Annotated in this window: 63 protein-coding genes (1 of these 63 only partly in view); 36 read left to right on the top strand and 27 right to left on the bottom strand. The window is 68.1% G+C overall.

Going from position 1 to position 53,914, the window contains the following annotated elements; all coding sequences use genetic code 11:
- The first annotated feature begins 66 nt into the window (after positions 1–66).
- The 3 genes from V7Z82_RS10635 to V7Z82_RS10625 all read left to right on the top strand — a co-directional run bounded on the left by V7Z82_RS10635 (position 67) and on the right by V7Z82_RS10625 (position 3,530).
- The gene (locus V7Z82_RS10635; protein WP_334151220.1) at positions 67–1,389 is read left to right on the top strand and encodes a GAF domain-containing protein; all 1,323 of its coding nucleotides are present in this window, start codon (positions 67–69) and stop codon (positions 1,387–1,389) included.
- Between the two features lie 124 nt (positions 1,390–1,513).
- Positions 1,514–3,064 carry an acetaldehyde dehydrogenase ExaC gene (gene exaC / locus V7Z82_RS10630; RefSeq protein ID WP_334151217.1) on the top strand — a complete coding sequence of 517 codons (1,551 nt, stop codon included), beginning with the start codon at positions 1,514–1,516 and terminating at the stop codon, positions 3,062–3,064.
- A 64-nt stretch (positions 3,065–3,128) separates the two neighbouring features.
- On the top strand, positions 3,129–3,530 hold the full coding sequence (locus tag V7Z82_RS10625) for a DUF779 domain-containing protein (protein ID WP_334151215.1): 402 nt from the start codon (positions 3,129–3,131) through the stop codon (positions 3,528–3,530).
- Between the two features lie 24 nt (positions 3,531–3,554).
- On the opposite strand, the gene V7Z82_RS10620 is transcribed toward V7Z82_RS10625, so the two are convergent.
- The 8 genes from V7Z82_RS10620 to V7Z82_RS10585 all read right to left on the bottom strand — a co-directional run bounded on the left by V7Z82_RS10620 (position 3,555) and on the right by V7Z82_RS10585 (position 11,473).
- Positions 3,555–4,310: an ABC transporter ATP-binding protein gene (locus V7Z82_RS10620; protein WP_334151213.1), complete on the bottom strand. Its 756-nt coding sequence runs from the start codon at positions 4,308–4,310 to the stop codon at positions 3,555–3,557.
- Positions 4,307–5,104 carry an ABC transporter ATP-binding protein gene (locus V7Z82_RS10615; protein ID WP_334151211.1) on the bottom strand — a complete coding sequence of 266 codons (798 nt, stop codon included), beginning with the start codon at positions 5,102–5,104 and terminating at the stop codon, positions 4,307–4,309. The genes V7Z82_RS10620 and V7Z82_RS10615 overlap by 4 nt, the downstream gene beginning before the upstream one ends.
- A complete protein-coding gene (locus V7Z82_RS10610) occupies positions 5,101–5,961 on the bottom strand; it encodes an ABC transporter permease (RefSeq protein ID WP_334151207.1) in 861 nt (286 codons plus the stop codon). The genes V7Z82_RS10615 and V7Z82_RS10610 overlap by 4 nt, the downstream gene beginning before the upstream one ends.
- Complete coding sequence (locus V7Z82_RS10605) at positions 5,958–6,920, bottom strand: ABC transporter permease (protein ID WP_334151204.1); 963 nt, start codon at positions 6,918–6,920, stop codon at positions 5,958–5,960. The genes V7Z82_RS10610 and V7Z82_RS10605 overlap by 4 nt, the downstream gene beginning before the upstream one ends.
- Positions 6,921–6,973: 53 nt before the next feature.
- The gene (locus V7Z82_RS10600; protein WP_334151202.1) at positions 6,974–8,470 is read right to left on the bottom strand and encodes an ABC transporter substrate-binding protein; all 1,497 of its coding nucleotides are present in this window, start codon (positions 8,468–8,470) and stop codon (positions 6,974–6,976) included.
- A gap of 28 nt (positions 8,471–8,498) precedes the next feature.
- Complete coding sequence (locus V7Z82_RS10595; RefSeq protein ID WP_334151200.1) at positions 8,499–9,194, bottom strand: DUF1684 domain-containing protein; 696 nt, start codon at positions 9,192–9,194, stop codon at positions 8,499–8,501.
- Between the two features lie 297 nt (positions 9,195–9,491).
- Positions 9,492–10,595 carry a hypothetical protein gene (locus V7Z82_RS10590; protein WP_334151199.1) on the bottom strand — a complete coding sequence of 368 codons (1,104 nt, stop codon included), beginning with the start codon at positions 10,593–10,595 and terminating at the stop codon, positions 9,492–9,494.
- Positions 10,592–11,473, bottom strand: coding sequence for a hypothetical protein (locus tag V7Z82_RS10585; RefSeq protein WP_334151198.1), 882 nt, complete (start codon positions 11,471–11,473; stop codon positions 10,592–10,594). Before V7Z82_RS10585 ends, V7Z82_RS10590 begins: the two co-directional genes overlap by 4 nt.
- A 31-nt stretch (positions 11,474–11,504) precedes the next feature.
- On the opposite strand from V7Z82_RS10585, the gene V7Z82_RS10580 reads away from it, so the two are divergent.
- The 3 genes from V7Z82_RS10580 to V7Z82_RS10570 are packed head-to-tail and all read left to right on the top strand — an operon-like array spanning position 11,505 to position 13,873.
- Complete coding sequence (locus V7Z82_RS10580) at positions 11,505–12,209, top strand: Pr6Pr family membrane protein (RefSeq protein WP_334151197.1); 705 nt, start codon at positions 11,505–11,507, stop codon at positions 12,207–12,209.
- Positions 12,210–12,251: 42 nt separating this feature from the next.
- Complete coding sequence (locus tag V7Z82_RS10575; protein ID WP_334151196.1) at positions 12,252–13,265, top strand: hypothetical protein; 1,014 nt, start codon at positions 12,252–12,254, stop codon at positions 13,263–13,265.
- Positions 13,262–13,873 carry a GNAT family N-acetyltransferase gene (locus V7Z82_RS10570; protein ID WP_334151195.1) on the top strand — a complete coding sequence of 204 codons (612 nt, stop codon included), beginning with the start codon at positions 13,262–13,264 and terminating at the stop codon, positions 13,871–13,873. Before V7Z82_RS10575 ends, V7Z82_RS10570 begins: the two co-directional genes overlap by 4 nt.
- 6 nt (positions 13,874–13,879) lie before the next feature.
- Here V7Z82_RS10570 and V7Z82_RS10565 read toward each other — a convergent pair whose 3' ends face one another.
- Entirely contained in the window at positions 13,880–14,737 is an 858-nt protein-coding gene (locus V7Z82_RS10565; protein WP_334151194.1) for a helix-turn-helix domain-containing protein, read from the bottom strand.
- A gap of 139 nt (positions 14,738–14,876) precedes the next feature.
- Here V7Z82_RS10565 and V7Z82_RS10560 point away from each other — a divergent pair, with 139 nt between their 5' ends.
- Together V7Z82_RS10560 and V7Z82_RS10555 are read left to right on the top strand one after the other, a co-directional pair.
- Complete coding sequence (locus V7Z82_RS10560; protein WP_334151192.1) at positions 14,877–15,932, top strand: SDR family oxidoreductase; 1,056 nt, start codon at positions 14,877–14,879, stop codon at positions 15,930–15,932.
- Complete coding sequence (locus V7Z82_RS10555) at positions 15,929–16,288, top strand: hypothetical protein (protein ID WP_334151189.1); 360 nt, start codon at positions 15,929–15,931, stop codon at positions 16,286–16,288. Before V7Z82_RS10560 ends, V7Z82_RS10555 begins: the two co-directional genes overlap by 4 nt.
- A 108-nt stretch (positions 16,289–16,396) precedes the next feature.
- Here V7Z82_RS10555 and V7Z82_RS10550 read toward each other — a convergent pair whose 3' ends face one another.
- Positions 16,397–16,987: an Lrp/AsnC family transcriptional regulator gene (locus tag V7Z82_RS10550; RefSeq protein WP_334151187.1), complete on the bottom strand. Its 591-nt coding sequence runs from the start codon at positions 16,985–16,987 to the stop codon at positions 16,397–16,399.
- A 150-nt stretch (positions 16,988–17,137) separates the two neighbouring features.
- Here V7Z82_RS10550 and V7Z82_RS10545 point away from each other — a divergent pair, with 150 nt between their 5' ends.
- From V7Z82_RS10545 to rplI, 12 genes are all read left to right on the top strand, one after another.
- Positions 17,138–18,724, top strand: coding sequence for an ABC transporter substrate-binding protein (locus tag V7Z82_RS10545; protein WP_334151185.1), 1,587 nt, complete (start codon positions 17,138–17,140; stop codon positions 18,722–18,724).
- A gap of 11 nt (positions 18,725–18,735) precedes the next feature.
- On the top strand, positions 18,736–19,797 hold the full coding sequence (locus V7Z82_RS10540; RefSeq protein ID WP_334151183.1) for an ABC transporter permease: 1,062 nt from the start codon (positions 18,736–18,738) through the stop codon (positions 19,795–19,797).
- A complete protein-coding gene (locus tag V7Z82_RS10535; RefSeq protein ID WP_334151182.1) occupies positions 19,794–20,705 on the top strand; it encodes an ABC transporter permease in 912 nt (303 codons plus the stop codon). Before V7Z82_RS10540 ends, V7Z82_RS10535 begins: the two co-directional genes overlap by 4 nt.
- Positions 20,702–21,520, top strand: a complete 819-nt coding sequence (locus V7Z82_RS10530; RefSeq protein ID WP_334151180.1) for an ABC transporter ATP-binding protein — start codon at positions 20,702–20,704, stop codon at positions 21,518–21,520. Before V7Z82_RS10535 ends, V7Z82_RS10530 begins: the two co-directional genes overlap by 4 nt.
- On the top strand, positions 21,498–22,352 hold the full coding sequence (locus V7Z82_RS10525) for an ABC transporter ATP-binding protein (protein ID WP_334151178.1): 855 nt from the start codon (positions 21,498–21,500) through the stop codon (positions 22,350–22,352). Before V7Z82_RS10530 ends, V7Z82_RS10525 begins: the two co-directional genes overlap by 23 nt.
- 79 nt (positions 22,353–22,431) lie before the next feature.
- On the top strand, positions 22,432–23,475 hold the full coding sequence (locus V7Z82_RS10520; protein ID WP_334151176.1) for an iron-siderophore ABC transporter substrate-binding protein: 1,044 nt from the start codon (positions 22,432–22,434) through the stop codon (positions 23,473–23,475).
- Positions 23,472–24,503 (top strand): FecCD family ABC transporter permease, encoded by a 1,032-nt coding sequence (locus V7Z82_RS10515; RefSeq protein ID WP_334151174.1) that lies wholly within the window; start codon positions 23,472–23,474, stop codon positions 24,501–24,503. The genes V7Z82_RS10520 and V7Z82_RS10515 overlap by 4 nt, the downstream gene beginning before the upstream one ends.
- Complete coding sequence (locus V7Z82_RS10510) at positions 24,500–25,528, top strand: FecCD family ABC transporter permease (protein ID WP_334151171.1); 1,029 nt, start codon at positions 24,500–24,502, stop codon at positions 25,526–25,528. The genes V7Z82_RS10515 and V7Z82_RS10510 overlap by 4 nt, the downstream gene beginning before the upstream one ends.
- Positions 25,529–25,693: 165 nt before the next feature.
- Complete coding sequence (gene rpsF, locus V7Z82_RS10505; RefSeq protein ID WP_028501153.1) at positions 25,694–26,062, top strand: 30S ribosomal protein S6; 369 nt, start codon at positions 25,694–25,696, stop codon at positions 26,060–26,062.
- Between the two features lie 5 nt (positions 26,063–26,067).
- Positions 26,068–26,586 (top strand): single-stranded DNA-binding protein, encoded by a 519-nt coding sequence (locus V7Z82_RS10500; protein ID WP_334151165.1) that lies wholly within the window; start codon positions 26,068–26,070, stop codon positions 26,584–26,586.
- A 79-nt stretch (positions 26,587–26,665) separates the two neighbouring features.
- Complete coding sequence (gene rpsR / locus V7Z82_RS10495; protein WP_141873525.1) at positions 26,666–26,920, top strand: 30S ribosomal protein S18; 255 nt, start codon at positions 26,666–26,668, stop codon at positions 26,918–26,920.
- Between the two features lie 11 nt (positions 26,921–26,931).
- Entirely contained in the window at positions 26,932–27,384 is a 453-nt protein-coding gene (gene rplI, locus V7Z82_RS10490) for a 50S ribosomal protein L9 (RefSeq protein WP_045278472.1), read from the top strand.
- A gap of 325 nt (positions 27,385–27,709) precedes the next feature.
- Here rplI and V7Z82_RS10485 read toward each other — a convergent pair whose 3' ends face one another.
- Both V7Z82_RS10485 and V7Z82_RS10480 read right to left on the bottom strand, forming a co-directional pair.
- The gene (locus V7Z82_RS10485) at positions 27,710–29,035 is read right to left on the bottom strand and encodes a hypothetical protein (protein ID WP_334151159.1); all 1,326 of its coding nucleotides are present in this window, start codon (positions 29,033–29,035) and stop codon (positions 27,710–27,712) included.
- 105 nt (positions 29,036–29,140) lie between these two features.
- A complete protein-coding gene (locus V7Z82_RS10480) occupies positions 29,141–30,130 on the bottom strand; it encodes a hypothetical protein (RefSeq protein ID WP_334151157.1) in 990 nt (329 codons plus the stop codon).
- Between the two features lie 525 nt (positions 30,131–30,655).
- Between V7Z82_RS10480 and dnaB the strand changes: the two genes are divergently transcribed.
- Positions 30,656–32,029 carry a replicative DNA helicase gene (gene dnaB / locus V7Z82_RS10475; RefSeq protein WP_045278470.1) on the top strand — a complete coding sequence of 458 codons (1,374 nt, stop codon included), beginning with the start codon at positions 30,656–30,658 and terminating at the stop codon, positions 32,027–32,029.
- Positions 32,030–32,150: 121 nt separating this feature from the next.
- Positions 32,151–32,435 carry a hypothetical protein gene (locus V7Z82_RS10470; protein ID WP_334151152.1) on the top strand — a complete coding sequence of 95 codons (285 nt, stop codon included), beginning with the start codon at positions 32,151–32,153 and terminating at the stop codon, positions 32,433–32,435.
- A 134-nt stretch (positions 32,436–32,569) separates the two neighbouring features.
- On the opposite strand, the gene V7Z82_RS10465 is transcribed toward V7Z82_RS10470, so the two are convergent.
- A complete protein-coding gene (locus V7Z82_RS10465) occupies positions 32,570–32,788 on the bottom strand; it encodes a hypothetical protein (protein ID WP_334151148.1) in 219 nt (72 codons plus the stop codon).
- 354 nt (positions 32,789–33,142) lie between these two features.
- Here V7Z82_RS10465 and V7Z82_RS10460 point away from each other — a divergent pair, with 354 nt between their 5' ends.
- From V7Z82_RS10460 to V7Z82_RS10430, 7 genes are all read left to right on the top strand, one after another.
- The gene (locus V7Z82_RS10460) at positions 33,143–34,774 is read left to right on the top strand and encodes a hypothetical protein (protein WP_334151145.1); all 1,632 of its coding nucleotides are present in this window, start codon (positions 33,143–33,145) and stop codon (positions 34,772–34,774) included.
- Between the two features lie 1,276 nt (positions 34,775–36,050).
- Positions 36,051–36,389, top strand: a complete 339-nt coding sequence (locus V7Z82_RS10455) for an antitoxin Xre/MbcA/ParS toxin-binding domain-containing protein (protein ID WP_334151142.1) — start codon at positions 36,051–36,053, stop codon at positions 36,387–36,389.
- On the top strand, positions 36,389–36,961 hold the full coding sequence (locus V7Z82_RS10450; RefSeq protein ID WP_334151140.1) for an RES domain-containing protein: 573 nt from the start codon (positions 36,389–36,391) through the stop codon (positions 36,959–36,961). The genes V7Z82_RS10455 and V7Z82_RS10450 overlap by 1 nt, the downstream gene beginning before the upstream one ends.
- A gap of 25 nt (positions 36,962–36,986) precedes the next feature.
- Complete coding sequence (locus V7Z82_RS10445) at positions 36,987–37,697, top strand: potassium channel family protein (protein WP_334151137.1); 711 nt, start codon at positions 36,987–36,989, stop codon at positions 37,695–37,697.
- A gap of 915 nt (positions 37,698–38,612) precedes the next feature.
- Entirely contained in the window at positions 38,613–38,831 is a 219-nt protein-coding gene (locus V7Z82_RS10440) for a hypothetical protein (protein ID WP_334151134.1), read from the top strand.
- Between the two features lie 338 nt (positions 38,832–39,169).
- Positions 39,170–39,376 (top strand): hypothetical protein, encoded by a 207-nt coding sequence (locus V7Z82_RS10435; protein WP_334151132.1) that lies wholly within the window; start codon positions 39,170–39,172, stop codon positions 39,374–39,376.
- A 27-nt stretch (positions 39,377–39,403) separates the two neighbouring features.
- Positions 39,404–40,303: an oxidoreductase gene (locus V7Z82_RS10430; protein ID WP_334151129.1), complete on the top strand. Its 900-nt coding sequence runs from the start codon at positions 39,404–39,406 to the stop codon at positions 40,301–40,303.
- A 40-nt stretch (positions 40,304–40,343) separates the two neighbouring features.
- Here the strand turns inward: V7Z82_RS10430 and V7Z82_RS10425 are convergent, their stop codons facing one another.
- The 3 genes from V7Z82_RS10425 to V7Z82_RS10415 are packed head-to-tail and all read right to left on the bottom strand — an operon-like array spanning position 40,344 to position 42,094.
- Positions 40,344–41,048 carry a spermidine synthase gene (locus tag V7Z82_RS10425; protein ID WP_334151127.1) on the bottom strand — a complete coding sequence of 235 codons (705 nt, stop codon included), beginning with the start codon at positions 41,046–41,048 and terminating at the stop codon, positions 40,344–40,346.
- A 31-nt stretch (positions 41,049–41,079) separates the two neighbouring features.
- Complete coding sequence (locus tag V7Z82_RS10420) at positions 41,080–41,637, bottom strand: putative immunity protein (protein WP_334151124.1); 558 nt, start codon at positions 41,635–41,637, stop codon at positions 41,080–41,082.
- A 1-nt stretch (position 41,638) separates the two neighbouring features.
- Positions 41,639–42,094, bottom strand: a complete 456-nt coding sequence (locus V7Z82_RS10415; RefSeq protein ID WP_334151122.1) for a DUF6194 family protein — start codon at positions 42,092–42,094, stop codon at positions 41,639–41,641.
- 84 nt (positions 42,095–42,178) lie between these two features.
- Between V7Z82_RS10415 and V7Z82_RS10410 the strand changes: the two genes are divergently transcribed.
- Complete coding sequence (locus V7Z82_RS10410) at positions 42,179–42,886, top strand: MerR family transcriptional regulator (RefSeq protein WP_334151120.1); 708 nt, start codon at positions 42,179–42,181, stop codon at positions 42,884–42,886.
- A gap of 9 nt (positions 42,887–42,895) precedes the next feature.
- On the opposite strand, the gene V7Z82_RS10405 is transcribed toward V7Z82_RS10410, so the two are convergent.
- Together V7Z82_RS10405 and V7Z82_RS10400 are read right to left on the bottom strand one after the other, a co-directional pair.
- Positions 42,896–43,621, bottom strand: a complete 726-nt coding sequence (locus V7Z82_RS10405; RefSeq protein ID WP_334151117.1) for a GOLPH3/VPS74 family protein — start codon at positions 43,619–43,621, stop codon at positions 42,896–42,898.
- Positions 43,611–44,372, bottom strand: a complete 762-nt coding sequence (locus V7Z82_RS10400; protein WP_334151115.1) for a helix-turn-helix domain-containing protein — start codon at positions 44,370–44,372, stop codon at positions 43,611–43,613. Before V7Z82_RS10400 ends, V7Z82_RS10405 begins: the two co-directional genes overlap by 11 nt.
- 174 nt (positions 44,373–44,546) lie before the next feature.
- On the opposite strand from V7Z82_RS10400, the gene V7Z82_RS10395 reads away from it, so the two are divergent.
- Together V7Z82_RS10395 and V7Z82_RS10390 are read left to right on the top strand one after the other, a co-directional pair.
- A complete protein-coding gene (locus V7Z82_RS10395; protein ID WP_334151112.1) occupies positions 44,547–45,170 on the top strand; it encodes a small multidrug efflux protein in 624 nt (207 codons plus the stop codon).
- 91 nt (positions 45,171–45,261) lie between these two features.
- Positions 45,262–45,759: a hypothetical protein gene (locus V7Z82_RS10390; RefSeq protein ID WP_334151109.1), complete on the top strand. Its 498-nt coding sequence runs from the start codon at positions 45,262–45,264 to the stop codon at positions 45,757–45,759.
- Positions 45,760–45,796: 37 nt separating this feature from the next.
- Here V7Z82_RS10390 and V7Z82_RS10385 read toward each other — a convergent pair whose 3' ends face one another.
- Both V7Z82_RS10385 and V7Z82_RS10380 read right to left on the bottom strand, forming a co-directional pair.
- Entirely contained in the window at positions 45,797–46,024 is a 228-nt protein-coding gene (locus V7Z82_RS10385; RefSeq protein WP_334151107.1) for an RNA-binding S4 domain-containing protein, read from the bottom strand.
- Positions 46,021–46,500 carry a MarR family winged helix-turn-helix transcriptional regulator gene (locus V7Z82_RS10380; RefSeq protein ID WP_334151104.1) on the bottom strand — a complete coding sequence of 160 codons (480 nt, stop codon included), beginning with the start codon at positions 46,498–46,500 and terminating at the stop codon, positions 46,021–46,023. Before V7Z82_RS10380 ends, V7Z82_RS10385 begins: the two co-directional genes overlap by 4 nt.
- Before the next feature lie 83 nt (positions 46,501–46,583).
- Here V7Z82_RS10380 and V7Z82_RS10375 point away from each other — a divergent pair, with 83 nt between their 5' ends.
- On the top strand, positions 46,584–47,204 hold the full coding sequence (locus tag V7Z82_RS10375) for an NAD(P)H-dependent oxidoreductase (protein ID WP_334151099.1): 621 nt from the start codon (positions 46,584–46,586) through the stop codon (positions 47,202–47,204).
- Between the two features lie 53 nt (positions 47,205–47,257).
- Here V7Z82_RS10375 and V7Z82_RS10370 read toward each other — a convergent pair whose 3' ends face one another.
- The 3 genes from V7Z82_RS10370 to V7Z82_RS10360 all read right to left on the bottom strand — a co-directional run bounded on the left by V7Z82_RS10370 (position 47,258) and on the right by V7Z82_RS10360 (position 50,124).
- A complete protein-coding gene (locus V7Z82_RS10370; RefSeq protein ID WP_334151096.1) occupies positions 47,258–48,064 on the bottom strand; it encodes a hypothetical protein in 807 nt (268 codons plus the stop codon).
- A 67-nt stretch (positions 48,065–48,131) separates the two neighbouring features.
- The gene (locus V7Z82_RS10365) at positions 48,132–49,454 is read right to left on the bottom strand and encodes a sensor histidine kinase (RefSeq protein WP_334151093.1); all 1,323 of its coding nucleotides are present in this window, start codon (positions 49,452–49,454) and stop codon (positions 48,132–48,134) included.
- The gene (locus V7Z82_RS10360; RefSeq protein WP_334151091.1) at positions 49,447–50,124 is read right to left on the bottom strand and encodes a response regulator transcription factor; all 678 of its coding nucleotides are present in this window, start codon (positions 50,122–50,124) and stop codon (positions 49,447–49,449) included. The genes V7Z82_RS10365 and V7Z82_RS10360 overlap by 8 nt, the downstream gene beginning before the upstream one ends.
- A gap of 93 nt (positions 50,125–50,217) precedes the next feature.
- Here V7Z82_RS10360 and V7Z82_RS10355 point away from each other — a divergent pair, with 93 nt between their 5' ends.
- Entirely contained in the window at positions 50,218–50,787 is a 570-nt protein-coding gene (locus tag V7Z82_RS10355; RefSeq protein ID WP_334151089.1) for a dihydrofolate reductase family protein, read from the top strand.
- Between the two features lie 30 nt (positions 50,788–50,817).
- A complete protein-coding gene (locus V7Z82_RS10350; protein WP_334151087.1) occupies positions 50,818–51,714 on the top strand; it encodes an arginase family protein in 897 nt (298 codons plus the stop codon).
- Between the two features lie 105 nt (positions 51,715–51,819).
- Here the strand turns inward: V7Z82_RS10350 and V7Z82_RS10345 are convergent, their stop codons facing one another.
- The 3 genes from V7Z82_RS10345 to V7Z82_RS10335 form a co-directional block, all read right to left on the bottom strand.
- Positions 51,820–52,026: a CDGSH iron-sulfur domain-containing protein gene (locus tag V7Z82_RS10345; protein WP_334151084.1), complete on the bottom strand. Its 207-nt coding sequence runs from the start codon at positions 52,024–52,026 to the stop codon at positions 51,820–51,822.
- Entirely contained in the window at positions 52,023–53,063 is a 1,041-nt protein-coding gene (locus V7Z82_RS10340; protein WP_442927609.1) for an iron-containing redox enzyme family protein, read from the bottom strand. The genes V7Z82_RS10345 and V7Z82_RS10340 overlap by 4 nt, the downstream gene beginning before the upstream one ends.
- A gap of 83 nt (positions 53,064–53,146) precedes the next feature.
- Entirely contained in the window at positions 53,147–53,596 is a 450-nt protein-coding gene (locus V7Z82_RS10335) for a carboxymuconolactone decarboxylase family protein (protein ID WP_334151079.1), read from the bottom strand.
- A gap of 100 nt (positions 53,597–53,696) precedes the next feature.
- Between V7Z82_RS10335 and V7Z82_RS10330 the strand changes: the two genes are divergently transcribed.
- Positions 53,697–53,876, top strand: coding sequence for a hypothetical protein (locus V7Z82_RS10330; protein ID WP_045278445.1), 180 nt, complete (start codon positions 53,697–53,699; stop codon positions 53,874–53,876).
- A 20-nt stretch (positions 53,877–53,896) separates the two neighbouring features.
- On the opposite strand, the gene pnuC is transcribed toward V7Z82_RS10330, so the two are convergent.
- Positions 53,897–53,914: the end of a nicotinamide riboside transporter PnuC gene (gene pnuC, locus V7Z82_RS10325; protein WP_334151074.1), read on the bottom strand. The gene runs 696 nt beyond the window's last position; 18 of the gene's 714 nt are visible here — the last part of the coding sequence; the start codon falls outside the window, past its right edge; it ends in the stop codon at positions 53,897–53,899.

Below are 53,914 nucleotides of genomic sequence, written 5' to 3'. Positions count from 1 at the left end.
ATTCCCTCGGGCTCATCCGGCTCGTACACTGAGACCACGCTCCACCGTCGATGAACGGAGACTGCCGTGTCTGCGTCCTGGCACGACTCACGTGATCTGCTCCCTGCGGCCTCACGCCTGATCATCGAGCGTGCGCACGAGGAGCTCCTGGCCGGCAACCTCGACGATCAGCGCCTGGCGCAGGTCCGTCCGCTGGTGCGCGAATCGTGGGAGCGATCCTGGCGTCGCCGCGTCGGGCCGGAGACGGCCCCCACCCTGGAACTCGCCACCGATGAGCTCGACGCGTATCGGCTGGCGCATCCGCTGGCCTCCGCCATGGACATGATCCGAGCGCTGCTGCTGCCCGGGGACTCCGAAGACGCCGGCGTGATCATCGCCGTCGGCGATCAGGCCGGACGCCTGCTGTGGATCGAGGGTGACCGGCAGCTGCAATCGCTCACCGACGACATGGGATTCGTCGCCGGGGCGAACTGGGCGGAGGATGCCGTCGGCACGACCGCTCCCGGCACGGCACTCGCACTCGGCCAGTCCGTGCAGATCCGAGGGGCGGAGCACTACAACCGGCTCGTGCATCCCTGGTCCTGCAGCGCTGCCCCCGTCCGCGATCCCGAGACGCAGCGCGTGCTCGGTGTCATCGACATCACCGGCGGCGCCGAGGTCGTGAGCCCGCAGGCGCGGCTGCTCGTCGACGCCACCGCGAGGGCCGTCGAATCGGAGCTGATGGTGGCGCGGCTGCGCTCACGCAGCGAGGCCCCGCATCGATCACACGCCGCAGCATCCCGCACCCGGGCGACCTCTCGCGCGACGCTGCACGTGCTCGGTCGCGACCGTGCACGTCTGGAGACCGAGTCCTCGCACGAGGAGTCGATGATCGAGCTCAGCGCACGGCACGCGGCGATCCTGCTGATGCTCGCGGTGCATCCGCGAGGGCTGTCGGCGGAGCATCTGTGCGAACTGGTCTATGGCCCCGGCGTCTCGCCGGACACCCTGCGGCCCGAGATGGTGCGGCTGCGCAAGGTGCTCGAGCGGCGCGCACCGGAGCTCGTGCCGGAGTCGCGGCCGTACCGCCTGCCGATCCCGCTCGAGACCGACGCGCACGACGTGCTGTCGCTGCTCGACCGCGGCGCGCACCGGGTGGCGCTCACCGCCTACCGCGGACCGGTGCTGCCGGAGTCCGCGTCGCCCGGCGTCGTGGAGTTCCGCGACTCGGTGCGTGGGGCCCTGCGCGAGGCGATGCTGTCGGAGGCCAGCCTCGACGTGCTGCTCGCGTACGCCGAGATCCCCGAGGGGCAGCTGGATGCCGAGATCCTGCGTCTCGCGCTCGAGATGCTCCCTGCTCGGTCGCCGAAGCGCGCCGGTCTCGTCACCCGCATCGAGCGCCTCGAGTAGACGCCCGAGAGCGGGTTCCGACCCTGCAACCTCGTGCAACGTTGCGCATCGGGGTGCAACCCTTCGCGACCTACCTTCGGATGACAGCCGCTGCACCGAAGCGCGGCCCGTCGAAGGAGTCACGATGACCATCGTCGAAGAAGACGTGTCCACTGCCTACGCGGCCCCTGGCCAGCCCGGCGCCCTCGCGAACTACCGTGCCCGCTACGGTCACTACATCGGCGGCGAGTTCGTCGATCCGGTCAAGGGCCAGTACTTCGAGAACGTCAGCCCCGTCAACGGCAAGCCCTTCACCGAGGTCGGCCGCGGCACGAGCGAGGACATCGATCGTGCGGTCGAGGTCGCCTGGAAGGCGTTCGCGAGCTGGGGCAAGACGAGCCCGGCCGAGCGCTCCGTCGTGCTCAACAGGATCGCCGACCGGATCGAGCAGAACCTCGAGATCATCGCGGTCGCTGAGACGTGGGAGAACGGCAAGCCGGTGCGCGAGACGCTCGCCGCAGACATTCCGCTCGCGGTCGATCACTTCCGCTACTTCGCCGGCGTCCTCCGGGCGCAGGAGGGCGGCATCAGCCAGCTCGACGAGAACACCGTCGCGTATCACTTCCATGAGCCGCTCGGTGTGGTCGGCCAGATCATCCCGTGGAACTTCCCGATCCTCATGGCCGTCTGGAAGCTCGCACCAGCGCTCGCCGCAGGCAACTGCGTCGTCATCAAACCGGCCGAGCAGACCCCGGCATCCCTGCTGTTCCTGTTCGACATCATCGGCGACCTGCTGCCCGCCGGCGTCGTGAACATCGTCAACGGCTTCGGCATCGAAGCGGGCGCACCACTGGCGCAGCACAAGCGCATCCGCAAGATCGCGTTCACGGGGGAGACCACGACCGGCCGCCTGATCATGCAGTACGCATCGCAGAACCTCATCCCGGTGACGCTCGAGCTCGGAGGCAAGAGCCCGAACGTCTTCTTCGAGGACGTCGCCCGCGACACCGCCGACCCGTTCTACGACAAGGCGCTCGAGGGGTTCACGATGTTCTCGCTGAACCAGGGCGAGGTCTGCACGTGCCCATCGCGCGCACTGATCCAGCGGTCGATCTACGACGGCTTCCTCGCCGACGGACTCGAGCGCGTCAAGAAGGTCGTGCAGGGCAACCCGCTCGACCCGGCGACGATGATCGGCGCGCAGGCGTCGAACGACCAGCTGGAGAAGATCCTCAGCTACATCGACATCGGCACGCAGGGCGGCGCGCGGCTGCTGCTCGGCGGCGAGCGGGTCGACCTCGGAGGAGACCTCAGCGAGGGCTACTACGTCGCACCGACCGTGTTCGAGGGCACGAACGACATGCGCATCTTCCAGGAGGAGATCTTCGGGCCGGTGCTCTCGGTCACCTCGTTCGACGGCTTCGACGACGCGATCTCGATCGCCAACGACACCCTCTACGGCCTGGGCGCCGGTGTCTGGAGCCGCAGCGGCGACACCGCCTACCGCGCAGGGCGTGCGATCGAGGCCGGCCGAGTGTGGACGAACACGTACCACCAGTACCCGGCGCACGCCGCGTTCGGCGGATACAAGCAGTCGGGCGTCGGCCGCGAGAACCACAAGATGATGCTCGATCACTACCAGCAGACGAAGAACCTGCTCGTCTCGTACGCGGAAGGCCCGATGGGCTTCTTCTGAGTTCGACTCCGGGCGGGCGTCCCTCGGCGCCCGCCCGGATCCATCTGTAGGGAAAGGCGAGACCATGGTGAGGATCGGCAGCTACCAGCGGGTGGACGTGACCGATGCCGCGGCATCCCTCGTCCGTGACCTGACCGAGCAGCACGGCCCGCTGATGTTCCATCAGTCCGGCGGATGCTGCGACGGCTCATCGCCCATGTGCTATCCGATCGGCATGTTCATCACGGGTCCTGGCGACGTGCTGCTCGGGACGCTCGAGGTCGGGCTCGAGCAGCCCGTCGAGATCTTCATGTCGGAGTCGCAGTTCGAGTACTGGAAGTACACGCACCTCACGGTCGACGTCGTGCCCGGCCGCGGCGCCGGGTTCAGCGTCGAGGGTCCGACCGGCATGCGGTTCCTGATCCGGTCCCGGATGCTGAACGAGGCCGAGCTCGCGTACTTCGGGCTGGCGACGCCGGCGTCGTGAGCAACGCGGCGTTGCCGCGCAGTCTCAGCGCGGGAGTCGAGGAACCGCGTCGACGAGCGCGCGGGTGTACGGATCCTGCGGGTCGTGCAGCACGGCGGATGTCGCGCCCTGCTCGACGACGCGACCGTGCTGCAGCACGACCGTGCGGTCGCAGGCCGAGGCGATCGCCGTGAGGTCGTGCGACACCATCACGAGCGACAGGCCGTTCTCGCGGCGCAGTCGATCGAGCAGGTCGAGCACCTGCACACGCGTCGTGACGTCGAGGGCGCTCACGGGTTCGTCGGCGAGCAGCACGCGGGGGCGGGAGACGACGGCGCGGGCGATCGCGATGCGCTGACGCTGGCCGCCGGAGAACTCGTGCGGATACCGACCGGCTGCGTCAGCGGGCAGGCCGACGGACTCGAGCGCGTCCGCGATCCGCCGCTGCGCGTCTGCGCCGGCGGCGAGGCCCAGCGAGCGGAGGGGCTCGCCGATGATCCGGTCGATGCGCTGGCGGGGGTCGAGTGACGAGTACGGATCCTGGAACACCGGCTGCACGCTCGCGCGGAACCGGCGCATCTGCACGCGGTCGCGCAACGACAGGGGCTCGCCCTCGAACAGCACCTGTCCGTCGCGAGGTGCCGCGAGTCCGAGCAGCAGCCGCAGGATCGTCGACTTGCCCGCACCGGACTCGCCGACCAGCCCGAGCGATTCGCCCTCGTCGATGCGCAGCGACACGTCGTCGAGCACGCGACGGGAGCCGTAGGCGAAGCCCGCGCCACGCAGTTCGAGCAGCGTCATCGTCCGTCCTCCCCGGCATCGAGGAACGCGTCGAGCGCGCGGGCGCTGTCGACCAGCATCCGCGTGTACGGCTCCGCCGGCTCCCGCAGCACCTGCGCCACCGAACCCGCTTCGACGACGAGTCCGTCGCGCAGCACCACGATGCGATCGACCATGCGCGAGACGACCGCCAGGTCGTGGCTGATGAACAGCAGCGCCATGCCTCGCTCGTCGACGAGGCGCTCGAGCAGGCCGAGCACGCCGTCCTGCACGGTGACGTCGAGGGCGGTGGTCGGCTCGTCGGCGATGAGCAGCTGCGGGCGGGCCGCCAGGGCGATGGCGATCGCCACGCGCTGACGCTGACCGCCCGAGAGCTCGTGCGGGTAGGCGCGAGCGATGCGCGGGTCGGAGAGCGCGACCTCGCCGAGTGCAGTGGCGACCGCGCGCTGCAGCTCTGCGCCGCGCAGCCCGAGGTGGCGGCGCAGCGGTTCGGCGATCTGACGGCCCACCCTCATCAGCGGGTCGAGCGCGGTGAGCGGCTCCTGGAACACGATCTGCGCGACCGGACCCCGCAGCGGGCGCAGGTCGGCATCACGGCCACCGATGACCTGGTGCCCGTCGAGCAGCACCGACCCCGAGGCCACGAGCGCGTCAGGCAGCAGGCCGGTCACGGCGAGCGAGGTCAGCGACTTGCCCGAGCCCGACTCGCCGATCAGCCCGAGGCGCTCACCGGGAGCGAGCGAGAAGGAGACATCACGCACGAGTGCGCCGGATGCCGAGCGGACCGTGAGGCCGGAGACGTCGAGGATGCTCATCGGCTCCTCCTGCGGGTCGGGTCGGCCAGGTCGCGCAGCCCGTCGGCGAGGAAGTTCACACCGAGCACGAGCGCGATGATCGCGATGCCGGGTGCGATGGCGCCGACGGGGGCGATGAGGACCGTGCCCTGTGCCTCCTGCAGCATCCGACCCCACGAGGCGTTGGGCGGCGGAGCGCCCAGACCGAGGTACGACAGGCTCGCCTCCGCCAGCACCGCTGCGCCGAACTGCAGCGCGAGGCTCACGGCCAGCGTGGGCGCGATGTTCGGCAGCACGTGCTGGAAGACGATGCCGAGCACCGTCGTGCCACTGGTGCGCGCGGCGGTGATGTACTGCTCCTGCAGCACGCGACGCGCGAGAATGCGGGTGAGGCGGGCGACGACGGCCGACATCGCGAGGCCGATCGCGAGCACGGCCGACCACAGCGATGCGCCCTGGACAGCCACGACGAGCATCGCGAGCAGCAGCACGGGGAAGGCGATCACGACGTCGAGCCCTGCCGAGAGGGTGTCATCGACCCAGGGGCGGGCGAACGCGGCGATGAGTCCGATGATCGTGCCGAGGACGGCGGCGATCGCGACGGCGCAGGTGCCGACGATGAGTGCGATGCGCGCGCCCCACATCAGCTGCGAGAACAGGTCGCGTCCGAGGCGATCGGTGCCGAGCAGGTGCAGGGCACTCGGCCCCTCGAGTCGGCTGCCGCTCGTGTCGGCGAGCGGATAGGGGAGCCAGAACAGCGAGACGACAGCGATCAGCACGATGATGCCGGTGAGCACGATCCCGATCAGCAGGGTCGCCTTCGGTCGGCGGCGCACTGGTGTGGATCCGGTGATCAGCTGTTCGGCGATGCGGCTCATCGGTTCCCCGAGACGCTCGTGCGCAGACGCGGGTCGATGAGGCGCTGCACGATGTCGGCGGCGAACCCGACGAGCAGCACGAAGAGCGTGCTGACCACGAGGACGCCCTGGATGACCTGGAAATCGTGCTGCTCGATGGCCGACAGCAGCAGACTGCCGAGGCCGGGAAGCGTGAAGACGCTCTCGACGACGACCGCACCGAGGAGCGTCGTCGACAGCTCGATGCCGAGGATCGCGACGACCGGCACCGCGCCGTTGCGCACACCGTGACGCAGCAGCGCCTCGGCCATGCCGGACCCGCCGGCGCGAGCGGTGCGCAGGTAGTCGCTGCCGAGCACGTCGAGCGTCGCCGAACGGACGTAGCGGCTGAGGGAGGCGCTCATGACGATCACGATCGTGATCACCGGCAGCGTGAGAGAGCGGAGCGCGTCAGCCGGATCCTCCCAGTCGTCTCGAGGGAAGCCGCCGGACGGCAGCACGCCGAGCCCGAGCGCGAAGATCCAGACGAGCACGACCCCGACCCAGAACACGGGGACCGCGACGCCCAGCTGTGCGAAGCCGGAGAGGACGACGCCGTACCAGCGGTCGGACTTCACGGCGGCGGTGATGCCGATGATGAGGGACACGAGCAGTGCGACGATGAAGGCGATGAGTGTGAGCGGCAGCGTCACGGCGAGGCGTGCGGCGATGTCGGGTCCGACCGGACGCGAGCTCAGGAAGGACTCACCGAGGTCGAAGCGGATCAGCTGGCCCGCCCACGTCGCGAACTGCTGCAGGAGGGGCTGATCGGAGCCGACCTGCGCGCGGGCTGCGGCGATCTGCTCAGGGGTGGCGTTCACCGAGAGCAGCGCGTTCGCCGGATCGCCGGGGAGCAGTCGCAGCAGCACGAAGATCGCGATCATCGCGACGACGAGCGAGACCACGAGGAACGCGAGGCGGCGCAGCAGGTAGGCGAGCATGGCTTCTCAGGATGAAAGAGGGGGATGCCGACGCGCGGCATCCCCCTCGCACGTCAGGACTTGACGATGTCGTAGGCGAAGAACTGCGAGTTCAGGCCGTTGACCGGGTATCCGCTGAGGTCGCTGGAGGCGACCACGATCTGCGGATACAGGTACAACCATACGCTCGCAGCATCCGCGGCGATCTTCTCGTTGACCTGCTTCAGGAGGGCCGTCTGCTCGTCGGTCGTCGCTGCCTGCTCGGCCTCTGCGACCCACTGCTGCACATCGGCGTCGTTGTAGCCCCAGTAGAAGTCGGGGTTGCCGTACCAGACCACGTCGCGGTCGTTCACGTGCTCCTGGAGCGTGGCCTCGAAGTCCTGCTCCTTGAAGACCTTCGTGTACCACTCGTCGGCGCTGATCGTGTTGATCTCGACGGTGATGCCGACCTCGGCGAGCTGCGACTGCAGGAACTCGGCCACGGCGGGGTGCGGGTCGTAGCTCGGGGTGTCGAGCGTGAACGTGAAGCCGTCTGCGTAGCCGGCCTGCGCGAGCAGGTCCTTTGAGAGCTCGACGTCGTACGGGTTCACCGAGGTGAGGTCCTCGTACCAGGGGTCGGTCGGGGGGACCATCGAGCCGATCAGCGTGCCGTAGTCGCCCCAGATGGACTCGAGGAGCTTCTCGGCGTCGACCGCGGAGTAGATCGCCTTGCGCACGAGCGCGTTGTCGAAGGGGGCGACGCGGTCGTTGAACGCGAGCAGCTCCTTCGTGGTCGAGGTGCCCTCGCTCACGACGTAGTCGTCGGAGTCGAACTGCGTGAGCGAGTCGGGGCTCTGCACGCTGGTGATCACATCGATCTCACCCGTGAGCAGCGCGTTGTTCTCGGCCGTGGCGTCGGTGAAGTACGTGTACACGACCTCGCCGTTCTTGGCCGGCTCGCCCCAGTAGTCGTCCCAGCGGTCGAGCGTCAGGGTCGAGCCCTTCTTCCACTCGTCGAGCGTGTACGGGCCGGTGCCGTCTTCCGTGCTGGTGATGTCGCCGGCCTCGTCGTTCACGATCCAGACGTAGCTGAGGTTGTAGAGGAACGAGATCGACCGCTGCGACAGGGTGAACACCACCGTGTTGTCGTCGGGGGTGGCGATGTCGGCGATCGTCTTGAAGCTCGACTTGCGCGCCGAGACCGAGTCCTCCGCGGTGACCGCCTCGATGCTCGACTTCACATCGGCGGAGGTGAGCGGGTCGCCGGAGTGGAAGGTCACGTCGTCGCGCAGCGTGATCGTGTACGTCAGCCCGTCATCGGACACCTGTGCGTCCTCGGCGAGCAGCGGCTCGACCTCGCCGTCGTCCGTCAGCCGGTACAGGCCCTCGTAGACGTTGCCGGTGAGGGCCTCGGTCACGCCCTGGCCACCACCCTGGGTGTTGCTGAGGTTGGTCGGCTCGTACAGCGACCCGATGAAGATCGTGGCGTCTTCACTCGCGGTGGCGTCGTCGCTCGTGCCTGACGCGCAGCCGGCCACGAGGGCGAGCGTGGCGACGGCGCCGAGCGCGCCAAGGATGCGGGTTCTTCTCATGAGTACTCCAGGGTGAGAGTGTGCGGCGTCAGGCCGCGTAGATGTCGAAGCCGTCGCGGAACACGACGTTCTTCTCACCTGCTCGGATCGGCAGGGGGAAGCGGTTGGATGCCGGGGGCAGCGGGCAGTTGTACTGGGCGCTGAACCCGCAGGGCGGCACGAAGGCGCGGTTGAAGTCGAGCACGACCGTTCCCTCGTCATCGCGCAGCTCGACGAACAGGAAGCGTCCGGATCCGTAGGTCTCGGTGCCGTTCGTCTGGTCGCCGAACACGAGCAGCAGCGTGCCGCCGTCGTCGAACGCGGCGAGCGTGTACTGCTGGCCGCCGAGCTCGAGGCGGATGTCGCCGGGGACGACGAGGTCGCGCGATCCGCCGTTGTCGCGGATGTGCTCGAACGACACCCGGCGGTCGCCGGCCACGGGGGTGAAGTGGCCCTCGAGCACCCACGCAGGGTCGTACTCGTAGGTGTCGATGCGATCGAAGGCGCGGATCGCGGGAGCATCCGCGTCCCACAGGCGCAGCCCGTGCTCGGCCGCGCCGGTCTCGATGTTCGTGCGCTCGACCGGCGTCACGGTCACCGTGTCGGATGCGGCGTGCTGCTCCGCATCCAGATCAGGGCGCTCGCCGGTCCAGCGGGTCTCGATCAGGGCGAGGTTTCCGGTCGCCGATGCGACGGAGGCGCGGCGCTCGGCCTGCCAGGTGGTGTGATCTTCGCGTTCAGACATCACCTTCCATTCTCTTGCATGCAGAACGGGGTGGGGTCGGCGTCGTCACGCTGGGTAACGCGGCGCCGGACGCAGAAGAGCCGAGGAGGGTAGTGGGGGTGGGTGTCGCTTGGGGACCGACATCCACCCCATCCCCCCTCGGGATCAGAGGAAGAGAAGTGAATCTTCCTCCGCAGACGGCTGAGCCGTCACGCTCGCGGTCAGCTGGGGACTGACGCAGCGGAGCGTTTGCCAGAATGGTATACCGAACGAGGTTGCAAGAGATTGCGCTCATTCACGTGGATGGAAGCGGTGCGGTCAGTGCATCCGTGTCCAGAACCAGATCAGCCCGAACACGATCAGGAACGCGATCGGCACCCACGTTCCGCTGCGCTTCAGCCGACGTCCCTGCTGGGCCACCCCGGGCGGGGGAGTGAGCAGTCCTGCGGGCGCCGCGAACGGCAGCTGCGGAGCGCCATTCGCGGGTGCTGCGGCGCCCTGCTCGGCTCGCAGGCGGTCATCGCGCCACCGTGCCCACTGGTCGAACTTCGTCATGAGCGCTCCGACCGCGCCGAACAGCCATGCCCATGTCGCCGGGTCGAGGGTCGAGACCCTGCGCTGCGTGTACAGGAACAGCCAGTCGTCGACGATCTCGACGTCGAGCTGCGCCGCGTTGTCGATGAAGCGCGCCGTGATGTCTGGCGTGAACAGGTAGAGCGCATCCTGCTCGTAGCCGGCGGGGCAGTACAGCGTGAAGTGCTGATCGAAGTCGCCCTCGAGCGACAGTCGCTGCTGCCTCTGGAACGATGCCGGCAGGTTCGACCCGAACCCGTTGTTGCCGATCGCGTCAAGCACGATGTTCGGCAGGGGCACGTCGAGCTTCACGGCGACGTAGCCCCAGCGATAGGTCGTGGAGCTCTTCCCCGAGCGCACCGTGTACTGGTAGTTGCCGAACTCGACGAAGCGCGGACGAGAACCGCGCAGCAGGTCGGTCGACATCCGGGAGTTCCCGAGGCTGAAGATCATGCCGGGCAGCGGCGGCGAATCGACCTGCGCCTCGTAGTCCATGCCGTTCGCCTGCGCGAAGCGGTGCAACCGGTAGCGTCGCTCGCGTCCCCGGCGCCACGTCATCCACGCGATCACGACCGCGGCGCCGAGGCCGAGCACGATCAGGAGCACCGGGATCACGGCGATACCCGGACTCTCGCCGAGCGACACGAAGCTGATCAGGATCGTCGCGAAGACCGGGATGATGATGACGGCCGCGATCACGGCCACGATGATGCCGATCACGACGGAGGCTGTCGCCGTGCCGGAGCGACGCGATCGCAGCTCCGCGGCGAACGACCGCACTGCCGCCGGATCGACGGGCTCGGTCAGCGGACGCGAATCGAAGGTGATCGGATGCTGCGGCGTCGTCACCGATTCACCTCGTCCGCATCCCAGCCGAGGTCGGCGCCCTCACGGATCGGCAGCGCCTCGATCCGCTCGTCGGCGCAGATCGCCCGGATCAGATCGTGCGGGCCTGCGACGATCGTGGAGTCGAAATCGACCTCGGTCACCAGCACCCAGGCCCGGTCATCGGGCCAGAGGATGCTCGGGCTCTGCGCGGACGGCGGGAAGCCGCGCGCTTCGGCGGCACCATCGCGCCAGGGCGCCTGCAGCACCCAATCCGCGTCGACGAATGTGCGCGGCGCTGCGGAGAACAGCACGTGCTCGCGGTGGGGGAGCGCCAGGCGAGGGCCCTCTGAGATCTCGCGGGAGAGGATGCCCTCCTGCCAGGTGGGCTTGCGGAACACGTTGTTGAACGGGTCGTGCGTGCTGCGGTTCAGCATCGCTTGGTGATGCGGATCGTCGCCGGACACCGCGAAGGCGCTGGACGGCGTCTGTCCGAAGTGGCCGAGCAGCCCGCCGTGTCCGTCCCACAGGGCGACGACTCCGGCATCCGGTGTCGCCGTGTGCGCGACGAGATGCTCCGCGACTGCCGCGAGTTGCTCCGGGTCGAGCTCGCCCTCGAGCGGCGCCGAGTATTCACGGCCATCCGGACCGATCCGGGTGCGCCAGTCCCCGTCGACCGGCGTGCGCACGATGCGCTGCCACTGTGCGAGCCCGTGCAGCGTGGTGCCGAATGCTGCGGCGGTCGCTGCCCAGGTCGTCGGTGCATCGTCGACCAGCGGCGGATGGAGCACCCGGGCGTACGCGGGGTGACCGTGTGGCACGACGCTGTGCATGGAGGGGGAGCCAGGGTCGAGGCGCTCGCGCAGCCAGTCGCCGACGCTCGGGTTCGCGATCCACTCCATGGCACCCACGCTACCGACATAGAGTGTCGGGGTGATCGCCACGACCGACTTCCCCAGACGGATCGCCGCATGGGGGCTCGGTCGGACCGTCGCCGGGGTCTTCGTCCTGGCGGTGCTGTGCTTCGGCTACGGACTGCGCATCGCGGTCGGAGACGACGACCCCTTCGACTACTTCGGCTACTTCACCAATCAGACGAGCCTGCTGGCCGCCGTCATCCTGATCACCACCGGATCGCTCATGATCGTGGGGCGACGGGTTCCGCGGGTGCTCGCACTCGCCCGCGGCATCGTGACGGCGTACCTCCTGGTCGTCGCAGTGATCTACAACCTGCTCGTCCCCGGAACCGGCTCGGCGCCGCCATGGATGAGCTTCGTCCTGCATGTCGTGTTCCCGCTGCTGGTCGCGCTCGATTGGGTGCTCGTCGGCGACCGACCCCGGCTCGCATGGAGCCGGCTGTGGATGCTGCTGCCGTACCCGATCGTCTGGCTGGTGGTCGTGCTGGTCCGCGGCGTCACAGACGGGTGGGTCCCGTACGGGTTCCTGCTGCCGGAACGCGGGGTGCCGTCACTCCTGCTGCATGTCGCTGGGCTGCTGGCCGCGGTCCTCGCGGCCGGTGCGCTGGTGTGGGCGGCGAGCAGATCGCGCGGCATGCTGCTGTCGGACCGCGGCATCGGAGCGGTGGGAGACGGCGGCGGGAATGATGGGGACTCCGGCCGTCCGTCCCCACTACGGTAGAGGCGTGTCGCCGACGGTCGACGGCCTCAGGGGAGATGTCGCATGGTGAATCAGACCTCGGTCATGCCCGGCGAACGGGTGTTCCGCCGGCATCCGCTTCGGGCAGCGATCGGCGCGCTCGCGCTCTCGGTGGTGCTGTCGGCGGCGACGTTGTTCATCCTGCCGCGGTTCCTGCCACGGAACATGGATGTCTCCACTCGCGGGCTGATCGTCGCGGTCGTGGCCATCGCGCTCACGGCAGCGGTCTGGGTGAGCACGTTCTGGTTCCGGAACATGCGCATCGTCGTGCGCCCCGACGTCGTGGAGATCGGTCGACCGGGCGCGAGGGAGACCTACGTGCGATCGGCCACCGGGTTCCGCTCGCAGATCACCGAGCACCGCACGAACGGGCTCCGCAGCGGCGTCACGCGCGCCCTGATCGTGCACAGCGCCGGCCGGGAGATCACGGTCGAGCTGCCGGGCTTCACACGCGCCACCTTCAACGAGCTCATGGCCGAACTGAACCCGATCGCGCAGCCGCGCCTCGCCGATCCGGTGGATGACGCCAGGGCCCGCGCGCACCTGCCGCGGACGTTCGCAGTGGATGCCTCGCGCGAACGGCGCCTGGCCTCCGGGCTGACGATCGCCACGGTCGTCTGCGTCCTGGCGATGGCCGCCACTGTCGTCCTGGTCCTGCAGCCCGGATTCCTGGACGGCGAGCTCTCTGCGCTCATCCTCGTCGCGCCGATCACCGGGCTCGCCGCCATCGCCTGCGGGATCCTCGCAGCCCTGCGCGCACGGATCGCGCGCTCCGCGCCGGTGCAGATCTCCCTCACGACACACGGCATCCGCATCGACGACGTCGACCACCCGTACGACCGGATCACCCGCCTCTGGCTGACACCGCCCGCCTACCCGACCCGTCGACTCCGCATCGAGCGGACCAACGGACGCCCAGCCAGGCACACGCTCTCGTCCGCTCGCATCGAGATGAGCCCGGACTACGGCGATCTCCTGCTCACGCTGCGGGCCGACACCGCGCAGCGACCGGGCCTGATCTCGATGGACCTCGAATGACCTCGGAGTCCGCCGGCGCTGACGGGGAGCGCGGCCGCGGCATCCGCCTCGCCCCCGAGTACCCGATCCGCACGGAGCGCGTGCTGCTGCGGCCGATCACGATCGACGACGCAGCCGCGATGCACGCGTACAAGTCCGACGCGGATGCCGTGCGCTACGTGCCGTATGCCCCGCTCGCGCTCGCAGACGTCGAGCGCCGGATCGCCACCACCTGGTCGAACACGCGCTTCGCGCAGCAGGGCGATGCCGTCTGCCTCGCCGTCGAGGACCAGGTGACCGGCGAACTGCTCGGCGACGTCGTGCTGTTCTGGCGGAGTGAGGTGGACCGCGCGGGAGAGGTCGGCTACATCTTCGATCCCCGGTCGGTGGGACGCGGCTTCGCGACCGAGGCCGTCGCAGCGCTGCTCGCGCTCGGCTTCGACGGGCTCGGGCTGCACCGCATCTCGGCGCGGATCGACGAGCGCAACACCGCGTCGGCGCGGGTCGTCGAACGGCTCGGCTTCCGGCAGGAGGCCCGACTCGTGGACAGCGAGTGGTTCAAGGACGAGTGGTCCACGCTGTTGATCTTCGGGTTGCTCGACGACGAATGGCGGGCGCAGGGCGGCTGACCGCGATCAGTCGAGTGGTGGGCGCGTCGCCGCCTCGGTGGGGTTCTGCTCGAGATGCATGGAGGCGAGCAGGCCGAGCTTCTCGGCGGCATCCGTCCCGGCATCCGGATGGTAGATCACCAGCATCTGTCCGTCGGCACCGCCGATCGCGAGCTTCTCCCGATTGAGTCGCAGCTCGCCCACCTGCGGGTGATCGAAGGTCATCTCGACACCTTTGCGCTCGGCGATGTCGTGGCGTGCCCACAGCTGCGCGAAGTGATCGCTGGCGAGCGAGAGCTCTCCGACGAGCTCTCGGACGCGGGGATCATCCGTGTCGGCGCCGATCGACTGACGGAACCCGGCGACGAGACCCTGCGTCGCGAGCTCCCAGTGCGGGAACAGGTCGCGCTCGGCCGGATCGAGGAAGACGTCGCGCAGGCGATTGCCGCCGACCACCCACCGCGGCGACACCGCGGCGGCCAGGCCGTTGGCGGCGAGCACGTCGAAGTACCGGCCCTCCACGAATGCCGGGAACGGGACGGATGCCACGAGCTTGGCGATACCGATCGGCACCGTCTCCCGGCGGGGGCGGGCTGCGCGGCGAGGTCGTTCCGTGGCGAGGCCGAGCAGGTGCGTGGTCGCGCGCTCATCCAGCTGCAGGACTCGGGCGATCGACGTCAGCACCTGCGTCGACGGGTGGCGGTCGCGCCCCTGCTCGAGTCGGAGGTAGTAGTCGGCACTGATCCCGGAGAGCATCGCGACCTCTTCGCGGCGGAGCCCTGCGACCCTGCGCACGCCCAGCACCGGGATGCCGACCTGCTCCGGGCTCACGAGCTCGCGACGGGCACGCAGGTACTCGCCGAGCAGGTTCGGATCCTCGGTCATGCCCTCACGATACGCCCGGGTTCGCCGGTCATCCTGGTCCTCTCGCACCCAGGAACGCGGGGGCGATGGCTGCCAGGAGACCACGAGCGCAGACTCGATGCAGGCGCACCAGACCGGTGCGTCGGAAGGGATCAGACCCATGACCAGCACCCGAGTCCTCGTCACCGGCGGCTCCGGCTTCATCGCCGGACACATCATCGTGCAGCTCCTCGCGGAGGGCCACCTCGTGCGTGCCACGATTCGTTCGCTCGATCGTGAGGCGGCGGTGCGGGAGGTGCTACGCGACGCCGGCATGATCGACGGCGAGCACCTGGAGTTCGTCGCGGCCGACCTCACGAGCGATGCGGGGTGGGCGGATGCCGTCGCAGGCGTCGAACAGGTGATCCACGTCGCCTCGCCCGTGCAGCCGGGACACGTCGACGACGAAGACGACCTGATCATCCCCGCACGCGAGGGCACCGTTCGCGTGCTGCGAGCGGCTCGCGACGGGGGTGCGCGCCGGGTCGTGCTCACGTCGGCGTTCCACGCCGTCAGCTGGGGGCATCCGCACGACGACCATGTCTTCACCGAGGACGACTGGACGGTGCTCGACGGGCCGGGAGTCGACGCATACGGGAAGAGCAAGACCCTCGCCGAGCGCGCCGCGTGGGAGTTCGTCGCCGACGAGGGGCGCGGGCTCGAGCTGGTCGCGATGCTGCCGGTCGCCGTGATGGGACCCGTCATGGGCGGCAGCGTGTCGGGGTCGAACCACATCGTGCAGCGCATGCTCGGCGGTGCGATGCCCGCCCTCCCGCACATCTTCATCCCCGTCGTCGACGTGCGCGACGTCGCCGCTGCGCACCTCCTGGCGATGGCGGATGCGGATGCCGCCGGTCAGCGCTTCCTGCTCTCCAGCGGCTCGGTGCTGCCGCTCAGCGAGATCGCTGCGACCATCCGCACCACCGTCGGCGATGCGGCGAGTCGTGTGCCGACGCGCACGATCCCGAACCTCGTCGTGCGGATCGCCGCGGTGTTCAACCCGGCGTTCCGGGCCACGGTCCCCGACCTCGGATACCGCAAGCAGCTCACGAACGCGAAAGCCCGTCGGATGCTGCGTTGGAGCCCGCGCGATCCGCACGAAGCCATCGCTGCGGCGGCGCAGAGCATGGTCGCGAAGGGGCTCGTCCCTTCGGCATCCCCCATAATCGAGGTGTGACTGCCACTGCGACGCTCCCTTCCCTCGACGGCCGCCGATTCGGGATGGTCTCGTCGACCACCTCAGCGGTCGACCCCGACGCACCGAGCGTGTTCGAGTACTTCGAGCGCGACGGAGCCATCTGGGGCGGCTACGAGGGAGACACCGTCACCTTCGGCAAGTTCGTCGGCACCCGCACCGGTGACACGATCTGGGTGTCGTTCGTGCACGTGCTCGTCGCCGACGGCACGGTCGTCACGGGCGACGGCGAGAGCGAGATCGAGCTCACGGAGGACGGGCGCCTCCGCCTGGTCGAGCACTACGAGATGCACGGACTCCCGCAGCTCAGCGTGTGCGAGGAAGTCCCAGCCGCCTGACGGGCGAGCGAGCGAGGCGGTGCTCGCAGGTGTCGCGAATGGTCGTGACGCGCCTCGTGAAGCGGCCAGCTGCGACCCCGGGGCGACAGCTGCTCGCGGCAGGTCGGTTCAGCGGGGCGGCAGCGAGTCGCGGCCGGGGGATGCCGGCGTCCACCGTGTCATGCCGAGCGGCGCGATCTCGCTCGTGCGCTCCGGCAGGTCGCCAGGGAGCAGGTACGGACGACGGATGACCTCGTCGAGCACCACGACGCTCACGACCGTTCGGACCTCGGGGAGCTGGGCGATGACGCCGGTGGAGAACTCGTGCACACCGCTCACGTCGACCGCACGGATCAGCAGCATCGCGTCGTGCTCTCCCGTGGTGATCGCGCACCACTCGACGTCCGGCATCTCGAGCACGCGATCGCGGAAGGACGCCCAGGCCTGGGGCAGCACCGTGACGAACACAAGCGCCCCGATCGAGAGACCGGCCTTGGCCTGATCGACCCTGGCGCTGAACCCGGTGATGACCCCGTCGTGCACGAGCGACTCGACGCGCGTGTAGGCGTTGGCCCTGGAGATGCCGACCTTGTCGGCCAGGGCGGCGATCGAGACACGACCGTTATCGCGGAGCACTTCGAGGATTCTGTATGCCGTCTCGTCCAAAGGGGTGGCACTTCGTCCAGAATGCTTCGCGTCAGCGGCATCCTTGCTGGACATATTGCTCCTCACATCCGATGATCTGGACAGACCCTTACGCTGATCTGCATCCTTGCTGGACACATCGTCGCATATGATGCGAATCTGATCACCGGTCGTCCACTTCGGACCGACCACTCCCGAATGTACTCCTCGCCTCTGGAGGCTCTCATGTCGTCACGTCGCAGCACGTCAGTCATCGCGATCGGAGCGGTCGCGCTTCTCGCGCTCGCCGGTTGCTCCGGAGGAAACTCCGCCAACAACAGCGATCAGTCCTCGGGCTCGGACTCGCTCGTCATCGACACCGCCTTCTCGATCGAGACCACCGACCCGGGTCACACCTACGACCCGACCGGCAACATGATCGCGAAGGCGCTCTACGAGACCCTCGTCGACTTCGAGGGCTCCGATGTCTCCACCCCGGTGCCCGGCCTCGCGTCGTGGGAGCAGAACGAGGAGGCGACCGAGTTCACCTTCACGCTCGAGGGCGACCGCGTCTTCTCCGACGGCACGCCGATCGAGGCGAAGGACGTCGTCTTCACGCTGCAGCGCATCCAGGGCATGGAAGACGCCAAGCCGAACTTCCTGCTCGGCGGCCTCACGATCGCCGAGGTCGACGACAAGACGATCACCATCACCTCCGAGACCCCGCTGCTGCAGCTGCCCGCGATCCTCGCGAACCCGGCACTCGGCATCGTCAACTCCGACGTCGTGATCGAGAACGGCGGCACGACCGACGGCACCGACAGCGCCCAGACGTTCCTCGACGGCGAGTCCGCGGGCTCCGGTCCCTTCGTGCTCGACACGCTCGACCTCAGCTCGCAGGTCGTGCTGACCAGGAGTGACGAGTACAACGGCGACGAGGAGTCGGCGTACTCCCGCGTCGTGGTGCGCAACGTCTCGGAGAGCGCCACGCAGCTCGCCAACCTCAAGGGCGGCGACTCCATGGTCGCGATGGACCTGAACGGTGACCAGGTCGCCGGTCTCGGCGACGGCCTCGAGGTCGAGTCGGTTCCCTCCGGCCAGACCATCTTCCTGCTGCTGAATCAGTCGGAAGCCGTCGCTGGTGACCTCGCGAACGTGAAGATCGCCGAGGCCATCCGCTACTCGCTCGACTACGACTCGCTGCTGGAGCTCGCAGGTGCCGGCGCCGAGCAGGCCACCGGCGTCATCCCGCCCGGATTCGAGGGCGCACTGGACACCGGTGTGGAGCAGGACCTCGACAAGGCCAAGGCCGCGCTCGCCGAGGCCGGTTACACGGGCCAGACCCTGAAGCTGCAGTTCCCGAACGACTACCCGGTCGGCGGCGTGGAGTTCACCCCGCTCGCCGAGCGCATCCAGGCACAGCTCGAGGATGCCGGCATCACGGTCGAACTCGCCCCCGCGCCGTTCGCCACCGAGCTCGACGCCTACGTCAACGGCACCGAGGGCTTCGGCCTGTGGTTCTGGGGTCCGGACTACGCCGACTCCGCGAACTTCCTGCCCTTCGGCCCCGGCCTGAAGGTCGGCCTCCGCGCCGGCTGGGCAGCTGAGGCCAACCCGTCGATCGCCGCGATCGCAGCGGATGCCGCAGCAGCGACGGATGCCGCCGCACGCACCGACGCCTTCACGGCGTTCGCCGAGGCCATGCAGACCGAGGGCCCCTTCGTTCCGCTGATCGTCCCCGGCCGCAACATCGCGACGGCAGACTCCGTCACCGGCGCCGTGTACAACTCGGTGTGGGAGATGGACATCGCCGAAATCGCTCCGGCCGGCTGAGCGGACATCCCATGACGACAGTGGCCGTGCAGAGGCAGGCGCAACGGCGCCGATCGCCTCTCGTCGGATACCTGCTGCGGCGGGCCGGGACCTCCCTGCTCCTGTTGGTGGGCGTGACGATCGTCACGTTCCTGCTCACCAACCTGGTGCCGGGAGACCCGGTCTCGGCCGCGCTCGGTGAAGGTGCATCCCAGAACCCGGCGACGCGTGAGGCGTTCATCCGGGAGCACGGGCTGGACCAGCCGCTGTTCGTGCAGTACTTCATCTACATGGGGAACCTGCTCCGCGGGGACCTCGGCACGTCGCTGGTGACCGGACGCCCGGTCACCAGCGACCTCGCCACCGCGGTGCCGGCGACGATCGAGATCGCGATCGGCGCCATCATCCTCAGCCTCGTCGTCAGCATCGTGCTCGGCACACTCGCCGCGTACCGCCGCGGACTGGTCACCGACCAGGTGATCCGCGTCGTGACGCTGGTCGGGCTCAGCGTGCCCACCTTCTGGCTCGCGCTGGTCAGCTTCTACGTCTTCTTCCTCGAGCTGCGCATCGCGCCGGGCTCCGGGCGCATCTCTCCCTCGATCACGCCGCCGCCGCGCGTGACCGGGCTCTACACGGTCGACTACCTCCTGAACGGCGACGCCGTCGGCTTCTTCGACGCCCTCGCGCACCTCGCCCTGCCGGTGATGGTGCTCTCGCTCGTGACGATCGGTCTGCTCACCCGGTTCATCCGCACGTCGGTGCTCGAGGTGCTGGGCAGCGACTACGTGCGCGCCGCCCGCGCCAAGGGCCTGCCGGCGATGCGCGTGATCCTCGACTACGTGCTGCGCGGCGCCTCGCTGCCGATCCTGACGGTCGTCGGCGTCGCCTTCGGTGCGCTGCTCTCGGGCACCGTGCTCGTGGAGTCGGTGTTCGCATGGCCCGGCCTCGGCACCTACGCCTACAACTCCGCCGCGAACCTCGATCTGCCCGGCATCATGGGCGTCGGGCTCGTGGTCGGCATGATCTACCTCCTCATCAACTTCGTCGTCGATCTGCTCTACGGCGTCCTCGACCCGAGAGTGAGGATCGCATGAGCCGCATCGACGCCGTCTCCGGACGCGGCCGCTTCCGCTTCCGCTGGCCACGCGCCTGGCGCACCCCGCTCGGCATCATCGGCACCGTGATCGCCGGCGCCTGGATCATCGTGGCCTTCACGGCGCAGTGGTGGGTGCCCTTCGGCCCGAACGCCCAGGTGCTGCCGCGTCTGCAGCCACCGGGGATCGACACCCTGCTCGGCACCGACGGCAACGGGCGGGACATCTTCTCCCGCCTGATGACCGGCGCCACCGTGAGCCTCCCGCTCGCCCTGATGCTGGTGATCGCCGCCATGATCATCGGCACCACGATCGGTGCGCTCGCCGGCTACTTCGGCGGCTGGGTCGACGAGACGCTGATGCGCATCACCGACCTCTTCATGGCGTTCCCGACCGTCATCCTCGCGATGGTGGTCGCAGCATCCCTCGGTCCGTCGCTGTTCAACGCCGTGATCGCCGCGATCGTCGTGTCGTGGCCGCAGTACTCCCGTGTCACCCGCAGCATCGTGCTCGGGCTGCGAGGGCAGAACTACGTGATCGCCGGACGCCTGCTCGGCCACTCGCCGCTGCGCACGCTGTTCATCGACATCCTCCCGAACATCGCAGGTCCCGTGCTGGTGCTCGCGACGCTCGACATCGGCGCTGCGATCCTGCTGCTCTCCGGACTCTCCTTCCTCGGTCTCGGCGCGCAGCCGCCGACCGCCGAGTGGGGATCCATGATCTCGGGGGCGATGCAGAACTTCGACGCCTGGTGGCTCGGAGTCTTCCCCGGCCTCGCGATCCTGACCGTGGTGCTCGCGTTCAACTTCCTCGGCGATGCGATGCGCGACGTGCTCGACCCGACCGCCGAGATCGCGCACGAGAAGCAGGCCGACAACAAGGCCGCAGCGACGGGAGTGCCCGCATGACCGCGCAGCGCACGCCGGCACTCAGCATCCGCGACCTCACGATCGACATCGGTCGTCCGCTCGTGCAGGGCGTCTCGATCGACCTCGAGGCCGGTCGCATCCACGGTCTCGCCGGAGAGTCGGGATCGGGCAAGACGCTCACCTCACTCGCCGTGCTCGGGCTGCTTCCACGCCAGGCCCGCACCGGCGGCTCGATCAGCCTCGGCGGCGAGGAGCTCGTCGGGCTCAACCGCCGCGCGCTCAACCGCGTGCGCGGCAAGCGCATCGCGATGGTGTTCCAGGACCCGTCCGCGTCACTGCATCCGCAGCTGCCGGTCGGGCGCCAGCTCACCGATCACATGCGCGTGCACCTCGGCCTCAAGGGCGCCGCGGCCCGCGCCAGGGCCGTCGAGCTGCTCCAGACCGTGCAGGTGCCGAACCCCGAGGAGGCGCTGAAGCGGTACCCGCACCAGTTCTCCGGCGGGCAGCGTCAGCGCATCGCGATCGCGTGCGCCCTCGCGTGCGATCCGGAGGTGCTGCTGGCCGACGAGCCGACCACCGCCCTCGATGTCACGGTGCAGGCCGGCATCCTGCAGCTGCTGCGCGATCTCGCGATCGAGCGGAACCTCGCGGTGCTGCTGGTCACGCACGACCTCGGCGTGATGAGCGCGATCGCCGATCAGGTCGCGGTCATGAAGGACGGCAGGATCGTCGAGCTCGCCGATCGGGAGACGCTGTTCCGCGACCCGCAGCACGAGTACACGCGAACGCTGCTCGCGGCCCTGCCCGGTTCGCGGATCGAAGGAGCATCGGATGGAGAGGCCGCTCATGAGTGAGGTCGCCGTCCTCGACGCGCAGGACATCGTGGTGCGCTACCCGGGCAGCCCGCCGGTCGTCGCGGTGAACGGGGTGTCGCTCAGCGTCGCTCCTGGCGAGACCGTCGCGCTCGTCGGCGAATCCGGCAGTGGCAAGTCGAGCCTGGCGCGCGCTGTGGTCGGCATCGAGAAGACCGCCGGCGGCACGGTGCTGTTCCGGGATGCGCCGGTGTCGCCCCTCGGCATCCGTCGCCGGTCGATCGCCCTCACCGGCATCCAGATGGTGTTCCAGGACCCGTCGACCTCGCTCAACCCTCGCCGCCGTGTCGGCGACCAGATCGCCGACGGCATCGCCACCGCCCGCGCCAGAGGAGCTGCGGGATCGACCGTCGAGGAGTGGCTCGAGCGCGTCGGACTCCCGACGAACGTGCGCACCCGATTCCCGCATCAGTTCTCCGGCGGACAGAAGCAGCGCATCGCGATCGCCCGCGCGCTCGCCGCGCGGCCCTCGCTGCTGGTGGCCGATGAGCCGATCTCGGCGCTCGACGCCTCGACCCAGACGAGCGTCGCGGGTCTCATGCGCGACCTGGTCGCCGAGGCCGGCGCCGGGATGCTGTTCATCTCGCACGACCTCGCGGTGGTCCGCCGCATCGCCGACCGCACCTTCGTGATGTTCGGTGGCCGTGTGCTCGAGTCCGGGCAGACGGACCGCGTGTGGGCCGATCCGCAGCATCCGTACACCCGTGCGCTGCTGGCGGCGATCCCCGAGCCCGACGGCGCAGGACGCATCCCGCTCGCGCCGACGACCGAGGAGCGCATCGTCTGGTCGGAGATCCCGCCGGTCCTGAACTGACCAAGGGCGAGCGGGATGCAGGATCCTTGTCGCGTAGATAAGCTAAGGCAACCCTTATCTCACGGAACAGGTTCCCTCCATGCCCCTCACCCGTTCGAAGGCGCTCGCCGCCGTGTTCGCCGCCGTCATCACGGCAGCGGCGCTCACCGCCTGCGCCCCGTCGTCCGACAGCTCCGACGACACCGTGCCGGCGGTCGACTCCGACGCGTTCCCCGTCACGGTCGAGCACGCCTACGGCGAGACCACGATCTCGGAGCAGCCGAAGCGCATCGTCAGCGTCGGCTACACCGAGCAGGACACCCTCTGGGCGCTCGGCATCAAGCCGGTCGGCGTGACCGACTGGTACGGCGACTACGACTTCGCCTCGTGGCCGTGGGCCGACGAGGCGAGAGGGGACTCCGAGCCGGAGGTGCTCAGCACGAGCGACGGCCTGGACTTCGAAGCCATCGCACTGCTCGACCCCGACCTCATCATCGGCACGAACGCCGGGATGACGGAGGAGGACTACGACCGTCTCTCCGACATCGCGCCCACCGTCGCGCACTCGGGCGACTACTCGATGTACTTCGAGCCGTGGGATGTGCAGACGCTGCAGATCGGCGAGGCCGTCGGGATGCCGGATGAGGCCCAGGCGCTCGTCGACGGCATCGAGTCGCAGTTCGCGGATGCCGCTGCAGCCCACCCCGAGTTCGCAGACACCTCGGTGGTGTTCCTGCAGAACGCGATCTACGACGGTGCCGCGATCGCGTATCAGGACGGCCTGAGCACGGACTTCCTCACGAGCCTCGGATTCTCCATCCCGTCCGAGATCGACGCCTACGCGCCGGATGACGCCTCTGGTGGCCAGGCGTACATCCCGGTGGAGAACCTCGACGTGCTGAACGCAGCGGACGTGCTGATCTGGGGCACCGAGTCGGATGACGACATCACCGCGCTCGAGAGCGAGGCGTTCGTGACCGCGATCGAGGCGCAGAAATCCGGATCGGTCGTCTACACCGACGGCGTGACCGCAGGTGCGATCTACTTCACCTCGCCGCTCAGCCTCCCGTACGTGATCGATGCCCTGGTCCCAGCACTCGCAGACGCGATTGCCGGGAACGGGCCGGCGCACACCGAGGAGTGATCCTCGCGGCACGCGCACGACGCGATCCGTCCCGCATCTCCGCGGGGCGGATCGCGCTCGTCGTCGTGCTCGCCCTCGTCGCGCTGGTCGTCGCCGCGGTCATCGGCCTCACCGTCGGCACGAAGTTCGTGCCCCTCTCGACCGTGCTCGACGCGATCCTGCGCTTCGACGGCAGCGACCTGCAGCTCGTGGCGCGGGAGTCGCGCATCCCCCGAACCGTGCTCGGCATCGTCGTCGGGCTCGCGCTCGGCGCGGCCGGTGCTGTGATGCAGGGCCTGACCCGCAATGCGCTCGCCGACCCCGGCATCCTCGGCGTCAACGCGGGAGCATCCGTCGCCGTCGCGCTCGCCGTCGCCGCCCTCGGCATCTCCGACTTCCCGCAGCTCATGGCCTTCGCACTGCTCGGGGCGTGCGCGACCACGATCGCCGTCGTGCTGCTGGGCGCTGCCGGCGGCGGCAGCCCGGTGACGCTGGTGCTGTCCGGCGTGGCGCTCGCCGCGGTGCTGGGCGGGGTGACCACGGCACTCGTGCTGCTGAATCCGCACTCCTTCCTGCAGATGCGCAGCTGGGAATCCGGCGCGCTCGCCGGTCGCGACCTCTCGATCCTCACGGTCGCAGGGCCCGCGATCGCGCTCGGGCTGGTGCTGGCCTTCGCGCTCACTCGCGGCCTCGACGTGCTCGCCCTCGGCGACGACACGGCCGCCTCGCTCGGCGTGAAGATCGGCACGCTCCGCACGGGCGCCGTGGCGTCGGTCACCCTGCTGGCCGGCACTGCGACCGCCGTGGCAGGGCCGGTCGCGTTCCTCGGCCTCGCCGCTCCGCACATCGCCCGCGGCGCCGTCGGCGCATCGCAGAAGGCGATCGTGCCGCTGGCTGCGGTGATCGGGGCGATCGTCGTGGTGCTCGGCGACGTCGTCGGCCGTGTCATCATCGCGCCCCAGGAGGTGCCGGTCGGCATCGTCATGGCCTTCGTCGCGGCGCCCTTCCTGATCGTGATCGGCCGTCGGAAGAATCCGGTGCAGCTGTGACCGCCGACGCCAGGACCATGATCCGCCGTGCACGCCGGCCCCTGCACCGCCGCGGCCGGTGGGGGATCGGCATCCTGTCCGCGGTGCTGCTCGTCACCTTCATCGCGAGCCTCTCGATCGGCGACACCGTGCTCCCGCCGCTCCGCGTGCTCGCGGCGCTGTTCGAGACGGACGGTGGCGTGCGGATGGTCGTGATCGACTGGCGGATGCCACGCGCGCTCGCCGCCATCGTCTTCGGTGCAGCACTGGCGCTCTCCGGCACGATCTTCCAGACCATCACCCGCAATCCGCTCGGCAGCCCGGACGTGATCGGCCTCACCACCGGCGCGTACACCGGAGCACTCGTCGTGATGACCACCGGCGGCGGCTCCGGCCTGAGCGTGGCGATCGGCGCGGTGCTCGGCGGATTCGCGACCGCCGCACTCGTCGCGGCGCTCGTGGCCGGACGGGGCGCGCTGGGCTACCGCATCGTGATCGTCGGCATCGGGGTGAGCGCGGTGCTGGCCGCACTCAACGCCTGGATGCTGCTGCGGGCACGACTCGAGGTCGCGATCTCGGCCGCGATCTGGGGCGCCGGCTCGTTGAACGGTGTCGGCTGGGCGCAGGCGGCGCTGCCGATGGTCATCGTGCTGGCGTTGATCGTCGTGCTGGCCTGCGCTCGCCGCGGACTGTGGCTGATCGAGCTGGGCGACGACATCGGCACGAGCCTCGGCGGTCGGATGAGCCTGTCGAAGGCCGGGCTCGTGGCGATCGCCGTCGGGCTGACCGGCGTCGTGACGGCCGTCGTCGGTCCGATCGCGTTCGTGGCGCTCGCCGCCCCGCATCTGGCTCGGCTGATCGTCAGGAACGGCGGCGCCCACCTCATCGCGACGGCCATGATCGGGGCGACGCTGCTCGTACTCGCCGACATCGTCGGGCAGAACGCCATCCCGAAGCATGCGTTGCCGGTGGGCGTCGTGACGCTCGTGCTCGGCGGTGTGTACCTGATCTTCCTCGTGGTGCGGACGGCCCGGCGACGGTACTGAGTGCGCCGTCCGCCCGCTCACCGTTCGCGAGGCGACCGGAACTCCGCTAGACTGACAAGGTTGTCTGCCCTGAGCCCCTGTGCTCATCACAGGGCGACACGTTCACACACCCTCCTGTTTCCGCGAGATACGCGGGAACCGTTCTAGTCCGAAGGAGGTGGGTAAGTGACGCACCAGTACGAACTCATGGTCATTCTGACCCCCGAGATCGACGAGCGCCAGGTCGCACCTACGCTCGACAAGTTCCTGAAGGTCATCACCAACGATGGTGGCTCGATTGACAAGGTCGACATCTGGGGTAAGCGCCGTCTGGCTTACGAGATCCAGAAGAAGAACGAGGGCATCTACGCCGTCGTCAACTTCACCGCAACCAGCGAGGCCACGCAGGAGCTCGACCGTCAGCTGAAGCTGAACGAGCAGATCATGCGCACCAAGGTCCTCCGCTCGGAAGAGGCTCAGGCAATGGCCGCATTCGAAGCCAAGCGCTCCGAAGAGAAGGCTGCCCGCAAGGCCGCCAAGGCTGCGAAGGCCTAAGCGCCATGGCCGGCGAAACCGTCATCACCGTTGTGGGAAACCTCACGGCCGACCCCGAGCTGCGCTACACGCAGAACGGGCTGCCGGTGGCGAACTTCACCATCGCATCGACGCCTCGGAACTTCGACCGTGCCGCGAACGAGTGGAAGGACGGCGACGCGCTGTTCCTCCGCGCGTCCGTCTGGCGCGAGTTCGCCGAGCACGTGGCCGGTTCGCTGACGAAGGGCATGCGCGTCATCGCGCAGGGCCGTCTGCGTCAGCGCTCCTACCAGGACCGCGAGGGCAACCAGCGCACCGCGATCGAGCTGGAGGTCGACGAGATCGGCCCCTCGCTCCGGTACGCGACCGCGCAGGTCACCCGTGCGGCGTCGACCGGCGGTGCCGGTGGTGCTGGCGGTGCCGGTGGTGGACAGTCCCGTCCCGCGCAGCAGGTGTCGGAGGAGCCGTGGTCAACCCCCGGCTCGTCGACCAGCGCGGATGCCTGGAGCACTCCGGGCAGCTTCGGCGACGACACCCCCTTCTAAACTCATCTCCGCGGTCTGAGCCCTGGCCCCCCTGGGTCCCTGAGCTTGTCGAAGGGCCGCTTTCATTTAAGGAACAACAATGGCTGGAAAGTCGAGCGGCGACCGCCGCAAGCCGCGGAAGGGCGCGAAGAACGCCGCTCCCGCGAAGTCCATCCGGGTCGGCCTCATCGATTACAAGGATGTCGCCACCCTCCGCAAGTTCGTCTCGGAGCGCGGCAAGATCCGTGCCCGTCGTATCACCGGTGTCTCGGTGCAGGAGCAGCGTCTGATCGCCACGGCGATCAAGAACGCACGCGAAATGGCGCTCCTGCCCTACGCTGGCGCCGGCCGGTAAGGGGTATCGAGATGGCAAAGCTGATTCTCACGAACGAGGTCGCCGGGCTGGGTAGTGCCGGTGACGTGGTCGAGGTCAAGAACGGGTACGCCCGCAACTTCCTCATCCCCCAGGGTTTCGCTACGGCGTGGACCCGCGGTGGCGAAAAGCAGGTCGCATCGATCCAGGCCGCGCGTCAGGCACGCGCGATCCACGACCGTGACGACGCTGTCGCACTGAAGGACGCGATCGAGGGCACCAAGGTGCGTCTTGCCGTCAAGGCAGGCGCCGCTGGTCGTCTCTTCGGTTCGGTCAAGACCGATCACGTCGCGGATGCAGTCGCAGCCGCCGGCCTCGGCTCGATCGACAAGCGCAAGGTGCACATCACGTCGCCGATCAAGTCGACGGGTGACCACGAGGCCACCGTTCGTCTGCACGACGACGTGACCGCAGTCATCACGCTGCAGGTCGTCGCCGCCAAGTAATTCCCTTCGGACGCCTCCCTGCGCGTGTCGCAGGGAACTGACGAAGTCCGAACGCCCTCTGTCCTTCGGGACAGGGGGCGTTCTGCGTGTGCGGCGTACGCGCTGCATGGAGAAGTTCGGGACGTAGGGAGAAACGGACCGATGCTCCCGGCATCCGACACTGCTCCATGCAGGATGCACCGGATCCGGGCGCGACGGATGCCCCGTGGTGCACCACCACAGGGCATCCGCGATAGGCGGCGACGTCAGTCGATGACGGATGCCGCCGCTCCGGCGGGCGCGAGGTCTCCTCCCCCGAGGACTCCAGCGCCGGCCGGGATCGTGGCTACGCCGTCACGCGACGGCGCAGCAGGCCGGCTCCGATCATGAGCAGCAGTGCAGCTGCCGCGATCAGGGGGAACGCGGGCGCTCCACCCGTGATCGCCAGCCCCTGCTGTGCCGCTCCTGCGACTGCCGCGCCACTGGAGGTGACGCCCGAGACCGACTGGGTCCCGGTACTCGGGACCGTGCCGGGATCAGTTCCCGGGTCGGTTCCCGGGTCCGCTCCCGGGTCCGTGCCGGGGTCGGTTCCGGGATCCGTGCCGGGGTCGGTTCCGGGATCCGTGCCGGGGTTGGTCCCCGGCGTGGTCACCGTGCTGTCGCCCACGATCGAGACGGCGTTTCCGCCGAGCGTGATCGGGAGCGTGATCGGTGCGATCAGCTGGGTACCGCCGAGGATGCCGTCGTCACCCGAGGTGCCTGCCTGGGGAGCAGGTGCTGGTGCGGCGGGCGTGGTTCCCCCGGTCCCGGCCCCGGTGATGGTGCTGTCGCCGAGTGCGGAGATCGCGTTGCCGGTCACCGAGATCGGTGCGGTGACGGGTGCGACGGCCTGGGTGCCGCCGAGCACTGCGTCGTCACCCGAGGTTCCTGCCTGGGGGGCAGGAGCGGATGCCGTCGGTGCGGTGCCGGTGTTCCCCGTGATGGTGCTGTCACCGAGGGCGGAGATCGCGTTGCCGCCCACCGTGACCGGTGCCGTCACCGGCGCGACGACCTGGGTGCCGCTGCCGATGCTGTCGTCGCCCGAGGTTCCTGCCTGGGGAGCAGGTGCCGGTGCGGCTGGCGTGGTTCCCCCGGTCCCGGTGGCGGTGCTGTCGCCGAGGAGCGAGATCCCGTTGCCCGACACGGTGACGGGTACATCCACCGCCAGCAGTGCCTGGGTGCCCGAGAGCAGCCCGTCGACGCCGTTGGTGGTCACCGACGGCGCGGCCGGTGCCGGTGCCGGTGCGGGGGCCGGAGCGTTGCTCGAGGTGTCTCCCAGCACGCTCACCGCGTTGTCCGCCACCGTGATCGGCACGCTGACGGTCACCACGGCTTGCGACCCGGAGGCGACGCCATCGGATCCGCCGGTCTCCGCGGCAGGCGCCACCGGCGCTGGTGCGGGAGCCGGTGCTGGTGCGGGAGCTGGCGCGGGGGCTGCCGACGTGTCGCCGAGCAGCGAGATCGCGTTGCCCACGATCGAGACCGGGGCGGTGACCTCCGCCACCGTCTGGGTGCCCGAGAGCAGCCCGTCATCTCCTGATGTCTCGGCCGCATTCGCGGCCGTCGCGCCGAGCAGGGTGACCCCGCCGGCGATGAGCGTGCCCCAGAGGGCCCGCTTGATGAAAGTACGCATGATTCCTTCTCCTGACTGAATGGGGTTGTCTGAATGGGGTGCGCACGCCTGGGGAGAGCGCGCAGCACTGCATCTGTCGTCCGCGGAGGACGACCGGACAACCCGTCAGTCGGGAGAGACGTCGGTGTCGGCGACCGGCGATGACGGAACGTCGTCGTCAGTTGCACCGACCGTGCGCCCCCACGAGGGGAGCGAAGGAGCAACGACCTCGCCGAGACGCGAGGAGGCAGCTCCTGAGCCTCCGCCGGAAGAGGCGGAGGACGTCGGAGCGAGCGGGACCGCCGGCGGCCCATCGGATGGTGCGTCGGAAGTCGCCGGATCGCGGTCGGATGCGCTCAGGGCAGAGCTCTCCTCGACGATCGGCGGAGCCGCATGACCGGCGGAATGCGTCGCAGCGCGCGATTCGCTGCGCGTCGATGCGAGGACGGCGGCGGTGAAGCCGGCCGATGCAGCAGTCGATGAGACGGGTGCGATCGTGGGGGGCGCCGTCACGACGCCTGGCGTGCCGGGATCGAGCGCATCGACGATCGGGGTGACGGTCTCGTCGGTGACGGTCCCCACCACGGCCACGGTGTCATCGACGACGCCGACGACGGTGCCGACCAGATCGATCACGCCGAGATCGTCGAGCAGGTCGCCGACGACGGGCACGTCTGTCACGGCATCCACCACCGGTGTCGTGATCTCCGCGACCGGGGCGTCGATGAGCGCATCGGTCACCGGAGCTGTGACTGCTTCGAGGGTCTGCGCGGTCGCCGCGACGACAGGAGCGGTGACGGGGCCGACCACGGGTGCCTGCGTCACGGCCTCGACGACGGGCGTCGTCACCGCGGGGACGATCTGCTGCACCGGAGCGACGACGGTCTGGACGACCGGAGCAACCACGTGGGTCACGACGGGGGCGAGCGGTTCGGTCGCGGTGGAGACCGTGCTGCCGACCAGTGATGTGAGCGGGTCGAGCAGACCGTCATCCGTTTCGTCCGCGTGCGCGGAGCCGCCGCCGGTGACGACCGTGAAAGCGGCCCAGGCGATCACACCCAGGGCGCCCCAGAGGACGCCGGCAGGAACGCCGCGTCGGGTAGCCCGAACGTCCACGTCCACCTCCCCCTCCGAAGGCCAACGTCCGTCGATCCACAGTGAATCGATGCCGGTGACAATACTCGCGGGACCACTGTCTGTCTAGGGGGTGTGTGCGCGGGATCTCCGTGTGACATCGCGTGACGCGCCCGACAAAATCCGAGCTTGACTTTCCCCAAGTTCTACACATCCCCACGTCGAGTGGAGCAACCTTCAATGCAGGATTGAAGTTGTTTCCCATCCACAGGCTGGGGAAACACGAAAGTCCAGGTCAAGCGAGCAAAGAAACTTTGTTCGCCGAGTCATCCACGGAGTTATCCACACCTGTTCTGCACAGACACTCCCAGTTTCTCCGCACACTCTCCACAAGGTTATCCACAGGCCATGTTGCATGTGGAAAGCCGCCCTCGTACCGTGGTCGAGCGACCGAATGTCGGGGGCATCTGGTTCGCTGTGTTCGGGGCAGTCGGGTGCCTGACGCCGACACCGCACCGCCCTCTCGGCGGAGCATCACAGCCTCGGAGTCGCATCGAAGGGAGCAGTGTGTCGATCGCAGACATCTCAGACGAGCGCCTCGGCGGAAAGCGCGGTCCGGAGCGCACGCCGCCGCACGACCTGCTCGCCGAACAGAGCGCTCTCGGTGGCATGCTGCTGTCGAAGGACGCCGTCGCCGATGTGATCGAGACGCTCAAGGGCGCCGACTTCTACATCCCCAAGCACGAGCTCATCTTCGAGGCCGTGCTCTCGCTCTACTCGCACGGTGAGCCGACCGACGTCGTCGCCGTCACCGACGAACTGATCAAGACCGGCGAGCTGGGCAGGGCCGGCGGTGCCGACTATCTGCACACGCTCACCTCGATCGTCCCGACGGCCGCGAACGCCGGTTACTACGCGGGCATCGTCTCCGAGCGCGCGATCCTCCGACGCCTCGTCGACGCCGGCACCCGGATCGTGCAGCTCGGCTACGCGGGCGAGGGCGATGCGACCGACATCGTCAACAACGCCCAGGCCGAGATCTACTCGATCACCGGATCAGAGACCGCTGAGGACTACGTTCCGCTGCAGATCGCCGTCGATGCCGCGCTCGAGGAGATCGAGGCTGCGAGCGGACGCGACGGATCGATGACCGGTGTGCCGACGGGCTTCAAGGAGCTCGACGAGCTCACGAACGGCCTTCACGGTGGGCAGATGATCGTCGTCGCCGCTCGACCCGCCATGGGCAAGTCGACGCTCGCGCTCGACTTCGCGCGCTCGGCATCCATCGGCCACAACATCCCCTCCGTCTTCTTCTCCCTCGAGATGGGCAAGAGCGAGATCGCGATGCGTCTGCTCAGCGCCGAGGGCCAGATCCCGCTGCAGAACATGCGCAAGGGAAACCTCGACCCTCGCGACTGGACCACCGTCGCCGCGACCCGTGGCCGCATCAACGATGCACCGCTCTACATCGACGACAGCCCCAACATGACGCTCGTCGAGATCCGGGCGAAGTGCCGTCGACTCAAGCAGCGCGAGGGTCTCCGCATGGTCATCATCGACTATCTGCAGCTGATGACCTCGGGCAAGCGCGTCGAGTCGCGTCAGCAGGAGGTCTCGGAGTTCTCACGAAGCCTGAAGCTCATCGCGAAGGAGCTGCAGGTTCCGGTCATCGCCCTGTCGCAACTGAACCGTGGTCCTGAGCAGCGCACCGACAAGAAGCCCGCGATCAGCGACCTGCGTGAGTCCGGCTCGATCGAGCAGGATGCCGACATGGTCATCCTGCTGCACCGTGACTCGGTCTACGACAAGGACGTGCGTCCTGGCGAGGCCGACCTGATCGTCGCCAAGCACCGTAACGGTCCGACCGCGACGATCACCGTCGCGTTCCAGGGACACTACTCGCGCTTCATGGACATGGCCCCCGGCGGCGACTTCAACTGAGTTGTAGGTTCCGCGTGAACTTGGCAATTCCGCGGCTAGTTGGCATGCACCTGGCACTACTACCAAGTGCAGGAGGAGCCAGGCGAGCCGGGAATTTCGGAGCCTCTCGTAGTCTGAAACGATGAAGGCTGAATCAATGCCGGCTGATCAGACGAACTGCGAGACCTGGCCGGGCCCACTGCGCATCCTTGCGCTGGATGGCGGTGGTGCCAAGGCGCTATTCACCACGCACGTACTCGCCCGGCTGCAAGAGGATCTGGGACTCAGCCTTGTCGACTCGTTCGATCTGATCGCGGGGGTTGAGGTTGCTGAAGTACACCCCATACAAGGTCGACCAGTTCATGGGAGCCAGGAGCGAGTAGTCGTCGATTGCGCCGTGTCGGCGCTGCACGTGTTGGCGCTGTAACTCCGAGAGCGGGAGCGGATAGTTCCCGATGTTGTGCAAGTCGCCGTGCAGCAGACTGCAGCGCAGTTCGGGGGTAGCAACGGAAAGTAGCGCTCACCAAAGGCCACGGCGTAGTTCGGGGAGGTGTCACCCCACTAGTCGTAGAGGAGCACGATTTGTTGACCGCGGTCGGTCGGCTGGAGTGCTGACTTCAGACCCTGGTACTGGACCCCGCGCTGCGACAGCAGCTCCCGGACGCGTGCCGCTTCGGTTTGCATAAGACGCTGGAACACCGCCGGGTCGTGCCCTGCCTGGGCGAACAACCACGGCAGCAGATTCGACTCACGCGCATCAAGCGAATGGAATCCCAGCACATGGCTACTCTACGATCTGGATGATAGATCGCTCCGGGCGGGAGGCATCCGCCGTACCGCGAAGACGACAAACGAGTAGCGTGAATCAACACTGAACCCGAGCTCGATGCGGGTTTCAGAATGGGGATGGTCGCGGCAGTGCCGCGGGCTGGATGACTCAGGCACGATGTGTGTATGCCCTCTGGTGATTCCTTCCGTCGACCGCGACCTGATCCTGCAGCGCCGTTGGTCGCTATTCCTGCGCCGCCCGACATCGACATCGCCCCGCCTCATGCCGGGCCACAGGTTCGCGCCGACCTCAATGCGTTCGACGAAGCCTTCGTACGGTGCTACCCCAGCGCGCAACGGGCGGCGATGGATCTCCTGCTGGGCTCGCTCCCGCGTGTGAACGACGGGGAAATAGTCGAGGGTGAGGCCGCTTTTGACTACATGATCGAGCTGCGCGGGAAGATGGTCGATGCGGCAACGGAGGTGGCAACCTACTATGACTCCGAGACTTGGCTTGTGCTGATTCGGCGCCTGAGCCCGCGGGCCCTGAGCTATTCCGAGTCGGGGACTATGGACTACGAGGGCGACTCGACTGAGCGAGTCGCGGAGAACCTTGTCGGGACCGCGCGCGGGGAGCGTCTGGATGTGGAATCAGCGCAGGTGCCAACGACGGTGTCTATGCGGCTTGCGAAGCTCTTCGCACTCGCGGGCATGGTCGACAGCCTCGAAGGCGCCGTTCGCAGCGCCACAAAGGGCGTTAAGTATCGAGTTCGGCGCCGCCGGCGCCCCCGGCCCGTCGATAGCGACGAGCTTCGTGACGCCCTTCGTGAGTTCGACCTGCGCAGTACATGGCGCACTGCTGACGGCGCGGCCCGCCTCCAGGAGATCACCCCTGACTGCTTCGAGGGTGACCCGCCGATGCTTGTCGCCTACCGATTCGTCGACGGACTCGGTATCGACCAGACCTGGGAAGGCCCGTTCAGGGACGCGCAACCGGTAGAGGAGACTGTCCGGTTCACTATCCGTGCCTTCACGACCGGAGACGAAACGTACACGGTGCTCGGTCGACATGGGGTGCTCGCGTCGTTTGCGAACCCTAGCGCGACGGCATCACTCATCGTCTTCGGCAACGCTCTGCTTCGTCACGTCCTAGATTCCGACGACGCGGCGGGCGCGACACTCTCGCGACTGGGCCTCCTCTGGATCGAAACCGAGGTACTGACAACCCAGATCAACGACACGCTTCACCATGAGGCCACAGCCGCTTGGCTCGCGGACAGTGGGCAAGAAGCGCTCTCTGCTTCTGATGTGCTGGCAAACGTCCGCGCTCTTTACACTCATGGCCGTCGAAGTTTTCCGGGACCGATCATGCAGGACCGCGGACACCGAACTCTCGTCGACGCCTGGGCATATGCATGGCATGTCACGGACGGCCTGAAGCTCTCGCCCCACACTGGCGGAGCGATAGCAAACCTCTCCGCCGAAGAGTTCGAGGTCGCAACCCAGAACATCATCGACGAGAGCGTCCTCGCCCCACCGATTGAATTGCGTGAGCTCCGAGGCAAGACTCTCCGCCTCAACGGTCAACCCGTGACCGACATCGACGCGATCCTCATCGCAGACATGACAAAGCTGTTCCTCATCTCATGCAAGAAGTTCGTCATCGGAGTGGACTACCGGGCTGGCGACTATCGCGCAGCAAGAAACCGCGAGCAGAGACTCAGCGCCGCACTCGATGAGTGGAGGGATCGCATCGCCACATTCCGGAACGCGCCAATCGGCGACAACTACGACTTCAGTGGCTATGAAGTGGAGGGGTTCATCCTGCTACCGGAGCTCGTCGTCACTCGCAGAAGCGATGCACGCGAGACACTACACTTCGGCGGCGACGGTCTCTTCTTCACCAAGGTCGAGAGCTTCGGCCAACTCGTTGCCACGTTGGAGATGGCGAGCTGGCCACCAGAACCGCCGGGGCTGCGGGCGCTCCACCGCTCGTAGGAATCCGCCATCCTTTGCGGATTCATGGTGGCGAGACAGCTGCCAACTACCGTGGAATTCAGGCAATCTCCGCCAACTGAACCGGAAACCTACACTGAGTGCAGGATCCGCGGCAAGTTGTCTAGGTCCGCGCGAACATGACAGGCAGTTGGCAGAACTGACATGTTGCGCGTACGCGGTCGAGTCGGCGACAAGAATGTGCCCTATCGGCCAACATCTCATCGGAGCGGCGACGCGATCGCCGGATGTCAGAAGTCCGAGATATGCAACCGATCTGATTTCGTCGTGACTTGCGAAAAGTATGGTGCGGCGGGGCTCAATGATCGTTCACGTCCGGTGAGGCACCATTATTTGGAGCGAGCACGAACGTGGGGATAGCTGGGTGTACCGCGGCCGGAGTGACCGTTAAGCTGCACCGGCCACCACGGCTGGTGACCGGCTGGAAGGGCGTCCTTATTCGCCGACTTGGTGGTGGCTTCGTCCACCGTAAGATCCTCTATGCCGTTCTCGGCGAACATGTCTGTGGATGCCCCGACTCGATCAGGCCGTTCAAGGCGTCCTGAATAGCTGCCGCAAGCTCGTCGCTCCCCTCGCGAACGCCGATCTCGTAGTTCAGCGTGGTGGCGAGATCTTGAGGACCGCGGCGCATCGGCCGCCCACACCCTCAGCGACCTTGTACTGCAACTGAGGGGGCCGATGGCGATGGCATCGGTCTGGCCGCTGGTGGTCGCAGGGAAGGCGGCGTCCTGATCGGCGAAGGAACGAATGTCGATCGGATCGTCACAGAGCTCGTCGGAGATCGGCTACAGCGCCCCCCGTGTGCAGCACCGGCATGGTCGCCGATGGCCCTGCCGCACATGCCGGCAGGCTCGTGGTCCTCGGCTTCGTGCGCCCAGACGGGTAGCTTTTGCCGTAGGTGGCGTAGTTAACGAAGGTCATCTGCTTGCGACGCTCGGGCTTATCCGCGCCGAGGCACCGCAATTTTCATTCGACTCTGCTCTCCCAGTATTTTTGTTGGGCGTACACTGTTGGAATGGCGAAGCGTAGTTCTCGAGCAGGGCGTCCTCTCCGTAGCAGCGCTCTCGGCAAGGCGAGTCGGAGTGGAGCGTCGGCAGCAGCGCAGGCGCTCTCTAAGGCTGGCCGGAGCGGCAGCTGGTCGCTCAAGGAACCCGCAGGCACGGGCCGCATCGTCCAACGATCGGATGCGTTGGTTCAAAGTGATAACACTGACGATCGAGTGCTATTCACTGCGATGGCTCGACTCGCTGATCCAGTGGTGGATCTTGAGATCGCCAACCGAGCCAACGTTGTGGCGAAGGTGCTCGGGAGCCGCGCGAAGCTCGCGAATATCTTAAAAGTCTCTACGTCCCAGCCGACCAGGTGGATTAAGGGGCAGGAGTCTCCGAACTCGGAGAATACGCGAGCGATCGTGGATCTTGAGCACGTAGTTATTCGGGCCCGACTTCTCTGGGGTGATGACGAAGTCGTGAATGCCTGGCTCACGGGTCGCAACGGCTTCCTCGACGGTGCGCGCCCGATTGATGTGATCGCCACTCAGGGCTCGGGTCCGGCGATCGACGCGCTCGACCAGGCCACCGCTGGCGCATTTGCCTGATGCTCGTCTACCGGGTGTTTTTCTACAGCCCGACCGCGAAGCCTGGACAGTCCGGGCACCCCGACTACCTGCACAAGCCGCAGGGTCGAGGTCGATGGGATAACGCCGACCTCTACGATTCCTGGTATCTGGCGAGATCACCCGAGGGCGCCATCGGGGAGACCTTCGGGGATCTCGACCGCTGGACTCCAACCATGTTCTCGACAGGCATGGTGGGTTTGCAGCGCGCCTTAGCGACGTTCTCCGTGCCCGACGACCTGGCTGTGTTCAACTTCGACGATCCCACCAATCTGCAGCGCATCAGCATGCGTCCCAGCGAGGTCGTCATTCGCAACCGCCCTGCGCTGCAGCGTCGCGCTGCTGCTCTCTTTGACGAGACTAATCTCGACGGGTCGCGAACCTGGCAAGCCCTGCAGTGGTGGTCATATCACCATCCTCTGTGGACGAACCTCATGTTGTGGTCGACCGCGGCCTCCCCAGCCCCTCTTACGCTCAAGGACATCACTGCTCTCACCGTCGCGACTCCCGCTGTCGTAGACGCTGCAGAGGTGCTTCGGCGCCCCCTGAAGTAGTCCTGAACGCCGCTACGATGAGCGGATGTTTAGGGAGAAGCTCGCCCGTTGGTCGGAGCGCATGGAGTGGCCGCTCACGGCCGCAGCGCTTTTGTTCCTCGCCGCGTACGCGACCCAGATCATTGCTAAACCGACCGGTGCCGTCGACGCGATCGCTGAGACGGTGATCTGGGTCACCTGGGCCGTGTTCCTCGTCGATTACCTAGTTCGATTCACGATCACCGAGCATCGCTGGCGATGGTTCTACCGGCATCTGCTAGACCTGGCGATCGTCGCTCTGCCGATGCTTCGCCCTCTCCGGCTTATGCGGTTCCTCACCGTGATCGCTTTGGTGCAGCGAGGGGCGGGGAGCATCCTCCGTGGCAGGGTGGTCGTCTACACCGTTGGAGCGGCGCTGCTCGTTCTGCTGATCTCAGCTCTCGCTGTCCTGGATGCCGAGCAGAGGCAGGGAACGATTGACACGTTTGGAGAAGCGCTCTGGTGGGCGTTCGTCACCATGACGACTGTCGGTTACGGCGACTTCTACCCGGTGACGTTCATGGGGCGCTGTGTCGCTGCGGGGCTCATGGTCGGAGGCATCGCGCTGATCGGCGCTGTGACCGCGACTCTCGCATCATGGATCGTCGAGAAGGTCGCCGATCAGACAATCAAGACCGAGCATGCGACGGTGAACCAGGTTGAGCAGCTGCGCTCCGAGCTCGCTGAAGTAAAGGCGTTGCTGATGCGCAACGACTAGTCGGCTTACGCCTCGATCTGGCGATCGAAGAATGGGGCCATGCCGGAGACAGTGGAGGCAACGACACCGTGCTCGGGTGCGTAGATCAAACCCTTGGAGATAAGTCCATTTCTCCAAGAGCGCCTACTCAAAGGTGGGGTCAGCCCAGCCCGCTACTCCCCAGAGGTCACGGGGGGAGGTCGATGATGCGACGACACTCTGCCGGAGTGTGATTCTCGTTAGTCCGTCAACGGACACATCGATGGGCATCGGTTGCCCGAACGGGAGGTCGTGCGACGCAAGTGTGGTCCCGGACGTCGTATCGAGAACTTCGAAGCGTACGACCAAGGTGGTGTTCGCAGAGTCATCGGGCTGTCCGGCGATCGCCGTGAAGTGCGTCGCGCCGGCAGGAACGAGGTAGTCGCGATAGCCCGAAGCTGTCGCGTATCCCATGGGGCAGGTAAGTCCTGATGTGTAGACGACGCCATCCAGCGGACCGATTTCGTCGACCCAGGAGTAGCCTGATCGCCCGTCCCCGTTGCATCTCTCATACGCTACCGCTGTATCGAGGGTGAGCGGGACTGGGGTGAAGACCTGCATCCTGGTCGGCTCCGGCTCGGGCTCCGGTTTCTGCGACGGGGGAGCGGCTGCTTCGCTCGGCGCAGTAGTGGCGATTCCCGAGGGGTCACTACCCGGACCGGACGGACGCCCCCCGCTGCCGCCGGAAATGAATGACCCAACAACTAGGACGACGACGCCCGCAACAACTGCAGCGGGCAGCCAGATCCATGACTTTCGCCATTCTGTTTGAGCGTCGCTACCCATGTCACCCCCAGGATCAATGTAGACCGATTCATAGGCATCCTACGAGCAAGCAAACACTGCCGAATCGAGAAGCTACGGTCACGTCTCCTTGATTTTCTCCAGTATCTGGAAGTGCTGGAGGTCGAAATTCGCGACGATCCGGAGGAAGCGGTCTCGCTCGGGGTCGCTACCGAGCCGGACCCAGCCATTGATGAACCCGAACCAGATGAGTTCTCGCTTTTGCCCAGCGCTCGCCTCTTCCGCGGCCCGGAGCGCGTGAAGAACAGCTGCATTGAATTCTTCTGTGCGAGCCGCGTCGCGCCAGACTTGAGCGCTGACCGCGTCCTGTAGTTTGTTCCTCAGGCGCCACAGCGTTTGCAGTGCCCGAGCGTGTTCCTCGGAGCGAGGCGCGATCTCATGTGGCGGCGTACTTGACGTAGGCACTACCATCGGCCCGCGTGCAGCTTGGGGCAACGCCTCGTCTTAGTCCGTGCTACCCATACAAGCTAGCGGCGGCGTGGGATGTAGGATTTCGCCACCTCGCGTGGAATCTGGCGCTCAAGATCGATGCCAAATAGCGCGGAAATAGCAGGATCTTCGCCATCTGGCTCCGCAACCTACACTGAGTGCAGGATCCCCGGCCGCGTCGTAGAGTGAGGAATCGGGCAGCTGCGGGAGTGGAGGGCTCGATGACCGACCTGAATCCCACGCCGAACAAGAAGCTGGTCATCGCGGGCGTGGAAGGCCTCGGAAGTGCTGTCGCCGGCGCTGTGGCCATCGTCTTGGGCCTCGTGCTTCACGCCGTGCCGTTGATCTGGATCGGCGTCGGCCTCATGGTTGCCGGCGGAGTGCTCGCGCTGGCCACCGCGAGACGACGTTCCCGCCGCGACCGATGACCGGGAGCCATGCCCTAGCGTGGTGACGTGCGCAGCCCATCCCACGAGATGACCGTCGCGGTCGTCGGCCCTGGCGCCATCGGCACCGTGGTTGCAGCAGCTCTGCGCGAGCGCGGCCTCGCACCGAGCCTTCACGGTCGCACCGCCCGAGCGCACCTCGAGCTGATCGTGGACGACGAACGCATCGACGTGCCCGGTCCGGTGCTCATAGACGCAGAGCGGGTGCAGGGCCCGGTCGACCTCGTGTTCCTCGCCGTGAAGGCGACGCAGATCGAGGATGCCGCGCCGTGGCTGGCTGCACTGTGCGACGCGGAGACAATCGTGTGCGTTCTCCAGAACGGCGTCGAGCAGGTGCGGAGCGTGAAACCACTCGTTCGCGGAGCTCAGGTGCTGCCTGCCGTGGTCTGGTTCCCTGCCCAGAAGCAGCCGGATGGCGCGGTCTGGCTGCGTGGGCAGGCTCGACTGACGGTGCCGGACGACGATGCAGGGCGCCGGGTGGCGGCTGCGCTCCGCGGATCCCGATGCTCGGTCGAACCCTCCGCGGAGTTCGCCTCTCTGGCGTGGCGCAAGCTGATGCAGAACGCGGTGGCCGGACTCATGGCTCTCACCGGACGCCGCTCAGGCATGTTCCGACGCTCCGACATCGCCGGGCTGTCCCTCGCCTATCTTCGAGAGTGCCTCGCCGTCGCCCGTGCTGAGGGAGCACTCCTCGATGACGGTGTCCCCGATGAGATCCTCTTGAAGTTCCAGACATCCCCGGAAGACCTCGGAACCTCGATCCTCGCGGACCGGGAAGCCGGTCAGCCCCTCGAATGGGACATCCGAAACGGCGTGATCTCTCGACTCGGCCGAGCGCACGACATACCGACGCCGATCAGCGATGTGGTGGTCGCGCTCCTCGCGGCGGGGAGCGACGGCCCGGGCTGAGGTGATCGTGAGCGCGGGGAGATCCCACTGCGCCCAGCGCTCAGCGGCGGATGCCGACGTAGACCGTGTTCGACGAGATGCCGCCGGTGAGGCGGTTGTCGAAGTCGACGACGTGCGCTCGGCAGTCGTCGAAGACCGTGGCGAGGGTCGTCATGAACTCCTCGTCGGGTGGATCGTCGGACCACAGGGCGAAGACCCCGCGATCGGCGAGGTGCCGAGCGAGCGCGGTGAGACCGGCCTCCGTGTACAGGTCGGCGTGCGTCGGGTCGAGAGTGTGGCGCGGTGAGTGATCCACATCCAGCAGGATCGCGTCATGACGGCGAGCCGCGGCATCCGGGGCCTGTCGCACCACCGCGAAGAAGTCGTCGTTGGTCAGCGTGGTCCGCGCATCGCCGACCAGCTTCGTCGACACCGGCAGCAGCTCGCGCTCATGCCATCCGATGACCGCTGGGAGCGCGTCGATCACTTCGAGGCGGGCCACGCGGTCGTCGTCGAGAGCGGTCACCGCCGTGTAGCCGAGACCGAGTCCTCCCACGAGCACGCTGAGCCGATCACCGGTGGCGGCGGCGAGCCCGAGCGTGGCGAGTTCCTCCTCCGCGACCGTGAAGAGGCTCGACATCAGATACTCGTCCTTGAGCTTCACCTCGTAGATCATCTCGTCGGTGACGGGATCCGCCCTGCGACGCAGGATGAGCTCGCCCATCCGCGTCTCCTGCCAGTCGAGCTCTTCGAACCGCGCGATCATTCCGGTACCTCTCGTCGACAGCCCTCCCACCTTACGCACTCGGCGGGCGCCCGGCTTCTGCGAGTCCTGCCTGGAGCGCGCGGATGTTGGCCGCCAGGCCGCCGGTGCTGAGCAGTCCTGCTCCCAGCGGGCCGGCGGAGTCCGCTCCGAGCAGCGGCAGTCGACGCAGCGCATCCGCGGCATCGACCGACAGCCGGTCGAGCTGCCACCCGATCTCCGCGCCGACCGCACCGGCGGCGTCCTCCGGCGCAGCCAGGCCGGCGGCCCTGGCCGCGTACGCGGCAGCTCCCAGGGCATGTGCTCCCATGTGCGCGACGCCGGCGGCCTGCGCTGCGGCCCTGGCAGCTGCCACGGCGGCGGGCGTCGAGACGTCGCTCGCCGCTCGCCCGGCGACGAAGCGACGGCTGATCTCGCCGGCGGCATCCAACTCGCCACGCGCGAAGGCGCGGGCGCGGGCGATCGCGTCGCGGGGTCGAGCATCAGCCGGGGACTCCTGCTCGAACACCCCGAGCACCCGCTCGGCGCAGTCCGCCGCCCACGCGGCCACGATGCGACGATCGGCCAGGCTCAAGGACTGCGGTGAGCCCACGTCATCCCCTGCCGGTCTCACCGGAGCGACGAGCCGACCGCGCGCGGGCGGCGTCGTGCGCATCGCGCAGCAGCGACACGAGCAACTCCGACGTCTCGACTTCGGGATTCACCACGGAGACCCATCCGGCCACGCCGTAGAGCGGATGCGGCGCGAAGGCGTCGGATGCCGAGGGGTCGGCGTCGTCCGCCGCGAGCGCAGCCGCGCGCGCTCGACCGACGTGCACGTTCACCCGGAAGCGACCAGGCTCGTCGAGCCGAGACGCCGCATCATCGGGAGAGTCCTTCGTGGTGATGGTCGCGTAGGGCTGGGTGCGCTCCGGCATCACGCCGTCGGGCGCGAAGTACAGGAACACATCTCCCCACACCAGCGCAGGCAGTCCGCTCGATTCGTCCGGGGCCACGACCAGCACGCCATCGAACGCACGGACGGCTGCAACGATCTCCGTTATCTCCATTCCTCAATCGTCACCTTCATGTGCTTATGTGGACTTCAGCACGAAAAAAGGGGCATGAGCATCCGAAACCCTCAAGTACGAGATATGACGACCGCTCTCATCGGGCGGGCTGCCGGCTACTCCACCCAGCAGGTCCGTGATCTCGAGCGCCTCGGCGTCATCCCCGAGGCGGTCCGTGGGGCCAACGGATACCGGCGCTACACCGGGCGCCATGTGATCGCGCTCCGCGCGTATCGCGCACTCGCGGCCGCCGTCGGCCCTGTCTCCGCGCGGCACATCATGCCCGAGTTGATCGCCGCACCGCTCGACATCGCCGCCGAGCGGATCGACGATCTCCACGCGGACATCGCGCGCGCCCGCGCCCGTGTTCGAGAGGCGCTCCTCGGGCTCGATGCCGTGCTCGCAGACACGACCGTCGTCTTCGATGACCGCGACGTGATGAGCATCGACGTCATGAGCATCGGCGAGCTGGCCGACGCGCTCGGTGTTCGCACGTCAGCGCTGCGTCACTGGGAGCTCGTGGGCTTGGTCGCGCCCGGTCGCGCGACCGGCGCCTCGGCGCGTCGCTACGGCGTCCGCGCGGTCACCGAGGCGCGCGTGGTCGCCGCACTCAGGGGCGGCGGCTATCCGATCCCGACGATCGCCCGCGTGCTCGACCAGCTCCGCAGCGAGGGCGGGGCAGGCGAGGCGCGATCCCTGCTCGCCGAGCGGCTGAACGACCTCAGCCGCAGGAGCGTCGCCCTGCTCGAGGCGTCGGGAGCACTGCATGCGCTGCTGAGCGACCCGGGCTGAGCACCTGCCTCACGTCCGGGGCAGCACCGTCGCCGCGATGACCGCGTTCGCGATGATCGCATTCATCGTGCGGGCCACAGCACTGGACGCCGCCGATGCGCCCCAGTCGCCGCGTTCGATCGTCTTGCTGCGCGCGTAGACGTCGCCGCTCCACGGGATCTCGCTGTGGAACTGGGGGAGCGTGCCGCTCGCGGAGAGTAGCGCGATGCACGCGGCGGTGCGGGCGTCGGGGGTCTCGCCGTCGACGAGGGCTGATCGCACGCGTGCGATCAGCCCCGCGCGGCGATCGCTCGCCAGGGCCAGCTTGGTCGATGGGAAGATCCCGAACGTCCTGCTCTCATGGCGTGAGAGGTCGCCGCGCTCGACGAGCCGGTCGAGCACCGGACCTCGCAGCGCGGGGCCGATCGCGGCGAGGACGGTCTGCACATCGCGAGGCTTCTGCGAGACGAACGCCCACGCGGCGTCGAGCAGCGCATCCGGCAGAGGACCCTCGCCGGTCGCGTGCACGCTGACCGACAGCCGGCGCTGCTCCGCTTCGGCCCGCCCCGCGAGGGCGAGGTCGCCGAGCAGCGCGCCGCCGAGTACGGAGAACAGGATGTTCTCACCGGCGATCGTTCCCGAATCGGGCTGGAAGAGCAGCAACAGGGTGTCCTCGACCAGCAGCGGTTCGGGTGAGATCCGCTCGCCGTCGGGGCGCTGGGGCTCCGCATCCGGCTGCGGGATGTCATTCGCCATCAGGTTCTCCTTCGTTGTTCGCGGTGGCGGCCAGCTGCTCGGTGGCCAGCACACTGGCACGGCCGAGCACGTTCAGCTGCGCCTCGTTGTAGAGCTCGGTGAACGTCTCGAGGAATGTCTCCTGGGTCACCCGCTGACCCTTCGACAGATGTTCGGCGGGCTGCATCAGCCAGGGGAAGTCGGAGAGATGCTGAGCGAGCTGCGGGGCCATGGCCGCGGCGAGGCGCTGGCGGGTAGGCTCGTCGGCGTCAGCGGGGAGCTCGTCGAACTCGGTACTCGTGTCGTCCGGCTCGCCCTGCGCCATCTGCCTGAGGTCGGACATCGCCGACTCGTCGTAGAGCTGCTCGTAGATGAGCATGAGCGACCGGTCGGAGCCGGACATGCCGGCCGCGACGCCCTCGAATCCGGCCGGGACGTCGGTCGCCGTCGCCCCCTCCAGGATCGCGTGGATCTCGGCCCGCGCCCGCTGCAGTCGTTCGATGCTGGCAGCCAGGTCGGCGTCGATCGCCAGCAGGGCCTGGGCGGCGTTCGCACCGTTCGCGACACCGACCGCCTCGATCTGCGCGAGAGGCACACCGAGGTCGCGGAGTCGGCGGATCTGCAGCAGGCGCACGAGATGCCGCGCGCGGTACTGCTTGTAGCCGTTCGACATCCGCTCCGGTTCCTCGAGCAGCCCGGAGCGGTGATAGTGCCGCACCGTGTTCACGGTCGTGCCGGCGAGATCCGCCAACTCACGTGTGCTCCATGCCATCGTCCGTCAGCTCCTCTCGTCATGTCTGCATCCATTCAAGACCCTGTTCCCGGAACAGGGTCAAGGGGCGGTGCCCACCATGCTCCGCCGCTTGACCCTGTGGTGAGCACACGGTCTTGACTGCCTGTGTCGCCCCGATCCCGGCGCGGCATCCGCTGTCGAAAGAGAAGGATCATGGACAACCCGTATCCCTGGCTGCAGGACTTCATCAATCAGGTGCCAGACATCCTGCAACCGCTCATGGTCGCCGTGGTGGCGGCGATCCCGTACATCGAGGGGGAGGGGGCCGCTGCCTTCGGCATCCTCGCGGGCATCAATCCGATCGTCGCCGCGGTCGCCGCGGCGACCGGCAACATCCTCTGCGTGATCGCGGTGGTCGCCCTCGGCTCACGCATCCGTGGCGGCGTCGTCGCTCGGCGGAGGGCCGTGGCTGAGACGCGCGCGGATATCGTCGCGCCGGTGCCGGCAGTCCTCCCCGTCGGCTCCGCCCGGGCGGACGCCGGTGCGACGACCGTGGCGACCGATGAGTCCCGCGCGAACGATCCGGGTGCGGATGCGGATGAATCCCGCGGCTCGAAAGGTCGGGCGAGACTCGGCCGCTGGCTGGTGAAGTTCGGAGTGCCGGGCGCCAGCATCCTCGCGCCGATCGCCCTGCCGACGATGCTGACGGCCGCGTTCTTCGTGGCCTCCGGCGTACGCAAGGAATGGGTCATCCTCTGGCAGGTCGTCGCGATCGTGCTGTGGACGGGTGCCGTCGCGGCCGTCGCGGCCGGGGTGCTCGCGCTGCTCGGCTGGTGACCGATCATGCGGGTCAGGAGGAACTGGATCGGCGTTCCCCTGCCCGGTCGACCTACACTCGAGGAACACGTTGGGTCGTTCCGGGGGGAAGATGCGCGAATCCGAAGACACGCACGGCGTCACCCGACGCGGCGTCCTGCAGCATGCCGCATGGGCTGCGCCGGTGATCGCCGTCGGCATCGGGATCCCGGCCGCCGCAGCCTCGCAGCAGGACGGGGGCGTGCTGTTCCTCACTGGGAACGCCTTCGCGAATGCCGGGATCTACCTGTCCGGCACCAACTACAACGGCGCGACGTCGACGATCTCCTACCCGATCAACTCGCTGAGGATCACGATCTTCCTGCCCGAGATCGACGGCATCGAGGATACGCTCCTGAACGCCTCGGCCAACTGGACTGCATTCCGAGAACGCAACGTCGTCACGCTGATGAACAGGAACGAGCTGGCGGCCGGCGCGGAGTCAGGCGATATCGGGAACGTGGAGATCACCGGGCCGTTCGTGCCGGGGAGTCAGTACACGATCACGGTGGTGCCGAACGCCGTCGGGGTCACCCTCGTCGGGAATCTGCAGTTCTCCGGCACGTTCTGATCGAGCCCGACGCTCGCGGATACCGGGCGAGTCGTCGTCAGGGGCGGACGCGGACCGTTCGGCCCTCGAAGGTGACGAGATCACCGTCGTGCAGCTGGCGTCCGCGGCGGCGATCGATCTCGTCATTGACGGTCACGTAGCCGTCGATCACGACCTCTTTGGCGTCTCCGCCTGAGTCGAGCAGCCCGGAGAACTTCAGGAACTGGCCGAGGCGGATCATGTCTCCGCCGATGGAGATGTCGTCGATCGGATCGGAGTTGGTCATTCCTGAATGCTAACCGGCTCTGAGGCGGATGCCGCCGGCGACTCCAGTGTCTCGACGAAGCGCATCAGGGACTGGATCGTCGCTGCCGTCTGCCGCGGGTGCTCGTTCGCGTGACGGGCGAGTTCGGATGCCGCGAGGGCGGCGTCGCCGGTATCGACCACCGCCCGACCGGCGTCGGTGAGGGTGACCGCGCGTTCACGACGCGATGTCGGCGAGGGAGAGGTCGCGGCGTAGCCGGCCTGCCGAGCGCTCTCGAGCAGCTTGCTGACGGTGCCCTTCGTGAGACCGAGGCGGTCGGCGATCGCCTGCTGCGTCACCGGTGCCGTGTTGGCGTGGAGCACGCTGAGCACCATGAACAGGCCGAGCGAGATGCCGGTCTCCTTCATGACGATGGCCTCCGCGCGGCGTTCGGTCATCGTCGCGGCCTTGCGAAGCATGAACCAGAACTGCTCGGGGAGTGGCGCATCGGGGATCATGTGGAAAGTCTAGCGACAAACAGTTTGACACTCAACGGTCTTGAGGATGATAGTTGAGTATCAAACTATGAAAGGAGGGTGGCGTGCGAGTACTCATCGTCTTCGATCACCCGTACACCCGGGCCGCTTCCGAGAACGTGCCCCACAACCGCAGCTTCGCCGCCGCGTCCGCGGCATCCGTCGAGCTCGGGCTGGCAAGGGCGGGCCACGAGGTCGACCTGATCGATCTGCATGCCGACGGGTTCGACCCGGTCATGAGCGCGGCGGATCTCGCTGCATGGCGGATGAAGTCGGTGCTCGACCCCCAGGTGCTCGACTACCAGCGCCGGCTGTTCGCGGCCGATCATGTCGTGTTCCTCTTCCCGGTCTGGTGGGAGGCGATGCCGGCGATGACCAAGGGGTTCTTCGACCGCGTGCTGACGAAGGGCATCGTGTACGAGGAGCCTCGACCGATGCGGCCGTTCGTGAACAAGCTCACCCGGCTGCGCGGAGTCACCGTCGTGTCGGTGATGAGCACACCGCCGCTGATCTACCGATGGTGGTTCGGGAACCCGCTGACGAAGATCGCGTTCCGGGGGACCTTCCGCAAGATCGGTGTCGGCAACCTGCGCTGGGTGAACATCAGCGGTGTCGCCGATCAGCCGATGCAGCGGCGGGAGCGGACGCTGCACGCGATCGAGGAGCGGTTCGCCGCCCTGCGCTGAACCGAGCGCAGCGGCGGCCCACCCCGATCGAGGTGGACCGCCGCAGAGCCGGGTCAGTCGTCGATGTCGGTGCCGACGACCGCGAAGTCCGCGCCGAAGTCGATGTCGATCGAGCGGTTGTCGCTCGTGAGCACCGAGGCGTCGTACGGGCTGACGTCGTCGCCGTCCACATCGAGATCGGTGATCATGCCGTCGGCCTCCGCGAGCGCGGCGTCGACGAGCGAACGGATCGCCTCGTCGTCGAGCGTGAGCGTCGGACCGGTGTCGTCGCCGTCGGCCGGGTCGGTCGAGATGACGGTGGTCGCGAGCTCGGCGTCGACACGGATCTCGGTCTCATCGCCGTTCGCAGCCGTCAGCTGCACCTCCCAGGTGCCGTCGCGCTTCGCATCGATCGAGGTGATCTCGCCGTCGGCAGCCCCGCGTGCGGCATCCGCGATCTCGAGGATGTCGTCGGCGGATGCTGCGCCGATGCCGGTCACCGGACCGCCGCCGTTCGAGGGCGCGACCTGGTCGTCGCCCCGTCCCTCGTCGCGCTGGCCGCCGCGGTCATCGGCGTCGTCGAGGCGCTGGCCGTCCGACACGGAGGGCCGGTCATCGTCATCGCCGAACTCGTCGCCGATCGCTGCACCGACGGCGATGCCGCCACCGGCGAGGAGCACGGCTGCGGCGATCCCGCCGCCGATGAGGAGGGCGCGCCTGCGGCCGGGCTTCGCCGGCGCGGTCTGCGGTGCCGCTGCGGCATCCGGTGCCGGAGCGGGGGCTGCGGCCGGTGCCGGAGCGACGGGCACGGTCGGGGCATCGGGGGAGTGGCCGTCGACGGGAGCGGGGGTCTGGTCGGGGGTGGGTGTCTTGTCGTCCATGTGACGATCGTCCCCCGACACCGCTGAAGCCATCCTGAAGCGTCCTGAAGCCGTCTTCAGGAACGGGTCAGGATGCCGCGAGCGGCAGCGTCACGACGAATCGCGCACCGCCCCACCGCGAGGCGTCGATCACGACCGTGCCACCGCTGGCCGCTGCGATCCCGCGGACGATCGCCAGGCCGAGTCCGCTCCCGCCGGCGTCGCGACTGCGCGCCTCGTCGAGTCGCACGAAGCGCTCGAAGACGCGTTCTCGCTCCTCTGGCGGAACGCCGGCGCCGTCGTCCTCGACGGTGACGAACACGAATCCGTCGGTCGGGGTCACACCGATCGCGATGCGACCCGCACTGTGCCGTGCCGCGTTGTCGGCGAGGTTCCGCAGGAGCTGGCCGAGCAGGCGCGGATCGCCGTCGACGCGAGCCGCCTGGATACCGCTGCCGTCGACGTCGAGGCCCGCAGCGCGGAGCCGGCGCACCTCCCCGAGCACGACATCGTCGAGGTCGATCGACTCGTCGCGCGTGCCGACGCCCTCGTCGAGCCGCGCGAGCAGCAGCAGCGACTCCATGATCCCCTGCAGGCGCAGCCCCTCCTCCGACACGACCTCGGCGAGCTCGCCGATGCTCGTCGCGCCGGGATGGGCCTGTGCGAGCTCGGCGTGCTGCCTGATCGTCGCGAGCGGGGAACGCAGCTCGTGCGAGGCATCCGAGACGAATCGTCGCTGGGCGGTGGCTGCGGCGTCGAGCCGATCGAGCATGCCGTTCATGGTGGTCGCGAGGGCTGCGATCTCGTCGGCGGAATCGGGCACGGCGACGCGTCGATCGAGGTGCTCCGCGGTGATGCCCTCGACCTCGCCGCGGATGCGTGTGACCGGTCGCAGCGCGCGGCCGGTCACGAGCCAGGTCGTCGCGGCGACCAGCAGGAGGAGCAGGGGCACTGCCACCGCGAGGAGGAGTGCGACGGTCGACAGCGTCTCGGCGTCGTTCTCGGCGGAGACGGCGAGCACGATCGTCCGGTCGTCGTCGAGGTCGTCCGAGAGCACGAGCATCGGCTCCTCGTCGATGGTCATCGTCTGCGGGTCGTCCGAGATGGGGAGCGGGGTCGAGCCCAACGCCTCTCGTGCGTCCTCACTCGCTGCGCGTACCGACCCGTCGTCGCCGATCACCTGCACGAACTCGTCGTCGAGCGAGTCGATGTCGCGTCCGCCCGGCCCCTGGAGGCGCTCGCCGAGCTCCTCGAGCCGCTGCTCCGCCGCGCGTTCCGTGCTGCCGTGCACGCTCGCGCTCAGCACGCCGTAGAACGAGATCGCGCCGATCAGCAGGGCGACCGCGACCACGACCGTGGCGCCGAGGGTCGTCCGTGCGCGGACGGAGCGCCAGCCGCGACCGCTAGCCACCGTCGGCCGCCAGCCGGTATCCGGCGCCGCGGATCGTCTCGATCGCCTCGCGGCCGAATGGCTTGTCGAGCTTGCGGCGGAGGTGGCCGACGTAGACCTCGACGATGTTCGGGTCGCCGTCGAAGTCGTCGTCCCACACGCCATCGATCAGCGCGCGCTTCGAGATCACCTGTCCGCGGTGCCGCATGAGGTGCTCGAGCACTGAGAACTCCCTCGCCGTCAACGTCACAGGAGCGTCTCCCCGCCAGACGCGGTGAGCAGCGGGATCGAGCCGCAGGTCGCCTGCCTCGAGCACGACCGGTCGGGCGACGGCGCCCCGCCTGATCAGCGCTCGGATGCGGGCGACGAGGATCGCGAACGAGAAGGGCTTCGTGACGTAGTCGTCGGCGCCGGTCTCGAGCGCCTCCACCTGGTCCCACTCGCCGTCCTTGGCCGTGAGCATGAGCACCGGCGTCCAGTTCTCCTCGGCGCGCAGCGCCTCGCAGACCTTCCATCCGCTCATGCCGGGCATCATCAGGTCGAGCACGATCACGTCGTACCGCGTCTCGCGAGCCCGCCAGAGCCCGTCGGTCCCGTTGTGCGCCACATCGACGGCGAAGCCTTCGGCCTCGAGCCCTCGGCGCACGCCGTCGGCGAGGCGCACCTCGTCGTCAACCACCAGGATCCGCATTCCTCCAGTGTGGCGGCGCCACGCTGAATCAGGGCTGAAGCGCGCTCGACGACGGCCTATCGCTCCGACATCGCCCGGAGTACCGTCGGGGGCATGGCGCGCCTCATCTACTCCATGATCACGTCGCTCGACGGCTACGCGAGTGGTCCGGACGGTGGCTTCGACTGGGCCATCGACCCCGATGTGCACGAGTTCATCAACGAACAGTTCAGCGACGTCGGCACGTACCTCTACGGCCGCCGCATGTACGAGACGATGGTCTACTGGGAGACTGCGCACCTCGAACCCGACCAGGAGCAGGTCGGCATCGACTACGCGCTCGGGTGGCAGAAGGCCGACAAGATCGTGTTCTCCCGCTCGCTCGACGAGGTCTCGAGCGCCCGCACCCGCATCGAGCGGGAGTTCGATCCGGCGGCGGTCGCCCGGTGGAAGGACGAGCTGCCGCACGACCTGACCATCGACGGCCCGACGATCGCCGCGCAGGCGATCCGCGCAGGTCTGGTCGACGAGTTCCAGCTGTTCATCGGGCCGGGCATCGTCGGCGGAGGCCTGCGGTTCTTCCCTGACGGCGTGCACATCGACCTCGAGCTGATCGACGAGCATCGCTTCGACAGCGGGCTGATGTTCCTCCGCTACCAGACGGTCCGCCCGCTCGGCGGCTGATCAGCGGCGGATCTCTGTCAGGCTGAGACCGTGATCGCACTGCTCTCCGCTCCCAGCAACCTCGGCCTCCGTCCGCCGCAGCGGGGGAGCGTTCCCGGCGTGAGCAAGGCGCCGGAGGCGCTTCGCGAGGCAGGGCTCTTCCGTCGCCTCCTCGACGACGGGGCGACCGACGCCGGTGTCGTGCTGGCCGGTCGCTACATCGATGACGACGATGCCCGCGCGCCAGGTCACGTCCGGAACGAGGAAGCCCTGGTCGACCACGCTCGACGTCTCGCCGACCGGCTCACGAGCATCCTCGACGCGGGCGATGCGCCGCTCGTGATCGGCGGCGACTGCAGCCTGCTGCTCGGCATCGGCGTGGCGCTGGCTCGCCGCGGAGGCGCGGGACTCGTCCACGTCGACGGACACACCGACTTCCGGCATCCGGGCAACAGCGACGAGTGCGCGAGCGTGGCGGGGGAGGATCTCGCAGCCGCGACCGGCCTGCACTGGCCGGCCATCGCCGACATCGATGGGCTGGCGCCGTACTTCGCGCCGCAGCGCGCCGTGCACATCGGGCATCGGGACGATGATGAGGAGCTCGAGGAGGTGCGGGGGATCATCGGGCTCGTCGTCTCAGCCGCGGATGCCGCCGTCGCGGCGTCGGACGATCTCGCGGCCTCCGTCGTCGAGACCGCGGGCACCGGCTACTGGCTGCAGATCGACGTCGACGTGCTCGACCCCGAGGTCATGCCTGCCGTCGACAGCCCCGACCCCGGCGGGCTGGGAGTGCCGGAGCTGACCGAACTGCTGCGCCGTCTCGCGCCCCGGGCGATCGGCGCATCAGTGACCGTCTTCGACCCGGATCTCGACCCCGATGGGCGCTTCGCACGGCTCCTCGCCGACGTCGTCGTGGATGCTCTGCGCACGTTGGGGACCGCGGTCTGAGCGAACGTGGCGGAGGCCCCCGGCCCTTCGACAGGCTCAGGGACCCAGTCGGGGCAGAGCTCAGGGACCCAGTCGGGGCAGAGCTCAGGGACCCAGGGGGCAGGGCTAGGCGTCGGTGCGGAAGCCGGCAGCCTTGTGCGTGCCGTCGCAGAACGGCTTGATCGTCGACAGGCCGCATCGGCAGAGCGCGACAGTGCGTCGTCGCTGCTCGATCGGGGTGCCGTCGTCATCCCGGAGCTCGACGGCGCCCCGCACGAGCAGCGGCCCGTCCGGGTACGCCGTGATGGTCGCCGGCTCATCGCGCGCACTCATGACGACTCCTGCCGTCGGAGTGAGGATTCGCCGCGCGACCAGCAGTCCAGCATGTGCTCGGCGGCCCAGCCGTCGACCGTGAGGCACGCGGATGCTCCGAACATGACGTCTGCCAGCAGCTCCGGGTGATCCTCGGCGAGACCCCCGGCGAGGTCGCGGGCCGCGATCTGCTCGTGCACGGCATCCGCTTCCACATGCTCGTCGAAGTAGTCGGTGACGTCCTCACCGAAACCGAGGCGGCGCAGCCCGTCGCCGTAGAGACGATTGGGGATCGACGACGTCATCTCGAACGCCGCCAGATGCCCGACGATCGCACCGACCAGGCGGCGGTTGATGCCGAACATCGACATCATGTTGTGCGAGGCGAGCGTGATCGCCGGCACATCGTCGACGTAGGCGCCGTAGGTGTCGTCGAGGCCTGCACCGCGCATCGCAGCGGCGAAGATCGTCGCATGCACGCGGTCGGGGCGCCCGCCACCGTACTCGTCGGACTGGATCTCCACGAGCGCCGCCTTCGCCCGGCCGTGCAGCCGAGGGATCGCCCACGAGTGCGGGTCCGCCTCGCGGAGCGTGTAGATCGAACGCTGCATGAAGAACTCGGTGGCCTGCTCGGCCGTCGCCTTCTTCGCCAGGTATCGGGACAGGCTCGGACCGGTGTCGGCCTCGGCCAGCGCGAACAGCGCCCGCCCCACCGCATCGACGTCAGCGGCAGGGAGCTCCGGCATCGGCACCCGCTCACGCAGCGTCCGCTCGAACGCGGCCTCCAGCAGCCGTCGAGTCGCGATCAGCGCGGGGTCCCATTCCAGTGCGGCGTCGAGCTCCGGCAGCGATCCGTAGGAGGAGGCATAGAGCAGGAAGAGTGCGAGCTGGATGTCGTCGTCGTGCACGACATCGGCGCTCGCGGCGAGTGCGGTCTCCGCGAGTGCCAGGTGATCGGATGCCTCACCGCCGGTCACCTGACGGAGCACTGCGGCGCTGAGCGGACCGCGCGCGGCGATGCTGCCGGTGATCGGCGCTGGCAGGAAGGTCGAGGTCACGAGGACTCCCATTCGTTCGGATGGGATCAGTCTCGTGTCCTCGACCATTCCGGTGAAGGGACTTGACGCGGCGGGAACAGCGACTATGGAGCGACGGGGTAGTGGCTCGAGACGGCGATCCGGTTCCAGCTGTTGATCACGACGGCGAGCCAGGTCACGGCGGCGATCTGCTGCTCGGTGAGGATGCCGTCCACGTCGATGCCGCGGTCCGGCGACCGCCCGTGGTCACCGATCTGCGTCACGCGCTCGGCGATCTGCAGCGCCGCCTGCTCCTCGGGGGTGAAGTACTGCGACTCCCACCAGCCGGCGAGCACGGCCAACCGGTCGGCGGTCTCGCCGTGCTTCACGGCATCCGCGCTGTGCATCCGAAGGCAGAAAGCGCACCCGTTCAGCTGCGATGCGCGGATCTTCACCAGCTCGACGAGCAGCGGCGACAGCCCGGCATCCGCTCCGGCCGCTGCGGCCTGTTCGGCGAACGCCAGCATGGCCTTGTACGGGCCCGGGTACAGCTTTCCGATGTTCACGTGCGACACGTGTCTCCTCGATTCCGGGGCGCCGGATGCGCCCTCTCCTGCATACTGACGACGCAGCCGCCGGGAATGTGAGGTGGTCGGCACCTCGTAGGCTGGAGGCATGACCAAGAACACCTTCTGGACCGTCGCCGGCGTGATCCTCGCGATCGTGATCGCCTGGTGGCTGGTGGGCGTGCTGTTCTCGGTGCTCTGGTTCTTCGCCAAGCTCGCGATCGTGGCCGTGGTCGCGGTCGGCGTCTTCATCGCGCTGAGGATGCTGTTCCGCTCCAGCGGCGAGTGACCTGCTCGCTCCGCTCGCTGTCAGCCGGCGTCTGATTC

This window comes from Microbacterium sp. (assembly GCF_036823965.1).
Taxonomy (GTDB): domain Bacteria; phylum Actinomycetota; class Actinomycetes; order Actinomycetales; family Microbacteriaceae; genus Microbacterium.
The sequence above is the reverse complement of the archived record's forward strand: the minus strand, read 5'-3'. Positions and strand labels throughout refer to the sequence as shown.

What these genes read in the sequence shown, in the direction of transcription:
- V7Z82_RS10385 (WP_334151107.1), bottom strand. Translation starts at nt 46,024, where the DNA reads ATGACCAACTCCGATCCGATCGACGACATCTCCATCGGCGGAGACATG.
- V7Z82_RS10450 (WP_334151140.1), top strand. Translation starts at nt 36,389, where the DNA reads ATGCTCGTCTACCGGGTGTTTTTCTACAGCCCGACCGCGAAGCCTGGA.
- V7Z82_RS10500 (WP_334151165.1), top strand. Translation starts at nt 26,068, where the DNA reads ATGGCCGGCGAAACCGTCATCACCGTTGTGGGAAACCTCACGGCCGAC.
- V7Z82_RS10610 (WP_334151207.1), bottom strand. Translation starts at nt 5,961, where the DNA reads ATGAGCCGCATCGCCGAACAGCTGATCACCGGATCCACACCAGTGCGC.
- V7Z82_RS10460 (WP_334151145.1), top strand. Translation starts at nt 33,143, where the DNA reads ATGGATCTCCTGCTGGGCTCGCTCCCGCGTGTGAACGACGGGGAAATA.
- V7Z82_RS10390 (WP_334151109.1), top strand. Translation starts at nt 45,262, where the DNA reads ATGCGCGAATCCGAAGACACGCACGGCGTCACCCGACGCGGCGTCCTG.
- V7Z82_RS10620 (WP_334151213.1), bottom strand. Translation starts at nt 4,310, where the DNA reads ATGACGCTGCTCGAACTGCGTGGCGCGGGCTTCGCCTACGGCTCCCGT.
- V7Z82_RS10520 (WP_334151176.1), top strand. Translation starts at nt 22,432, where the DNA reads ATGCCCCTCACCCGTTCGAAGGCGCTCGCCGCCGTGTTCGCCGCCGTC.
- V7Z82_RS10470 (WP_334151152.1), top strand. Translation starts at nt 32,151, where the DNA reads ATGAAGGCTGAATCAATGCCGGCTGATCAGACGAACTGCGAGACCTGG.
- V7Z82_RS10410 (WP_334151120.1), top strand. Translation starts at nt 42,179, where the DNA reads ATGACGACCGCTCTCATCGGGCGGGCTGCCGGCTACTCCACCCAGCAG.
- V7Z82_RS10345 (WP_334151084.1), bottom strand. Translation starts at nt 52,026, where the DNA reads ATGAGTGCGCGCGATGAGCCGGCGACCATCACGGCGTACCCGGACGGG.
- V7Z82_RS10425 (WP_334151127.1), bottom strand. Translation starts at nt 41,048, where the DNA reads ATGATCGCGCGGTTCGAAGAGCTCGACTGGCAGGAGACGCGGATGGGC.
- exaC (WP_334151217.1), top strand. Translation starts at nt 1,514, where the DNA reads ATGACCATCGTCGAAGAAGACGTGTCCACTGCCTACGCGGCCCCTGGC.
- V7Z82_RS10545 (WP_334151185.1), top strand. Translation starts at nt 17,138, where the DNA reads ATGTCGTCACGTCGCAGCACGTCAGTCATCGCGATCGGAGCGGTCGCG.
- V7Z82_RS10395 (WP_334151112.1), top strand. Translation starts at nt 44,547, where the DNA reads ATGGACAACCCGTATCCCTGGCTGCAGGACTTCATCAATCAGGTGCCA.
- V7Z82_RS10550 (WP_334151187.1), bottom strand. Translation starts at nt 16,987, where the DNA reads ATGTCCAGCAAGGATGCCGCTGACGCGAAGCATTCTGGACGAAGTGCC.
- V7Z82_RS10535 (WP_334151182.1), top strand. Translation starts at nt 19,794, where the DNA reads ATGAGCCGCATCGACGCCGTCTCCGGACGCGGCCGCTTCCGCTTCCGC.
- V7Z82_RS10400 (WP_334151115.1), bottom strand. Translation starts at nt 44,372, where the DNA reads ATGGCATGGAGCACACGTGAGTTGGCGGATCTCGCCGGCACGACCGTG.
- V7Z82_RS10380 (WP_334151104.1), bottom strand. Translation starts at nt 46,500, where the DNA reads ATGATCCCCGATGCGCCACTCCCCGAGCAGTTCTGGTTCATGCTTCGC.
- V7Z82_RS10485 (WP_334151159.1), bottom strand. Translation starts at nt 29,035, where the DNA reads ATGCGTACTTTCATCAAGCGGGCCCTCTGGGGCACGCTCATCGCCGGC.
- V7Z82_RS10605 (WP_334151204.1), bottom strand. Translation starts at nt 6,920, where the DNA reads ATGCTCGCCTACCTGCTGCGCCGCCTCGCGTTCCTCGTGGTCTCGCTC.
- V7Z82_RS10445 (WP_334151137.1), top strand. Translation starts at nt 36,987, where the DNA reads ATGTTTAGGGAGAAGCTCGCCCGTTGGTCGGAGCGCATGGAGTGGCCG.
- V7Z82_RS10370 (WP_334151096.1), bottom strand. Translation starts at nt 48,064, where the DNA reads ATGGACGACAAGACACCCACCCCCGACCAGACCCCCGCTCCCGTCGAC.
- V7Z82_RS10330 (WP_045278445.1), top strand. Translation starts at nt 53,697, where the DNA reads ATGACCAAGAACACCTTCTGGACCGTCGCCGGCGTGATCCTCGCGATC.
- V7Z82_RS10405 (WP_334151117.1), bottom strand. Translation starts at nt 43,621, where the DNA reads ATGGCGAATGACATCCCGCAGCCGGATGCGGAGCCCCAGCGCCCCGAC.
- V7Z82_RS10595 (WP_334151200.1), bottom strand. Translation starts at nt 9,194, where the DNA reads ATGTCTGAACGCGAAGATCACACCACCTGGCAGGCCGAGCGCCGCGCC.
- rpsR (WP_141873525.1), top strand. Translation starts at nt 26,666, where the DNA reads ATGGCTGGAAAGTCGAGCGGCGACCGCCGCAAGCCGCGGAAGGGCGCG.
- V7Z82_RS10525 (WP_334151178.1), top strand. Translation starts at nt 21,498, where the DNA reads ATGGAGAGGCCGCTCATGAGTGAGGTCGCCGTCCTCGACGCGCAGGAC.
- V7Z82_RS10570 (WP_334151195.1), top strand. Translation starts at nt 13,262, where the DNA reads ATGACCTCGGAGTCCGCCGGCGCTGACGGGGAGCGCGGCCGCGGCATC.
- V7Z82_RS10435 (WP_334151132.1), top strand. Translation starts at nt 39,170, where the DNA reads ATGACCGACCTGAATCCCACGCCGAACAAGAAGCTGGTCATCGCGGGC.
- V7Z82_RS10415 (WP_334151122.1), bottom strand. Translation starts at nt 42,094, where the DNA reads ATGGAGATAACGGAGATCGTTGCAGCCGTCCGTGCGTTCGATGGCGTG.
- V7Z82_RS10540 (WP_334151183.1), top strand. Translation starts at nt 18,736, where the DNA reads ATGACGACAGTGGCCGTGCAGAGGCAGGCGCAACGGCGCCGATCGCCT.
- V7Z82_RS10355 (WP_334151089.1), top strand. Translation starts at nt 50,218, where the DNA reads ATGGCGCGCCTCATCTACTCCATGATCACGTCGCTCGACGGCTACGCG.
- V7Z82_RS10585 (WP_334151198.1), bottom strand. Translation starts at nt 11,473, where the DNA reads ATGGAGTGGATCGCGAACCCGAGCGTCGGCGACTGGCTGCGCGAGCGC.
- V7Z82_RS10530 (WP_334151180.1), top strand. Translation starts at nt 20,702, where the DNA reads ATGACCGCGCAGCGCACGCCGGCACTCAGCATCCGCGACCTCACGATC.
- V7Z82_RS10625 (WP_334151215.1), top strand. Translation starts at nt 3,129, where the DNA reads ATGGTGAGGATCGGCAGCTACCAGCGGGTGGACGTGACCGATGCCGCG.
- V7Z82_RS10560 (WP_334151192.1), top strand. Translation starts at nt 14,877, where the DNA reads ATGACCAGCACCCGAGTCCTCGTCACCGGCGGCTCCGGCTTCATCGCC.
- V7Z82_RS10565 (WP_334151194.1), bottom strand. Translation starts at nt 14,737, where the DNA reads ATGACCGAGGATCCGAACCTGCTCGGCGAGTACCTGCGTGCCCGTCGC.
- V7Z82_RS10600 (WP_334151202.1), bottom strand. Translation starts at nt 8,470, where the DNA reads ATGAGAAGAACCCGCATCCTTGGCGCGCTCGGCGCCGTCGCCACGCTC.
- rplI (WP_045278472.1), top strand. Translation starts at nt 26,932, where the DNA reads ATGGCAAAGCTGATTCTCACGAACGAGGTCGCCGGGCTGGGTAGTGCC.
- V7Z82_RS10575 (WP_334151196.1), top strand. Translation starts at nt 12,252, where the DNA reads ATGGTGAATCAGACCTCGGTCATGCCCGGCGAACGGGTGTTCCGCCGG.
- V7Z82_RS10615 (WP_334151211.1), bottom strand. Translation starts at nt 5,104, where the DNA reads ATGAGCATCCTCGACGTCTCCGGCCTCACGGTCCGCTCGGCATCCGGC.
- V7Z82_RS10360 (WP_334151091.1), bottom strand. Translation starts at nt 50,124, where the DNA reads ATGCGGATCCTGGTGGTTGACGACGAGGTGCGCCTCGCCGACGGCGTG.